Raw genomic sequence first — 57,671 nt, 5'->3', positions numbered from 1 at the left:
TGGTTCCCGAATCGTGGCCCTGACCCCTTTAAAGGCTGCGATTCAGGCCACGGTAATGGTTCCCGGCTCTAAAAGTTATACCATTCGGGCCCTCATTCTGGCGGCCCTGGCTTGCAAGCCAGCAGGTCATCCGGTTCGGGTGTGGAATCCGCTGCGAAGCGATGACGGGCTGGCGGTCATGGGTTGCCTGAACGCTCTGGGCATTGAAACCCGATGGGGGCATGAGGGCGGACAATCCTATGTGGATGTTTACGGAGAAGCGACCTGCATTGCTGAGGGGGATTATACCTTGCATGCCAACTTGTCCGCTGCCACCTTGCGCTTTCTGATTGCGGTGTCGGCGGTCATTCCGGGGCGTCAAACCTTGTTGGGGCATGAGGGGCTGAACCGGCGCCCGGTTAAGGACCTAGTGGACGCCTTGCGGACGCTGGGCGTGGAGATTGAGTATCTGGAGCAGGAGGGCTATCCGCCGGTGCGGGTTTCGTCCAGTGGCATTAGCGCCACCCGGCTCACGGTTTCAGGCAGCACCAGCAGTCAATATATTTCGGCTTTAATGATGATTGCCCCACTCATTCAGTCTCAGGGTGCGCCGATTGAAATTGCCCTACCCGATGCCCCGGTTTCCAAGCCTTATCTGGATATGACCATGGCTATTCTACGGGCTTTTGGGGTAGAGACCACCCATCAGGATTATCAAACTTTTCAAATCCCGGCAGGGCAAGTATATAAAACGGAAAGCTATACGGTTGAGCCAGATGCCTCAAGCGCCGCTTACTTTGCGGCCATCGCCACCCTCACCGGCTCAAGCATTACCCTGAAAAATATGAATGCTGATTCGGTGCAGGCCGACCTGCGATTTATTGAGATGTTGAAGCAAATGGGCACTCAGGTTCACTTCAACAATGGGGATTTAATCGTAGAAGGGCATGGGGTCAAACCGATTCAGGTGAATATGTGCGATTGCCCGGATCAGGCTCAGGCCTTGGCCGTGCTGGCCGCTTTTGCCAATGGGGTTACTCGCATTGAAGGGCTGCAATCCTTGCGGGTGAAAGAAACGGATCGCATTACCGCCGTGGAAACCGAATTGCGAAAAATGGGCATTCAGGTAGAATCGGAAATGGATGCTTTGGTCATTCACGGTGGCCAGCCCAAACCGGCTTGTATTGCTACGTATGGCGATCACCGCATGGCCATGGCTTTTGCGGTGGCTGGCTCTCTTTTAGAGGGTCTGACCCTGGCAGATCCAGCGGTGGTGAATAAAACTTACCCTGAATTCTGGCAGGATTTGGCCGCTTTGGGGGTGGGGGTGGAAGAGCGCCAACCTGCCGCAGAGACAGTCGATGAGCCAAACCTGCCGGGTGCTGCGACCAAGCTGGTGTTAATTGGTTTTATGGGATCTGGCAAAAGCACCGTTGCCCAATTGCTGGCAGAACAATATCAGCTATCGTGTGTGGAAATGGATGATCGCATTGTTCAGCAATCGGGTAAAACAAAAGTGGCCGATATTTTCGACCACGACGGAGAGGCTGCTTTTCGTTTGCTGGAAGCCCAATTGGCCGAATCGTTAAGGCTTGAAACCAACGTGGTGATTTCAACGGGAGGCGGCGTCATTATGGATGGCGAGGTCATGAAAAACCTGAGCGAGCAGGCCACTGTCATTTGGTTAAACACCCGGTTTGAAACTGTTCTGGAGCGCTTAAAACACCGCCAGGATCGCCCGTTGTTGCGGGATTTGGAAAAGGCTGAGGCTTTATACGCCCAGCGTTTGCCCTTGTATCAGCAAGCGGCGCATTTAACCATCGATACCGACGGGCTGAGTTCTCAGGCTGTGGTGGCCCAAATTAATCAAGCCCTTGGGGCCATTGGTGAAAATTGTCGTGAAAGTTGTACGGTGTAGAAAGATTAATTATGACCGCAGGAAGTTCATTCGGACAGTTATTTAGAATCAGCACCTTTGGAGAATCTCACGGGGGTGCAGTTGGCGTGGTGATTGACGGTTGCCCGCCCGGCTTACCCATTACCGTGGCAGAAATCCAGAAAGAACTGGATCGCCGCCGACCGGGACAAAGCAGCATTACTACCCCTCGCAACGAGCAGGATCAAATTCATCTGTTTTCCGGGGTGATGGATGGGATAACCACCGGCACCCCCATTATGCTGATGGCCTATAACCGGGATCAGAAATCGGATGATTATAACAATTTAAAAGCCGTATTCCGGCCCGGTCACGCCGATTATACCTTTCAGCAAAAATATGGCGCCCGAGACTGGCGAGGCGGGGGGCGATCTTCCGCGCGGGAAACCATTGGCCGGGTGGCGGCAGGGGCCATCGCTAAAAAATACCTGAAAGAAAAACTGGGCATAGAATGCCTGTGCTATGTGGAGCAGGTGGGGGCCATTGGCAGCAGTATCGATGCTGATACGGTGACTGCCGAGCAAGTGGAGTCCAATATCGTGCGTTGCCCGGATACGGCCCAGGCGGCGGAAATGATTTGCCTGATTGAAACCGTGCGGGATGAAGGCGATTCGGTGGGCGGCGTTTTAAAGGGCTTGATTCGCCACGTTCCGGTGGGATTGGGCGAGCCTGTGTTTGACAAATTGCATGCCGATCTGGGTAAAGCCATGCTCAGCATTAATGCCGTTAAAGGGTTTGAAATCGGGTCCGGCTTTGCGGGTGTGGCACTGCGAGGCAGTGCGCACAATGATGCCTTTTATCACGATGAAACGGGCCGGGTTCGCACCCGCACCAATCATGCGGGTGGGGTGCTGGGCGGCCTTTCCAGTGGGGAAACTATTCATTTTCGGGTGGCTTTTAAACCCACCTCCACCATTCGCAAAGCTCAGGAAACGGTGACTCAGGACAACGAGGCCACCATTCTGGAAGCCACAGGTCGACACGATCCTTGTGTCTTGCCTCGGGCGGTCCCCATTGTGGAAGCCATGGCCGCACTGGTGATTCTGGATCATTACTTGCGGAACAAGGCCCAAAACGGTTAATTCGAAAAGAAAGGAATTAATCAGCTGAAATGATGACTATGACTGATGACGTATTAAATACCGAATCCAGTAACTCGGAATTACAAGCGCTCCGGCATCAAATTGATGGTTTGGATGAGCAACTGCTGCGGGTATTATCCCAGCGGGCCCAACTGGTGGATGAAGTGGGTCGCTACAAAAAGGCCCGTGGTCTGGAGCCGCTGGATATGGTTCGCTGGCAACAGGTGCTTAACGCCAAAAAATCTCGTGCCGCCGAACTGGGCCTTTGCCCTGAATTTATTGACGCCTTATACAATCTGATTCACGAATATAGTTTACATTTGGAAAGCAAAAGCGAATAACCATGACTGATCCTGACTATTCTAACCAAACGATCCCTTCCGTACAAAAGCCGCTTACCTTTGGCATTCAGGGCGGCGAGGGTAGTTTTAATGATGAAGCCATTCAGTATTATTTAAGCCACAACTTTTTACCTACCCAGGCCATTGAGTATTTATTTACCTCTGATCGGGTCATGGAAGCGGTGGTTCAAGGAAAAATTGATCGGGGGCAATGCGCCATCTACAATTCGGTAGGCGGCTATGTGGAAGAAACCACCGAGGCGCTGGAAAATTTTCCGGTAAAAATTATTCAGGAATTTGAAATTAAAATTGCGCATTCGCTCATGATTCGCCCGGATCAGGAATGGTCCCAAATTGACACCATTATGTGCCATCCGCAAGTGTTGGCCCAGTGTAAAAGTAATTTGAAAAAAAAGTATCCTGACCTCAAACAAACATCGGGTCAGGGCGAATGGGTGGATAACGCCAAAACGGCAGAGGCCCTGTCAACCCATCGCTTACCGGACAATACAGCGGTAATGGGTAGCAAGGTACTTGCCAAAATTTATGCTTTGAAAGTGATTGAAGATAATTTGCAAGACGCTGAAGAAAACTATACCCGCTTTATTCACGTGGTTCGTCAATAAACGAAGGGCGTTTTTCTCGAAAAACCGAAGCGCTTTTTAGGGCGCTTCGGTTTTAATGAATTTTAAATTCAATCAGTCTAAACTACATGTATTTTTGAATGCGGGACAGGAGTTGTGGATCTTGCATGGCAGATTGGTGAATTTTATTATATTGCTCCACCGAAATACCTTTGGCCTCAACCGCTTTGCTCAGTTCGGCATCCGCTTCTTTTTTAATTTTATCAATTTCAGTTTGCCCTTTGGCGCTGCTTAGTTTGTCTTCGTATTTCAGCTTAACCTGATCCACACCCTTGGCTGCGTCTACGAAATTTTTGAGTTCCGCATCGCTGTAGGGGCTGCTGGCACTGGCCGCTGTTTGCGGGTTGGGGGTTTGTGGTTGATTCGACTGGGTGTGGGTTGCTTCAGCGGCAGGGGCGTTGGGTGCGGTTGATGGGGTTGTTTCCTTAATTTTTGCAACCTCACCCAACTGGGCATCTTGGGCATTTGGGGCAGCCGTGGGCTGCGGGGATGCTGCCAAGGCGGCACCGGTTAGCATAAAGCCGCAAATGGACAGCGCAACTGTATTTTGAATCATGGATTTCATCCCTTAACTCCTCTTTTTTTTGACTACTTTTTTATTACGAACTACTCTGGTTTATTAAGAACTATTTTGGGAACGATGCTTGATGTCACTTACTTAACGACTCAATGGTCAAATCAATGGGTTGCCAAACAAATCAGACAGTATTAATGCTCTGCCAAAGAATTTCGAGAATGGTAACATACCCTTTTAAAAAGGTCAAAAAGCCTACTGTAGAGCTTATTGGCCATTTAAGCGGTTTCCAAAAGCTTTATGGCGCATACTTTTTGATTTATGCTGACAATGTGAAAGCAAGTTGGATGATAAAGAAAGAACGATGATTAAGTGAGTTAGATCCTAAAGAAAGTTGGATGATGTCCTCAAATTCAGTTTTTACTGCCCTGGAGCTGGAACAATACAACCGTCATTTTAAACTGCAAGGCTTTGGCATGGAAAAACAGGCTCGTTTAAAAGCAGCGCGGGTGTTGCTGATAGGGGCTGGTGGGCTGGGGTGTCCGGTGGGGCTTTATTTGGCGGCCGCTGGGGTTGGGACCATCGGGGTGGTCGATGACGATCGGGTGGATCGCAGTAACTTGCAGCGCCAAATTGCCCATACGGTGGAAACCCTTGGACAACTGAAGGTAGATAGTCTGGTTGAAGCCATGCAAAGTATTAATCCCTGCTTAACGTATCAAAAGCATCCCGTTCGGCTGGGGGCGAATAATATTGCTGAGATGATCCAACATTATGATTTGGTTCTGGATGGTTCGGATAATTTTGCCACACGGTTTTTAGTGGCCGATGCCTGTTTTCTGGAGAAAATTCCGTTGTTGCAGGGGGCGGTTTTTGAATATGAGGCCCAATTGTCGTTATTTTTGCCCGATCAAGGCCCTTGTTACCGTTGCGTTTTTCCAAATCCTCCCGGTGCGCAAGCCTTGGCCCCTTGCGCGGAAGTTGGGGTATTGGGCGTGGTTCCCGGCACTGCCGGTTTGATGATGGCCACGGAAGCCATTAAATACCTCACCGGCATGGGGGCATCCATTCACGGAAAATTGTTAAGGTACAACGCACTGGCGCAAACCCTGAACACCTTAACGCTTTCTCGCAATCAGCAATGCGCCTTGTGCGGAGAAAACCCCACCATTGTAGAGCCGGTGGAATCCTTGATGACCTGCCAAACCCCCAACGATAGGGAGGCATTTGAAATTGAGGCTGAAGCCGCTAGTGCCCTGATTTTAAAGGGCGTTCAATTACTGGATGTGCGTGAGGATTTTGAGTTTCAAGCCGGTCATATTCCTGAGGCTATTCATATTCCTTTGGGTGTATTAAAGGCCCAAATCCCCCATCATCTTTTCAACGGGGAACAACCTCTTTTGATCTACTGTCAAAAAGGGCATCGTAGTCTGGAGGCGGCCCGAATATTGAGAGCACAGGGCTATAAGCCGGTTTACAGTTTGGCTGGGGGACTGGCGGGCTGGACCGGCCCGGTGCGCTTGCCGGTTTAGTGAAGGGTTTTAAGATCCATCACTGTCAGCTCCCGTTCGGGGTTGCTGCTGCGTACAAATTTATCCATCAGGGGCATTTGAAGGGCTTCTTGGGCTTTTTTGAGTTCGACTTCAAATTTTTTCCATTGCTCTTGATCCGCCTCACTCAAAGCGGGGTTGGTGATGGGTGTGTTGTCGGCATTGGGAGGCGCTGCGCCCATGGAGAGATAACCTTATTTTATGAGGGATGACGCTATTGGATTTTTGATGAAATGCTCGGTGCGGTTCATTACAAGGTGATGCGTTGTTTGAAAAACCATTCAAACACAAACAGGTTTAGCCATACCCTATCACTTTATTAAAGTTAAATATTGCAGTTACATTTTGCCATTAAGGGGATGGGAGCTTAGGGTATTGAGGGCTTAAGGGCAAGGGTTGCGGGGACTGCTCCTCGAACAGGGCCAGCCATTGGGCCACCCGTTCGGGTAGGTTTTCAGCCTGAGTGATATCTCGAACCACGGCCAGGCTATCCACACCGGTGGCTAAAACTTCCGGGGCGTTATGCAGAAAAATACCGGCAATGGCCACCAGCGGATAAGGCAGGCTGCGTCGCCAGCGCCGAACCGCTTCTAACCCTTGGGGCCTAAAGTACATGGTTTTGGTGGTGGTATGGAAAACAGGTCCAACTGCCATATAAGAGGGCCGAACAGCCAAGGCTCTGGCCACTTCCTGATAGCAATGGGTGCTGAGGCCCAGTTTTAAACCGGCTTTGTGAATGGCTTCCAGATCGGCTGTTTTTAAATCGTCTTGCCCCAAATGAACCCCGTAGGCGCCGTATTTCAGGGCCAGTTGCCAGTAGTCGTTGATAAACAAACGGCAGTTGAAAGAGTGGGCGTAGGCGCTGGCTTGGGCGATTTCCCGTTCCAGTTCCTCGCCTTCTAAATCCTTAATGCGCAATTGAATGGTGGAAACGCCCAAAGGCAAAAGCTTTTCCAGCCATTCAAAGCGGGGAACGATGGGATAAAACCCCAAGGGACGACTGCCGCAACCTGAAAATTCCGGGCGGTTTTGACCTGCTTCGGCAGTGGGGGTGAGCCATGGTAAATCTTCATGGGTTTCCGGCCAGCCTAAATGGGCCAAAGGCCCATGACCTTGACCCAGCGCCGGGGCCAGCCGGATGCCTTGATTGACATAAGCCTTGGCAATAACTATGGCATCCGGCACATTAAACCCCAACCCCACGCAGGCGGCCATGGCGGCGGATAACGTGCAGCCGGTGCCGTGGGTGTGCCGGGTTTCTTGTCGGGGAGAGGTCAGCCAGAAGGATTGACTGCCATCTGTCCAGAAGTCCTGACTCCATTGGTTCGCTTCATGATCATGATCGCCCTGCTGGCCCTCAAAATGGCCCCCTTTAATCAGCACCGATTGCACCCCCAGTTTCAGCAGTGCTTGCGCTGCGGCTTCCATGGCCTTGGCGGAACGAATGGGTTGGCCGGTTAAAATTTCGGCCTCCGGTAAATTGGGGGTCAGCAAATGGACGTGGGGCAACAAGTGGGTGGTCAGTGCAGCTAAGGTGTTCTCTTGCCGCAAGGCATGCCCACTGGTGGATACCATCACCGGATCACAAATGACAAAGGTGCTTTGAGTGCGTTGTATGGACGCAATGGCTTCCGCAATGCGCTGGATGCCTTCCGCATCGCCCAGCATACCCAACTTGATGGCCACAGGCGGTAAGTCTTGGCTCAGTGCTTCCAGCTGGGCTTTTAGCATGGCTGGAGAGCATAGCTCGATTAAATCAACGCCTTGTGTATTTTGGGCGGTGAGTGCGGTAATCACCGAGCAACCGTGAACCCCCAAGGCGTTCATGGTTTTTAAATCGGCCTGAATGCCAGCGCCGCCGCCGGAATCGGAACCGGCAATGGTCCATACAATGGGGCGTGTCATGCGTGTTGTCCTTCTTTCTGCTGGTGTTGATGCCAAAACGGGGTGCCTAAAACCGGGGTGCTGGGCATGGCCATTTCTCGCTGAGGCATGGGGCCTGCCTGATAGGCCAGCGCACCGGATTCTACTGCCAGGGCGAAGGCACGGGCCATGCTCACCGGATCGTGGGCTAGGGCGATGGCGGAATTCAGTAAGACTCCGTCAAAGCCCAGTTCCATCACCTGCGCTGCGTGAGAGGGCAAGCCAATGCCCGCATCGGCGATGAGTGTAACCTGTGGCAACCGAGCCCGCAGCAGTTGCAGGGCGTATAGATTCATGGGGCCTTTTCCGGTGCCAATGGGGGCCGCCCAGGGCATTAAAATCCGGCATCCGGCATCCACCAGTTTTTGAGCCACTATAAAATCCTCAGTCATGTAAGGAAACACCTCAAACCCGTCTTCAATCAGAATACGAGCGGCTTCCACTAGCCCAAAGGGATCGGGTTGCAAGGTGAAATCATCCCCAATCACTTCCAGTTTAATCCAGGGGGTGTTGAAAATTTCTCGGGCCATGTGGGCGGTGTTCACCGCTTCTTTCACCGTTCGGCATCCGGCGGTATTGGGAAGCACCCGCCAGTTTTTCTCTTTAATGAAATGCCAGAAAGCTTCCCCGCCTTGGGCGCCCGGTGCCTGTCGTCGCAGGGATACCGTGACCACTTCGGTGCCGGAAGCTTCCAGCGCTTGCCGCATAATATCGGGCGAGGGGTATAGCGCCGTTCCCACCAAAAGCTGGCTGTTTAAAGTTTGACCTCCAATATGCCACATGGTCAACCGCCTTGCATGGGGGCCACAATATCCAGTGTCTGGGCCTCTTTCAATGTTTGGGTGGTGTATTGATGCCGAGGGACAAAGGTGCCATCCACCGCCACGGCAATGGATTGGGAATCGTAGCCCAGGGTTTTTAACAAGGCTGCCACGCTGAGGGTGTCGGGCACTTGTTGGGTTTCACCGTTAATCAGCAGTTTCATTTTAAACTGTGGTTGCCTCTCTGTTGAATGGATGGAATGGTGTGTTTATCGTGATAGTTTCAGAGGTGCTTTCGGATTCTGTTTTTTTAAAGTCGGGCTGTGAAAATAAGGCTTGGTAGGCGGGTGCAATGGCTTGATTTTCCAGCGCCGCACAAACCAGTGCCACCAGTTGGGGCGAAATTAAAAATCCATGCCGGTAAAGGCCGTTCACCCGAATCAAGCCTGCTTCCATGTGGATGGCAGGCAAATGACTGGACAATGCGGGGCGGCAATTGACGGTGCTTTCCAAAATAGTGGCTTCCGCAAATCCTTCATGCACCGCAAAAGCCGCCGATAACAGTTCCATGGTGGATTGCGTGGTGATGGGCCGAAAATCCTCGCTTTCAATGGACGTGGCCCCAATCACATATTGGTGATTTTCCCGAGGGGCAATGTACAAGGGATATCGAGGATGCATGAGCCGAATGGGGCGACTCAGCTCCACCTCTGGGGCATGCACCTTAATGATCTCGCCCCGCACCCCTCGCAAGCTTTGCCAATCGGGCTTTCCGCCCAGCCCCCGGCAATCAATGGCCCAGTCAAATTGCCAATGTTGGGTGGCACTGATGACGGTATGGGCCGCCATGGATGTAACCGGGGTTTTAAAATAACAGTTAACCCCGGACTGGTTGAGTTGATGCGCCAAGGCCCGCAGCAGTTGCCGGTTGTCAATTTGTCCTTCATCAGGAATAAAAATACCCTGGCTGAAACGCTGACTGAGTTGAGGTTCCAGCGCTGCCAACTGATGGCTGGACAAGTGCCATTGAATGGAGTGGGCGGTTTGCTCAGGTACGTCCTCGGAGCTGCAAAGGCTAAGTTTGCCTTGCAGCATGCGTTTAAAATGCGCCAAATCGGGTAAATCCAAATGGTGGGCCACAATGATAGTGCCCAGCGTTTTGAAATAAACCGGAAGCTCCAGATGCTGTAACCGATGCTTCCACCGGGGTAAGGAATCAAAGCCCAATCGGGCTATCAATGGTTCTGCCGATTCCAGCTCAGAAATAGGGGAGAGCATGCCCGCCCCGGCATAGGCGCAACTGTTGATCACCGAGGCGTCATCCTTGTCAAACAGGGAGACTTGCCACCCCCGCTCAGCCAGAGCGAGGGCCAGCAATCGTCCCATTAAACCAGCGCCAACAATGCCAACGCTTTGGCTCATGTGGATAAGTGTCCGGTTTGCTCGGCCAGTTCCCGAACATCCTGGGTAATGCTCATGGAGCAAAACTTGGGGCCGCACATGGAGCAGAATTGGGCCTCTTTGGCCCCATCGGCGGGCAGGGTTTCATCGTGAAAGGAGCGGGCGGTTTCTGGATCCAGCGACAGGTTAAATTGATCGGCCCACCGGAATTCAAACCGGGCTTTGGACAGGGCGTCATCCCGGTAGCGGGCCGATGGATGACCTTTGGCCAAATCGGCGGCGTGAGCGGCCAGTTTGTAGGTAATCACGCCGGTTTTGACGTCTTCCCGGTTGGGGAGGCCCAGATGCTCCTTGGGGGTGACATAGCACAGCATGGCGGTGCCAAACCAGCCAATCATGGCCGCCCCAATGCCGCTGGTAATGTGATCGTAACCGGGAGCGATATCGGTGGTGAGTGGCCCCAAGGTATAGAAAGGCGCTTCATCACACTGTTTGAGCTGCTTTTCCATGTTTTCCTGAATCATGTGCATTGGCACATGGCCCGGCCCTTCAATCATGGTTTGCACATCGTGCTTCCAGGCAATCTGGGTCAGTTCGCCCAGTGTTTCCAGTTCCCCGAACTGGGCGGCATCGTTGGCATCGGCAATAGAACCCGGACGCAGCCCATCGCCCAGCGAAAAGCTGACATCGTAGGCTTTCATGATTTCGCAAATTTCTTCAAAATGGGTGTACAGGAAATTTTCCTGATGGTGGGCCAGGCACCACTTGGCCAGAATCGATCCCCCACGGGACACAATACCGGTCATGCGGTTGGCGGTAAGCGGCACATATTTGAGCAGTACCCCGGCGTGAATGGTGAAGTAATCCACCCCTTGTTCGGCTTGCTCAATCAAGGTATCCCGGTACAATTCCCAGGTCAGATCTTCCGCTTTGCCATCCACTTTTTCCAGTGCCTGATAAATAGGCACGGTGCCAATGGGAACCGGTGAGTTTCGCAAAATGTAATCGCGGGTGGCATGAATGTTGCTGCCGGTGGAGAGATCCATGACGGTATCCGCCCCCCAGCGACTGGACCACACCAGTTTTTCCACTTCTTCCTCAATGGAGGAGGACACTGCGGAATTACCAATGTTGGCGTTGATTTTTACCAGAAAATTCCGACCGATAATCACCGGCTCCAGCTCCGGGTGATTGATATTGGCTGGAATAATGGCCCGCCCACGGGCAATTTCCGAGCGCACAAATTCCGGGGTGATTTCATGGGGAATAGTAGCCCCCAACGCATTACCCTTTAAGCGGCTTTTGCGCTCCAGATCAATCAAGCCTTCTTTTAACGCTTGGTTGCGCAAGTTTTCCCGAAGGGCCACAAATTCCATTTCGGGGGTAATAATGCCTTGACGGGCATAGTGCATTTGACTCACGTTTTGGCCTGTTTTGGCTTTGCGGGGCTGGCGCTGCAAGCTGGAAACATTCAGTTGGCTTTTCCCGCCAAAGGCGTTAATTTGCCGATCGTATAATTCGGTATCGTTGCGCTTTTCAATCCAGCCGGTGCGAATGGGGGCCAGTCCCCGGCTGACATCAATGACTACATCGGGGTCGGTATAAGGGCCGGAGGTGTCGTAAATCACAACCGGCTCATTGTCAATCAGCTGGTCGCTGTTGAACGCCTTGGAGGGGGATAATTTCACTTCCCGATAAGGCACTCTGATTTCCGGGTGCAGGTTGCCGGTCTGGTATTTTTTGCTGGAATTGGGCAAGGGCTCGGTAGTGACCCCAACCTGGGTTAACAGGGCTTCGGTGACGCTCATTAAACTCTCTCCTTCAATATGAAACACCTAATTTAAAGATTCAATTTAAATACCCACTGATTGCAACTGGTTTAAAGCCGCTTGCGGCCGTTTTTTCACATTCAAATTAAAGCCGCTTGAGGCGGCTGCTCCCAAAGGCCCCCAGGCCTTTACTGTCCGAAAATCCCCGCAAGCATGCCAAGGGGGCTGAGTGCGCTGATAAATTGCCTGAAAAATATGATGTCATTCTAGTTCCCTCCGCTGGCATTACCCAGATCAGGTTTGACGGGTTTCATCGAATGAGCGATGATCTCAGTCGGCCGAAAAGGCCAACACCCCGATAGATGGTTATGAAATTGTGGCGTCACTGGTTTAACAGTGAACGGGTTCATCATAAGGGAACATTTACGGTTTTGCAAATCATTCCTGAAAGTGCTTGGGCTGTGTGATTTTTGGGTTGGAATCCCGACGGAAATGCGTATGGTTTTGAAATTAAAATCGGCCATGGCATGATTGGGGTGACGGCGAATTTGAAATGCTTATTTTTCAAATTTTTAAGAATGGCGGTTTTTTGTCATTCCGTTGTCATCAGTTTTGCCAATAATAAGGCGTAAGCGATGTGAGTGATCACCATCGCCTACCACCCTAAGGTTTATTGTTTTTATGGCCGCTACCATGAACCCCATGAACGCCCCTTGGCCTTTTTTAAGGCCAGATTTAAGGCAGAAACCGGGGTTGCGTTTTAATGCTTTGAATGGTGCGAATTCCGCAAAGTCCCAAACGGAAGGTGAACATTCTCTGGGTTCGTCTGGAACACTTCCAGCGGACCTTTTTTCTTTTCAGGCTCCGATTTTTCAGCCTCCTGTTTTTCATGCCTCGGCGGGAAAAAATCGTTTTGCCGTAATTGGCGACGCCGGAACCGGCGATGCTGCCCAATATAACATATCCCGGCAAATGGAGGTATGGCGACAACAATTGCCGTTTAATCAGGTTTTGGTGTTGGGCGACAATGTTTATCCCGCTGGAGAACCGGCTTTGTTTGATGAACGAATTACCCAGCCTTATCAAAATTTAAGGCGACAGGGCGTTCAATTTTTCCCGGTTTTGGGCAATCACGATGTGAAAGCGGGCTTTGGCAATCAGCAGTTAGCCTATTGGGGGGTGCCGCCCTATTACAGTTTTAAAATGGGTTCTCCCGGCGCGGATGTGGAAATTTTCGCGGTGGATACTACCGTGATGCTACCGGGTTATCTGAATGGGTTTGATCACAATCCCGCCGCTTTCGCCCAAAGGGACAAGGCCCAGTCGCTTTGGCTGGAGGAGGCTTTGGCCCGTAGCAATGCCTCCATGAAGGTGGTGATGGGCCATTACCCGCTATTCTCTAAAGCCGCTTTCGCCAAGCCCAAGCGGCTGCTGTTTCAACAAACCCTGGAGCGCAAGCTGTCGGATATTTTGGTCCGCCATCAGGTGGATTTGTATCTGGCGGGGCACGAGCACCATTATGAAGCGCCGGTGGGGATAAACGGGGTTCGCTACATGGTGAGTGGGGCCGGTGGGGGCAAGCTGGATCTCCCTCAAAAAGGGGTGCCAGAGGGTGCGGGCGTGGTTAAGAAAAATCATTTTATGTTGTTTGAAAACACACCTGCCGGTTTGAGTTACCGGGTTATTTCCGATCAGGGCAAAGTGTTTGATTTTGGTTTGATTCCCCGCAAGCGCCGAGTATTGGACACCCTGATTTAGATCAGTGGGTTTAAAGCGTCAGAAAAACCTTTTATCAATGGTCGGCTTGCTTTACGATGCGGGGAAGCGTGGCATACAATGAGAATCAGGAACCCCCATCCCTTTTCACGCTTCAGGCAAAAACCGGGCGGGTTTTCTTTTTTATAAGCACACACTTGTTTTTATGATGGACCGGCCATGACCCTCAATCAGCCACTACTCAGCGCCCAAAGAATTGTCATTAAACTGGGAACCCAGGTGGTGATTGATTTGGCCGGGGATTCCGGGGGACGTTTTGCCACCGAGCGATTGGCCGAGTTAACCCGTCAGTGCGCCCAACTGGTTGCCCAGGGCAAGGAAATTATTCTGGTTTCTTCCGGTGCGGTTGGTTTGGGGCGTCAAGCCTTGCATTTAACGGGAACGCTTAGCCTGAACGATAAGCAGGCTTGTGCGGCGGTGGGTCAAAACTTATTGATGGAAGCTTACCGGAATTTGTTTCAGCAATCCGGCCTGATTACAGCGCAGGTGCTGTTAACCGCCACCGACTTTGCCGATCGCAAGCATTATTTGAACTTGCGGCAAACCCTGGAAGCCCTGCTCAAGTTTAAAGCCATTCCCATTATCAACGAGAATGACACCACTTCCACCATGGAGTTGCAGGAAGAGAGCTATACCAAAGGCTTTGGGGACAACGATATGTTGTCTGCCCTGGTGGCCAGTAAGCTGGACGCTGATTTGCTGGTAATTTTAACCAACGTGGACGGCATTTATACCGACAACCCCTTTACCAACCCCAACGCTCAGCGCATTTCACGCATTGAGAATTTTCAGGACTTCCAGAAAATCGAAGCCTCCGGCCAATCCTTGCTGGGACGAGGCGGCATGTCCTCTAAGTTGGAAGCGGCCCGCATGGCGGCCCTGAGTGGGGTGCATACCCTCATCACCTCTGGGGTTTCTCCCCAACCTTTGGAAGCTTTGTTGGCCCCGCAACCGGAGCCTGTCGGTACACTGGTGCTCCCTCAGGCGTCCTTCTTGAGCGGCAAAAAACGCTGGATTGGCATGGCTTCCGGGTATCACGGGGCGATTGTGGTGAACGCTGGCGCCCGAAAAGCGCTGGTGGAAAAACAGGCCAGCTTGCTCGCCATTGGGGTGGTTGGGGCGCAAGGTGATTTCTTTGCCCAGCAGGTGGTGCGTATTCTGGATGAAACGGGCGTCGAAATTGGGCGGGGACTGACGCATTTTTCATCGCATGAAATTGAGCGCATTAAAGGGCTGCAAAGTGAAAAAATTGCCGATCGACTGGGTTTTGACGCGGATGGCAAGGTGCTGGAGCGACAAGAAATCGTCCATCGGGACAATCTGGTGATTTTTGAGGAATATGGCGTTTAAGGAGCAATGGTTATGGTCACCCAATCGGTCAATCCACTGGAAATAACGCTACAGGGCAGCAAAAATGCCTTTTTGGCCATGGCGACGCTTTCTACCGCCCAAAAAAATGAGGCCTTGAGTCAATTTGCGGTCATTATTGAGCGGAACACCGCATTGTTGCTGGCTGAAAACCAGAAAGATATTGCCCAGGCTGAAAAAGACGGGTTAACCACCAGCCTTTACCAGCGCTTGAAGCTGGATGAGGGCAAAATCAGGCAGTTGGCCCAAGGCATTCGGGATTTGATCAAACTCCCCGATCCGGCAGGACAGGTACTCTCTCGCACCCAGCTGGATGAGCGCCTGATACTGGAAAAGCAGACCGTGCCGCTGGGCGTGATTGGCATTATTTTTGAATCTCGCCCGGATGTCATTCCTCAAATTCTTTCTTTAATTTTAAAAAGTGGTAACGCCGTGGTGTTGAAAGGCGGTCGAGAGGCCGTGTATTCCAATCAGGCCTTTATGGGGCTGGTTGCCGAGCTAAATCGGGCTTGCCCGTTTTTGCCTGCTGGCTGGGCCACCTTGCTGGATAGCCGTGAAGCGGTGCAGGAAATGTTGAACTATCCGCAATATGTGGATTTGATCATTCCACGAGGTTCTAATCAGTTGGTGCAATCCATTATGGCGGCCACTAAAATTCCGGTGCTGGGCCATGCGGATGGGGTTTGTCATTTCTACATTCACCCCAGTGCGGACTTGGCCCAAGCCATTTCGTTGGCCATCGACGCCAAAATTCAATACCCCGCCGCCTGCAACGCGCTGGAAACCCTGCTGGTGGATCAGGCCGTGGCGCTTCAGTATTTGCCTCGCTTTGCTGAAGCGGCCCATCAGGCTGGGATTGCCTTAAAAGGCTGTGAGCAAACCCGAGCCATATTGCCACAGATTGAACCGGCCAGCGATGCGGATTGGCGCGCCGAGTATGGTGATTTAACCCTGGCCATTAAAGTGGTGGCCGATTTGGAGTCCGCCATTGGGCATATTAACCAGTATGGCTCTCATCATACCGATGCCATTGCCGCCAAAGACCCTGAAGCGCTGGAGCGGTTTATGAACGCCGTGGATTCGGCCTGTGTGTTCGCCAACGCCTCCACCCGTTTTGCGGATGGGTTTCGCTTTGGCCTGGGTGCGGAAATTGGCATTAGTACCGCTAAAACTCATGCCCGTGGGCCAGTGGGTTTGGAAGGACTGGTGATTTACAAGTACAAACTGCGAGGCGAAGGCCAAATTGTGGCCGATTACGTGGGCGTAAACGCCAAGCCGTTCCTGCATCAGCCCTTGCCGTAATCTCATCGTACTTGCTTGAGGCGTTGTCCCTGCTTTGTGGAGGCGCCTATAAAATCCAAAAAAATAAAACCTAAAAAAACGGACTCCGTTGAGAGTCCGTTTTTTTGAAGTTTTCCGCTGATTTAGCTATGAACGGGCGTTTTGCCGGTGCGGTAGGTCTTAACCGTATCCGGGTTAATGGATACCCAGGTAAAGGATTTTTCGCTGCCCGATTCCTCTTCCCGTCCTTCGGGAATGCGGGTGACGTAGGTGCCACCGTAACGCCCCCGGGAGAAGCTGACCATTTTTTCCTTGGCTAAATTTTGCAGCGCCTTGCGGATGGTGTTGCTGCTGACATCCAGATCCTTGGACAGGATACCCATGGCCGGTAACTTATCGCCCACTTTATAACTTTGGCGGATGAGCGTTTTGAGATGCTGCTCCACTTTTTCGTAGTTGTAGAAGCTGACTTCCTCGGCAGGGACAAAGATGCTGGTATCCATGGGGGCCAGCTTGGTGGCATCCGGTTTACGAACCACATAGGTGCCGTAGCGTCCCCGTTTGGAGCGCAGAATGCCTTGCTCGGCCAGGCGGCGCATGGCGTCATGCACGGTTTTAATACTCACCTTGAACAGATCCGACAACTCCAGATGCGAGGGGAGTTTGTCGTTGGTTTCAAAGTTTTCGGCCACCAGTTTTTTCAAATCCCGTTCCAGTTGGTCAATCAATGTTTCCGATTCAATGGCGCACAGGCTTTCGGACTCAATATCGGGAATGACCCGCAATGCCCAGTTGGCTTTGTTGCCCCGGTTGCCCAGACTTTTTAAAATCCCGGTTCCCGATAAGAATTCCAGAGCCAGCCGGGTGGTGTTTGGAGCCGATAGAATGGTTTTGGCGATTTCTCGGGCCGAAGGCAAGGTTTGCCCCGGCTGAAAGCCCTGTTCCACAATAAAGTGCTTGATGGCTACCACGGCCTGATCCCGCTTGGATGTTTGCTTGCGCATGCGCTGACCAGAGCTGTCCACACTGCGAACCAGAGTGCCAATGCGTTGCTTGGACTCCACGTGGCCTTCATCTTCAATATAACGAATGGCGTTTTGCACCGTGCCGACGCTAACCCCCAGATAGGCGGCAATTTCCGCTTTTTTGGGCAGCAGGTGGTTTTCGGTGACGGTGTGGTTTTGCAGGGAGGCCACAATCCAGTTTTTGAGCCATTCGGCGATTAACGTGTCTTTGGTCGCGCCGGGGGCTTGAAAATCGGGGATTTCCCGAGGTAGTTGATTGACTTCCACACGCACCAGCGCCGCTTTGCTAACGTTTTCCAGTTCGGAGTAGCCCATCGCCTCATCCATATCCATGCCCAGATCGGTTGGAATGCTGTCGTTTTGCGTTTGAAGGGCGACGTTGTTGTGAGCGGCAGGGTGAATGCCGGTATTTGATACGACCATAAGTACCTGAGTCCTCCCCGTAAGGTGTCAAATTGATATATTTAATAAAGCCTATTGTCCCGTTAAATGTCCACCTGGTGCGTTTTGCCTTGTCCCGGTTGGATTCTTGTTTATATTAAAACAGTGGGTTTTCATTTGTTGCTAGAGAACCCTTATTTTTGTAAATGGCCTTCGATGACTGTTTGGCAGGAATGAAACCGCTTGTAATTTGGTTAATAAGCCGCCAGTGGCCAAGCGTTTTTGAGTCATTTGAAATATCCAAAGAAACGTGATCCGGGATGTGAAGGTGGAACTCTTAAACGGTTAAAAACAAAACGTAAGTGTAATTAAAACGCTTTCTAGTTGCAAGCACTTTAAACGAAAAAAACAAAGCCTTACCATTCCGTTGCTGCAAGCTTCTTTTGAACCATAAAAACAAACTAAAAACATCCCACGATGGGGTGCGGTTTAAAGCTTGAAATTCACCATTTTTTCAGCGTTTTTTAAACCCTGTTGTGGACGGGGTTTAAGCAAAAGCGCTGGCAAATGGATGCCCAATTCAATGATTGGTTAAAGTTAAATTTGGCTCTTTATTTTTTGGCAGGCTTGGATGGGTTTCCTTTGAACATCATCTCAAACACATTACCCCACCAGTTCTGATTAAGATTTTCGGTGGGTTGATAGGCGGGGTTTTCCGCATCGGCATTTAAGCTGGAAAGATCCTGCGGGGCGATAGTTTGGGTGAGCATCCTGTTGATGGTAGGCTGGGAATCCTGAGATTGGGCATAGGGCATACTGGTTGTATTCATCAGCCCCTGAGAACCTTCGCCACCCAGGCTGAAGTTGGCGGCTGAAAATTGACTGGGACTAAACAGGTAGGGAACAGCGCTTTGCACCAAAGTGCCATTACTGGTAGTGGTGACTGTGGGTGATGAGGGGGGGGCCGGTGGCGGTGCTGGGGTTGCTGGCAGAATGGTAAAATCGCCAGCAACGTTGGAAATTGCGTAGTTGGTGCTGCTCAGTCCAAACGGGGTAAGGCTATAAACGCCTGCTGCCGTGGTGTTGGTTACTGGCGTTGAAAAGCCCAGACTGCCGCCTAGCACGCTGCTGTCTTGCCCCAGTACAAAGCCCGAGTAACTGGCGTTGAAACTGGGGTTGCTGGCCCCATACAGTCGGCTGGCGTTATCGGCGGTGACGGTTAAGGCCGCCGGGTTCACGCCGAGGGTGCCGTTGGCGTAGCTAATGTCGTAGTTACTGCTAGAAAAACCGGAGGGGGTGATATCGTAGTCGCCCACATTGCTGGCGCTGTTGGCGGGGGTAGAAAATCCCAGACTGCCGCCTAGCACGCTGCTGTCTTGTCCCAGTACAAAGCCGGAGTAACTGGCGTTGAAGCTGGGGTTGCTGGCCCCGTACAGTCGGCTGGCGTTATCGGCGGTTATGGTTAAGGCCGCCGGGTTCACGCCGAGGGTGCCATTGGCGTAGCTAATGTCGTAGTTGCTGCTAGAAAAACCGGATGGGGTGATATCGTAGTTGCCCACGTTGCTGGCGCTGGTGGCTGGGGTGGAAAAGCCCAGACTGCCGCCTAGCACGCTGCTGTCTTGCCCCAGTACAAAGCCCGAGTAACTGGCGTTGAAGCTGGGGTTGCTGGCTCCATACAGTCGGCTGGCGTTATCGGCGGTGACGGTTAAGGCGGCGGGGTTCACGCCGAGGGTGCCGTTGGCGTAGCTAATATCGTAGTTACTGCTAGAAAACCCGGATGGGGTGATATCGTAGTTGCCCACGTTGCTGGCGCTGGTGGCCGGGGTGGAGAATCCCAGACTGCCGCCCAGCACGCTGCTGTTTTGGCCAAGTACAAAGCCCGAGTAACTGGCGCTGAAGCTGGGGTCGCTGGCCCCGTACGCTCTGCTGGCGTTATCGGCGGTTACGGTTAACGCCGCCGGGTTCACGGTGAGAGTGCCGGGGGACATATTGAATTGATAGCCCAGCTCGGAGGTTAGCGTGCCTAAGTTGGCTGAAATGGCATAGTCACCGGCATCGCTGGCGCTGGTTGCCAGGGTGCTAAAGGTACCACTGCCGCTGACAGCGCTGCCCAGCGTGTCTCCATCCACCAACAGGCCAGATAAGCCCCCTGTAAAGGTTGGGTTGGCAGCGCCATACAGCCTGTTATTGTTATCGGCGCTAAGGGTTAAGGTGGGAGCCAGACTGTACATCATGACATTCCCGTTTTCGGCGATGGTGCCGGGGGCATTGCCGCCAAAAGTACGGTTATAGCGCTTGGTAAAGCCGGTTAAGCCCCCCAGTGTGTTGTTGGCCGGATTGCTGGAATACACCAGCCAGCGCCCATTGGCAGCGCTTAAAGCGGAAGCCCCGGCGCTGTTAATGAGATTATTACCGGCGGCCAGTACAATGGCGTTGCCCGTAGCGGTGCTGGTTAGGGTGGTACCACCGTTTAGCGTTAAATCCCCCGATAAAGCCCGTAGCAAAATACTTTTGCTACCGTTATTAATACTGCCCGTTGTAATGCTGCCGCCATACACTTCCAGCGGCATGTTGTAGGCAGAGGTGTCCCAGGGGCCTGTAATAGTAACCGCCCCGCTGCCAGCGCTGGAATCGCCAAAAATAACTTTGCTGGGAGTAACGGTGGCCCGATCAATATAGTTTAAAAACGTATTTCCCAAAGCCAAACTGCCAGCGCCGCCGTTTAAACCAATGCTGGTAGAAGAGGTGTAAGGCTTAAACGTGATCTGGCCAGATGTTCTTAAGGCTAGAAAGGTCGGGGTAAAACTGTAGTCATTGGCAGCCAGGGTTATGTTTCCGGTCATTGTATTGCTGCCAATGGCATTGGTGCCTGAGTTATTTGTGAATAAGCCGTAAGACAAGGCTCCAATTCCTTTAAGTCCGCTTAAGGAAATGTTAGCACTACCTGTACTTAAAACTCGACCCCCACCGGCAATGGAAATACCTTGATTGGAGCCGGCCGCTCCGCCTCCACCGATGCCCGTTAGTTGAACGTTGCCATTAAGTGAAGTAATTACACTGTTTCCGCCAAATAGAGAAATGCCATGGTTAAGGTTTCCAAAAGGGTTGCCGCCCCCGGTGCCATGGAGGGTAATGGTTGCATTGCCTGTACTTCTAACTGTGCCTCCTGAATTAAAATCAATGCCTATGCTGGTATTACCGGCGGCCGATAATCCACCCTGGCCGGTGATGGAGATGTTGCCATTGACACTATTAATACCAGTAGTGTTTCCGCCTGCGAAACGAACCCCAGATAAAGCGTTGGTGCCCGTCCCCCCTGTACCATGGAGGGTAATGGTTCCATCGCCTGTATTGTTGACTTGGCTTCCAGTGTCCATGTATATGCCCATACTGGATGGAGCAGAGACGGTGCTAAGACTGCCTTGACCCGTTAAAAATACATTGCCCGAAACCGTATTAATTCTTCCGGCACTCCCCAGCAAAGTAATACCGGTTGCTGCGGTGCTACTGATTCCCATGCCTGTTCCGTTGAGCGTAATGGCACCGGCGGCGCTGGTACCGCTGCTGGTAATTTGCCCCGCATTGATGAAAATGCCACTGCCGCCAACCCCACTTTCCCCGGTTAGGGATATCAGGCCGGTTTGAGTGGTTAGTTTGGCGCTGGACCCATTGAGGAATATTCCATGATTTGTAGTTGTGCCGCCGCTACTTTTGCCGAATGCCGTTAAGTTGCCAGTGGTGGTAATAGCCTGAGATGTATTGACTAACTCAATACCGTGACGACTGGTGGTTGAACTGGCGGAGCCTTCTCCACGAAGTGAAATATTACCAGCAGCTGCGGTCAGGTTGGTATTGTCTAGTTTGATGCCCACCAAATGGGTAGTGGTTCCTATGGCATTGGTGGTTAAGGGGTTGGTGCCCCCACCCATGGTAATGCTGCCATCATTGGTGGTTATATTGGTATGGGTTAGCGCAATGGCCCCCGAGTCAACCGCATCGCTATTGCTGTTGAGTACAAGGTTTAGCTTGTTATTGGTGCTGCTAATGGTCACTTTACTAAGCGACGTTCCGCTGGCAATAATGGAGTTATGGGCTTTTAGGGTCAAGGTGGCATCGCCGCCGGTGGTTTTAGCAATGGTGGTGCCTTCGGCAATGGTAATATCACCGTCTTGGCTGTTGGTGCCGCCGGTAGAGGTTTGAATGGTGACATCGGTGCCATTGTTCAGCGCCGCTTGTATGGTACCAGACGTTACAATGGCGGTATTGTTGCTGGTGTTATAGGTAATGGGGTTGGTTCCCGATGAGGTGACGTTGGTTTCGACCCCCGCATTTTGAATGGTAATGTTATTGGGATCTAGTAACCATTGTCCGCTTTTGCCCTTGGCCGCGCTGGCATCCACCGACCCGGTGGCCTGTAGCAGGTTATATCCAGAGGTTTCTACCAAGCCGCCGTTTCCGCTTTCTGCTCCGCCTTTGGCTTCAATGTTGCCTTGAAACAGGGTGTTTTTATCGGCCCATAAAATCACCTTGCCCCCGTTGCCCTGCTTTAAGGCATTGGCCGTAATGAGAGTGTCCGCATCGCTGTAATTAAACAGGGCATTTCGAATCAAGGCGTTTGTACCCTGATAATCCCCACCGATTAAAACCGTACCGCCCCCTTGAGGGCCTGATACGCTGATATCACTCCCGGAGAGGGTCTGAACCGCATCTCCCAGCATGTGAACCGTGCCACCCTGGCCGCCCTCAATACCGATGGCCTGAATTTGCCCCCGGTTCACGGTGGTGTCCCCTTCCAGTAAAATATGGCCCCCATTGGGGTTCAAGTCCGAGCCATTGGCCAGCAATTGTCCAGCGTTTTGAACCACGGCGGTATGGTCATCGGTTTGGCCAATGGCCACAATCTGCCCGCTGGCATCCTGAGCAAATCCGGTGGCCTTGATAATGCCGGTATTGTTCACGGTGGTTTCATAAAAAGATTGCGCCAGTTTGGCTTGCAGGTGGATATTTTGCCCGGTAATACTGCCCTGGTTCAGAATGGCGTTTTGATAGCCCTGCACTTTTTGTTTCAGGCTTTGATCCACCGTAATATCAATGCCAATATTCTCGTTGACGTGATAAGTCAGTTGGTCGCCAACGGCTATTTTCACTTGGGGTGCTTGTATCGATCCCTGGTTTTCCACCGCCCCGGCTAACATGGCAATGGATTCGCTGGCTTGAATATGACCATGATTGACAATAGCGCCCGCTGGCAAGTCACTGTCGTTTTGAAAGGTGTAATTCCCGGCCAGAAAATCATCGTTTCTAATGTTCAAGGTGCTGGCCACCAGCCCTTGTACGTTCACCTGCGAGCCCGCCCCAAAAAAGATGCCGCTGGGATTGATAAGAAACACTTTGCCAGTGGCGTTCAGGGCGCCTAAAATCTGGCTGGGGCTGCCCCCGGTAATGCGGTGCAAGCTGAGCGGGGAAATAATATTAACCGTATTGCCCGCCCCGATATTAAAGGTGTTGTAGTTAATAATGGCCCGGTTGCTGGCGTTGATGGTCAGGCTGTTGCCATTGTTCTGAAAGGAGGCCGAACCAGAGACGGTTTGGTATCCGGTGGGCAGTTCCGCCCCGGCGTTTGCTGTGGTTAGTATCATACCGGCCAGCAAGGCACTTACCGCCAGTGGCAGGGCATTTTTTAAGCCCAGGCCCGAAATCCATCCGGGTTGATCTTTTTCCTCGGTTTGAAAGCACACAATGCGGTTATTGGAAAACTGGATGTAGCGATGCTGGTTGCGTCCGCTGCGAATAATCATCCGGCAGGTACCTTTCAATTGCAGTCTCGCTGAGAAGGAAAATAGGGGAAGAATTCGAGGGTCGGTAATCTTGTACTAGCTGTATCGGTCAGCTGTCCAAAAACTTGAGGGCTGCATTTCCCTTAGAATAAATTGCTTTGCAATCCAAAATGCAGGCGAGCCCTGTTTTCATCATTCCCTTGGCGAATCAGGGGAAAACCAACATCTACCCGCCCGACCAGAAAGCGGGTTAACTGAATCCGCAGCCCAACGCCCACCCCCAACATGGTGGCCTTGGGTATTTCCCCAACCACGGGCCGGTTTACAACCAGTTGGCCAAAGTCACCAAAGCCCACTACTTGAATCATCTTTCCCAGCGGGCGCTTCATAAACGGCAGTTTTACTTTTTCGGGCAATAGAAAAGCCGGTACATATAACTCGGCACTCAGCCCATAGCCCCTGTCCCCAATTTGTCTGCCTTCGGAATAGCCACGAACGCTGTAGGCTCCACCCAATTGGAACTGTTCTGCCGAAACCAGTCGGCTGGGGCTATATTGATAATTGCCTCTTAAAACCCCGGTGGTATTCCAGGGCAGTTTTTGCACGCGGGTCAGCCCGCCAGTCATGGAAAAAAATCGGGTGCCAGAGCCTGTTTTACTGGCCAAGGTGGTATTCCCTTCGGAGCCTCCCAGCACGTTCAATCCGATGCCAAATTCCTGGTTCAGGTAGGTACGGCCTGAGCGATCATTGAAAAATCCATTGAATCCGGGCCGCAATACCCGCAGCCGATCCCGGTGAAAGGGCTGATCCGCTAGATCTGTATTCAGGTTTTTAAAATCAAAGGCAATTTCAGCGGCTAGTTTGCCTCGGGCAGAATGCCACAGGGTTTGCCGCAGCAACGGGCTAAAAATATGGGCAGAAGAGCGGATATCCAGTGGTTTTAAAGCGCCGCCCAGTTTCACTTTGCTATAGGCATAGTTTAGCCCCACGGAGGTGCCATGAGCACCTACCGGCAAGGCATACTGGTTTACCAGTCCAAAAGAGCTGCTGCCCAGACTGACGGAGGTGGTATTGGTATCGCCCAGCCCCAGCATATTGTTATGAGTGGCGGTCAGTCCATACCTGAAAATTCCGATATTTTTCCGGCCCAAATTATCCCAAAACGGTGTAAGGTGCAGCGGGAACTGCTCTTTCAGGCTCAGAACCACATCGGTGCTTCCGCTGGATTTCCCTTTTTCCAGACGGGCCTGAACTTTGAGATCCGGGTTTTCATTAATCCACCGGATTCCGGCGATTAAAGGATCCAGATTAAGCGGGTCCCCCGGTTTTAAACTAAGGCGGGGCAAGATGGCTTTTGACTTGAACCAGGTACCCTCTTCCAGATGGATTTCTCCTACTTTGACTTCCAGCGCTTTTAACCGCAGGGTATGGCCTTGCAGCGTTTGGGGTGGAATATAAACCTGACTGTTGACAAAGCCAGCCTGAACGTACAGCTGGGTCAGCGTTTCGGCCAGTGTTTGAATGTCATTAAAAGCAAGTTCACGGTTACGATAAGGCTTGATGGTCTTTTCTACGGCCTCATTCGAAAGCAGAGTCACTCCCTCAACCTGAATGTCCCGAACTTCAATCAATAATTCGCTGGAAATGGGTTTTTCGGAACCGGGTTGTTCCAGTTCAACCGGGCTTAAATCGTCGGGTTGATCCCGTTGTGGGGCACGGTTGGTGGGCGTTCCCGATTCCGGGGGCGCGTTTTGAGGAATGGCCCAAGGCTGTGTGTTGGATTGAATAATAGCCCCGGGGGTTAAGTTTGAAGGCTGAGTTTGAGCATAAGCAACAGAAAGTAGTCCCAAAAAAAGCAGGAGACATTTAAAGAGGATCGTCATCAAGCAACTCTATTTATCTTGGGGATATATCAAGCATAGCAGTCGTTGCGCAAATGCGACCAAATCCCGCAAAAATCTACCCTGAATGCATTGCTCAATCATCATTCAGAGCAACCGCAAGAAGCGCTCTTTCTCAATCATGCGAGCGCCCGCCGTAAAGCCCTCTCTGCCTGACCTCTCTTCTTGATCTTTCTGTTTGATCTCGGGAGAAGTTATTCCCCCCGGTATTCGGCAAAGTTGTTACGGGTTTCCACCAGTCGCAACCGAGCCAGTTGGGCTGGTGCGGGTATGTGGGGGGCCAGCTCATGCCAGATGGCCCAAACGATATTTTCAGCGGTGGGAATCAAGCCCTGCATAAAATCCACGTCCACGTTCAGGTTTTTATGATCCACCCGATCCAGAATGACCCGTTTTACAATCTGATCCAGTGCATAAATATCCACCACCATCCCCAATCGGGGGTCGGGTTGGCCTTTGACCGTTACTTCCAGATCGTAGTTGTGTCCGTGTCCGTTGGGGTTGTTGCATTGACGAAACACCCGTGCGTTTTCATCATCGCTCCAGTCCGGGTTAAAAAGCCGGTGACTGGCCGGAAATTCGTATTTACGGGTTAAAAACATCCAGTTGGGTTGAGCGTTCATGGTAATTGGTCCGTTCCGCCATAATATTCCACAAATAAATCATCGCTTTCTTGCAGCCTTAAGCCCACCAGCGCTAAATTCATACTGTCCAGCCTTGGTTTCAGCCGACTCCAAAGCAGTTGAGAGAGATTTTCCAGCGTGGTGAGGCGATCTTTGAAAAAATCCACCTGCAGGTTCAGGTTTTTGAAGTCCAAAGGGGTTACCACCTCTTCATTCAGGATGACTTTCAAATCCTTCAGGTTCACCACCATGCCGGTTTCTGGCTGCACCAGACCGGACACGCTGACTTCAATTTCATAGTTATGGCCATGTCCCAGCGCATTGCTACTGGGGCCAAACCGCTGAAAATTCTCGGCATCGCTTAACTCGGGCAGCCGTAAAAAGTGCGCTGAAGAAAAGCGGGCTCTGCGAATAACCGTTACACGTTGCGGTGTCGATTTCATGGTACTGAACTTTCTGTAGCCTGAAGTGAGGAGCTTCCGGTTTGGCGTCCGCACTGTTTAACGATTAGGCGTGGGTGATTTCTGGGAAGTAGTTTTCAGCGTGGGTGGCCCAGGCGTTGTGAGCATGAATGCTTTCCAGTGCGTCGACCGACAAATTGAAACCGCTCACCCCTTTCAAGTCTCTCAAAAACAGGGTGGACTCCCGAATGACATCTTCCACAAACTTGGGATTATCATACGCTTTTTCTGTAATGAATTTTTCATCAATGCGCTTGATCAGGGGGTAAACCGGGCAGGAGGACGCGTCTTCAAACCCTGCGATCACATCTTCAATCCACACCATGGGATGCTCAGTCTGGCTGTCCAGCAGGATATCGGCCCGGATTTCGGCCCGTTGGTTGTGGGCGCCGTAATCGGAAATGGCTTTACTGCAAGGGCACAAGGTGGCGCAAGGCACCATCAGGGACAAAATAAAGCGGTATTGATCCTGTTCGTTCAGGGTGCCTTTAAAGGTGCACTCATAAGCCATTGGGGCGCTCAGGCCGCTGACCGGGGCGGCCTTATCCATAAAATAGCGAAATTTAAGCTCAATAAAGGCCGATGGGGCTTCCAAACGCTGCTTGGCCTCAATTAAAAACTCTTTTAAATCCAACCCAAAGGTTTTGTTTTCGCTCCATTCGCTCAGCTGAATGACAAACCGGGACATGTGGGTTCCCTTGAGTTCGGCGGGCAGGCCCACACTCATGGTGGCTACCGCTTGAACGGTTTGCGTTTTTCCATCTTTTTGCAGCACCTGCATCGGAATTTCAACGTTTTTCACCCCAACCTGGTTCAGGGTGACGCCACGCTGGTCTGCCAAGCCTTGAACATCCAGCAGGGTGGATGATTGGTTCACGTTCGTATTCGGTTGGGTCATCTCAACAGTTTCCATTCATTGGGGTTGGGGAAATTAATTGAAAGCGTTTGGTGCGACGGGCATCAATAGTCAATAAGTCTGAAGGGGACATGAATTTGACTTCAAAAGTGAGCTTTGGCTGACATCATATCTGAAATCCTGACAGGCGTCCAAACAAAAGTTACCGATCGGTATATTGGGCGGTGTGGGCTGGCGGCTGAAAGCACCCAGTCATTGTTTCTTTTGATGTGGCCCATCATTTTGCAACCCTCCTTGAGTAAATTCTGAACTTGGGTAAGATAAAGGTCATGAACACCCTTTCCTCATTACCCCCCGATTCAGAACTGGCTTATCAGGCCATGAAAGCCTGTCTGGAGAGTTCCGCCGATGTTTACGTTCAGCTCAATGCCCTTCGGGAGTGGGTGAATGTCCACTATCCGGATTTTGAGCTTTATCTGGAGGATGTCTGGAACGAACGAACCGAGGGGGAGACCCACTTTGAGTACATCCTGCGCTCTCGCCGCACCCTGAACGAAACGGAAGTGCTGGGTTACGATGTTTATAAAAACCATCAGGACCAGAAGGGGGTTTGGCATTTGGATGAGTATGTGTCGAGTCTGCGGATTTTGCAGGATCCACGCTGCTTACTGGATTTTATTCGGGACAATACACCTTGCTAGCGGGATAGTGGATTAGGGTGGTTAAGGGGTGAGCCAATGCGTGGCCCGCTAAGTGGGAAGGGATGGCAGGGTTTAAACCGTCTAGGTCTACTCTTGGAACGATTTAGAGGCTACCCTCTGGAAACGGGGCCGGGAATGGGTTATGCTATCAATAAGGAAGTAATAGAGTGATTTAGACATGACTTTTTTTCAAAGTTTAGTAGTTCGTTCCTGATTGCGTTCAGAACGTATCGGTACGGGTAAGCGCCTTAACCGGGCTTACTGATGGGAACATTCCCTTTGGTACCGCTGGCGCTGCGTTGCTTCCGACAAAACAGATTTTTTAGCAATGACTAAGGATGACTTGTCATGATTGACCTGCATATGCATACCATCTTTTCGGATGGTTCCGTTCGCCCTGAGGATCTGGTGCAACTGGCCGTGGATAATAACCTGGAAGCCATTGCCATTACCGATCACGATACCACTGAGTCTCTGGCGCATGCTCAAAAGGCCGCCGAAGGCCTGGATCTGGAAATTATTCCGGGCATTGAGGTGAATACGGTGTGGAAGGAAAAAGAAATCCACATTCTGGGCTATTACATCGATCCCGAAGATTCCACCCTGCAGGCGGTGATTGAAAATCACCGCAATTCTCGGGTGGTGCAGATTCAGGAGATGGCCCAAAAGCTGAAAGCCAAGGCCCGTTTGAATATTTGCTACGAGGACATCATTAAAGAGGCCAGTGATATTGGCACCATCGGGCGTCCGCATGTGGCCAGGGCCATTATCGCCAAAGGTGGAGCCACCACCATTTCTCAGGCTTTCAACAAGTTTTTGAACCCCCGTTGTGAAACCTACGTTCGTCGTAAAACAGTGCCTCCCCACGAGGCAGTGGAAGCCATTCATGAAAGCGGTGGTATCGCCGTGATTGCCCATCCGGGGGACTTGGAAATTATTGAGGAACTGGCTCAGGATTTAATGAATTATGGCCTGCGTGGGCTGGAAGCCTACCACCGCAGCCATTCTCCGGCCCTTATTGAGTTTCATTGCTCGCTGGCCGAGAAATTGGGCCTGATTGTAACCGGCGGCACCGATTTTCACGGCACGGTGGATCTCTACAAAAAATCGCTGGATCGTTTGCATATGCCGCCCGCCGTTTACCGGGAGCTGCATGCCGAGCGCAAACGCCGCCAGCTTTCAGCGTTCAAGGCTTCTTAAAATTCAAGCTTAAAAGCCCAAAAAGGTGGCCTTGTCAGGTTAATCTTTTTTGGGCTTTTTTGTTGCTCTGCTTATGGTTGGGCCGGGGTGGCTGGCGGCAAAATTTTGTAAATGTTAATGCTGGTTCTGGGGGATTTATACACGTGCTGAAACCGCTTGGGATATAAATCCATCAGCTGCTTGGCCACTAGATTTACCGGAAAGCGGATGCTGCGGAACTGCATATGGGGTTCCGCCACCAGATAGTTGACCCCATAATGATCCAGACTTTGCATTAGCAGTGGAATGGAATCCGGGGTGAATTTGCCGTTTTTACGCCGCAGGCTGGCATAAAAGGTATAAAAAGTGGGGCGATCGGTGTAAAGGTAAAACACCACGTCGGAGGCCACCGACAATTTGGCGTCCTTGGGCAGGTGGGTGTTGATCCATTCAAAAGTGGTCTTGTACTCTCCCCACATCCAGGGGTATTTTCCCGATTCCACCCAGTGCTTGGTGCGGGATACCCAGATGGTGCGGTAAGATCCCTCAATATGCCAAAGGGCCACTGTAGTGACCAGCAGGGCGCACAGGGTTGCCACAGCCACTTTCCAGCGGGGGGTAGCAAGCTTTTGACCCAGTTCTGGCAAGTAGCGGGCAAAGGGCTTGAAAAAATAAAGCCATAGCAAAGGCAGAACCGGGGTCAGGAACCGGGACATCTGATCTTCGTAATTCCACAAGGTAATGATTAACACATAGAAAAACAGGTAAAGCCCCGGCACCGAAAATGCTTGAGGTTGAAATTGACCCTTTTTCCAGCTTTTTCGCAGCGCGCTAACCCCCTGAAGTAAATAATAGCCAAATAGCAGGTAGGCCAGGGTTAAGGCCCCCAGCGTGGCCAATCTGGCCACGCTGGTATCTGGCTTAAGTTGGGGATAGATTTTGAGCAGGTTGGGTATAACCGGAACCATCACCTCCTGCATTTTGTTAATCAGGCTGAACAGGGCCACTCCTAACCCATAAAAGTAGTTGGAAGTGGTCAGGTTGTGAAAAAATTCGAGTCCGTAGTTGCTATAGGCGTTGACCAGCGGGTAATTAAACGGGTTGATGGCGGGGGTGTTCAGTTTTATCCAAAGCACCCACGGTAAAATGCCGGTGAAAAAGCATCCGGCGGCATAAGTGGCGGCATTTTTCCATTGCCGGTTCAGAAGCAGCCACACCCCCACAGCCCCCATCAGGGCTACGCCCAGCACACGGGTTAAAAAACTTAAGGAGGAAAGCACAATCAGGTTCAGCATGGTTGTGCCGGAAAGGGGTGTTTCTTTAAGGGAGGCCTGATGCATCAGGCACAGAATCCACATGGTGAAAAACAGGTAGGGCGCTTCGGACATAATGGCCCCGAAAAAATAGATGAAAAAAAAGTTGGCGGGAATAATGGCGGTAATGGCCAGTGCTAGCCAGCCGGGAAGTTTTTGACACTGTTTAAGCCATGCGAAAATCAACCCGCACCCGGCCAGCGTAAAGGCAATGGTAATGGCATACAGGGCTGGCAGGTTTTGCGGAAATTGCGGCTGGAAGAACCAGACCAGCGCCAGAATAAAAGGATAGCCAAAGGGATACTTGATTTGGGCGGGCTCTCCAACCACGTGCAATAGTTTAAAGCCTTTGCCCAACGCCAAGGATTTTCCAGCCACGGCGTAAACGCCATCATCATGGGTAAAGCCCAGGCATTCGCGATCGATAGCCCCCCAGTAATAGGCCCCGATTACCGCGATTAGCACCAAAGCCATTATCCAATAGGCTTTACCGGAAACGCTTTGAATCAATGACGGTTGGGTGTTGCTGGGGACTTCGGTGGGGGTGGATTGAGATGAGGGCTGTGTGGACATGCTTGGCTACCTGCTTTACATCAGAAAACACCGGTTTTCCCCGGCGTTTTCAAAGAGTATGTATGATGAAAAATAACGAGAAATAACCGGGTTTTAACCCAGACCAACCCGCCGTTTTTCAGGGTCAGGAAGGGTTTCATCAATGGTGTTGAATACCTGACTGAAAATTTGCCCAATCTGCTCAGGAGAGACGTTTTTTCCGCCTTCACCTTTCAGGTAGCTGGCAACAATATCTTTGGCCGCGAACAGTTTTTGTTCTTTTGACACACGATCTTCCATGAAAATCTCTCTCTCAAAATGACAATGACCAGCTGGGCCAGAGCCGGAAACGGAAGGGACAGGATTCGAACCTGCAACCCTTGCGGGCAACCGCTTTCAAGGCGGCGTCCTCACCACCCGGACCCCTTCCTTAAACCGGCGTCTAGCTGCTGTTTATTGTTATACAGTTTTGGTGTTGGGTCAATTGTGGATTCGCTTATGAAATAACCTTCCTAAATCAGAAGTATCAGATTAGGTAATACCCCGCTTACCCGATTGGCGGGTTTACAGCGCTTTTTGCAGCATTGCATAATGACCTCACCTGCAATCTGTGGTGTTTAATCAATAGCGAATACGGACAGGGCACTGATGATTAAGCCCGCCTGATGCAGCGGCAAGTTTTAGCAGTTATTTTGGTTGAGGTTGCTCCCAATGAAAGAGATTTCAGTTTTAGGGCTGGGCTATATTGGCTTACCGACCGCTAGTATTTTGGCCACCAACGGGTTTGTGGTGCATGGCGTCGATGTATCGCAGCCGGTGGTGGATATTATTAATAAAGGTGGCATTCATATTGAAGAACCCGGCTTGAAGACACTGGTTCAGGCTGCGGTGAACTCCGGCAATCTCAAGGCTTACTCACAGCCACAAATGGCGGATGTTTACATTCTGGCTGTGCCCACTCCTATTACCGAGGACAAAAAGGCGGATCTCTCCTATGTGGGGGCGGTGGCCAGAGCCATTGTGCCTTTACTGAAAAAGGGAGATCTGGTCATTCTGGAATCTACTTCTCCTCCGGGAACCACTCAGGATTTCCTGTGCCCTATTTTGGCGGAATCCGGCTTGACGCTTGGGGTGGATTTGTTGGTGGCGCATTGCCCTGAACGGGTATTACCGGGAAAAATCATTAAAGAATTGATACAGAACATTCGGATTATCGGCGGTTTAACGCCACAATCGGCTGAACAGGCCCGTGAGATTTACGCCACTTTTGTGGAAGGGGATATTCATTTAACCGATGTGACGACCGCCGAAATGGTGAAAATCATGGAAAATACCTTTCGGGATGTCAATATTGCGTTGGCCAACGAGCTGGCACAGATTGCCCCTCAGCTGAGCATCAATGCCTGGGAGGTCATTCGTTTCGCCAATTTGCACCCTCGGGTCAATATTCATACCCCCGGCCCCGGTGTGGGTGGGCACTGTATATCGGTGGATCCCTGGTTTGTGGTGGAAAAATTCCCGGAAACGGCTCAACTCATCGCTCAGGCGCGCCATATTAACGATGCCATGCCGGAATACACCTACCAGCTTTTGCTGGATACCATCAAAGATATCCCCAACCCCAAGGTGACCTTGCTGGGCGTAACTTACAAGCCGGATGTGGATGATGTGCGGGAAGCGCCGTCCCTGAAAATTCTGGAGTTGTTACAGCGAAACCCTTCGATTGAAGTTGCCATTTATGATCCGCATGTGAAGCACTTTGAATACGAGTTGTCTGGATTAGAGGCGGCCTTTAAAAATTCAGACTGTGTGCTGTTGGCCGTGGATCATGCGGAATTCAGGTTTATCAACCCTAGGCAGGTGGCCTCCGTGGTTCGACACCCTAATGTCATCGATACCCGAAACGCCCTGAGCCGAAAAGACTGGCAAGAGGCAGGCTTTAACTATCGTTTGCTGGGTGAGGACGCCACAAGTCAGGTGCGGATGGCTCAACCGGAATCGGTTACCTTCTTTGAGGATCGTTTGTTTTCTACTGTTTAAGCTTTAATTCTGATCGTGGTTGTTATTTTTCTTTATTTTGTAAATTTCTTTTGGAGTAACATCTATAGGGCCTATGCATTAGGCTAAGGGTGAAACCGCAGGTTAAGCCTATTAGACTTGGGTATTGGCTTTGGAAAGCACTTTTATAATGAATCTCGCCTTGGGAAAGCCCACTTTACATGCTTTCTTTTTGGGTGTTTTCGTTTTACAAAACTAGCAGTTACCATTTATCTGTTGTTGCCCTAAATGTTGCTTACGATCACGCTTCCTTTTCAACCCAGCCAGTTGTTGCGAAATAATCTAGATAGTTGACCATTGCTAACTAGCCGATTGGGCATGTGGGAAGTACCTCCTTGTGTAATTGAGGAAGGGATATGTTAGGCGGTTAATGTTGGGGTTCACAGCTGCTCAGAAAATAGGATGAGGATTTGATCTTTAATGTCAAATTACACCGTATATCTATCTAAAATCATCCAGGGATCACTTCTGGCTGCCATCACCATTTTTTCGAATGGGACCAGCCTTGGCTATGCTGAGGAGGCCTTAAAGCCTGTTGATCTTCCCGTTGGGGTTGGCAGCTATGAATCTCCGCTGGACAAACCGGCTGACAGCCCGCTGTTGCCCGCAGGGGAGCCTTCGGCGGAAAGTGCGGCCAGTAAGCAGTTGAGCGCCCAGATTGTGGCCAACTTTACCGGTCGTAAATACAGACTGGGACCCAATGATATTTTGACCATTTCGGTGTACGACGCCCCGGAATTCTCTCAGGAAAATCTGTTGGTTCAGCCGGATGGAAATATTACCCTGGCGCCGTTTGGAGCCATTGATGTGGCGGGTACCACCATTGACGATTTACAAAAAGATGTATCTCAGCGCTTAAAGTATTACCTCAACGATCCTAAAGTGACCGTAAAACTGGAGCGCACCAAACCTTTTCAGGTGTATGTAACCGGCGGCGTTTTACGACCTGGCGCTTATGAGATGGTCACCGATATTTCCCGCGTGCAGATGGTCAGCAGTTCCGGTTCTCCCGGTGTGTTGATGGAACGCAAGTTGCCTTTGCTCTCCAACGTGTTGGTGGCTGCGGGCGGCTTGAAGTATGACGCGGATCTAGAGCATGTCAGAGTGCGTAACCGCTTTGATGGCTCCTCATTCGAGATTAACGTGCTGGATTTGATCCAGAACGGCAATACCGAGCAGGACTTATTCCTGATTGCCGGAGATTCTGTGGAAGTACCCAGTTTACCTACGCCCTATGCGCTGGATGATCAGAAGTACAAGGCGATGCTGGGTTCTTCTGTATTTCAAAAAGATATACCAGTGAAGGTGTATGGCTACGTCAACAAGCCGGGCTTGTACTTGCTGGATGGCGCCCAGTCGGCCAATTTGAACTCGGCCATTGGTCAGGCAGGCGGCTATTTGGCCACAGAGGCTTCTTACTCGCCCACCAAAGTTTATGTTAGCCGGGTGGACGGGGATGGGCATTTGACCACCACCACCGTGGACCCTCGTCATGATGATTTGGCGCTGCGGCCCAATGACATTGTTTATGTACCCAATAAAGTGGTGCCTCGCGTAGGCAAGGCGTTTGATTATATGACCCGCGTGGTGATGCCTTTCGCCTCACTAGCGGCGGGCATGAACAACTGGGCGCTGTTGTTTGATCCCACCCGGTTCAACGTAAATTTAAACACCCGCTAACTTTTGGGCAATCCAGACCCTATTACAAGGCATTCAATACAAAGCATTCAAGAGGAATGAAGCATTCATGAAAATCGAGGAATTTCAGCAGAACCGGTTTGTTCGTAATTTTATTCGGGATAAATGGTTAATTTTCGCTTCTGCCGGGGTTATGGCCCTGTTTGCGGTGGTATATGTGTTCACCGCTTACAAGCCAGGTTTTGAATCTGAAGCCAAGGTCTGGATTAAGGATACTTCTACCCGTAGTTACTTGTCCCAGCCTGCCACCAATCAGCCGGGCTATCTCAGTCCGCTTACTCAGGCGGGTAACCCGGTCATGACTCAGGCCCAGATTCTGACTTCCAAAGAAATGGCTTCTTACCTGTCTGATTTTGTGGCTCGCCAGCAACCGAAGAAAGAATGGGCCAAAACGTTAAACGGCAAGCCCAATACCCAGGATTTGATTGAAGTAAAAACAGAGCCAAGTACCGATGTTTTAACCGTGGCCTTGAAATGGAACGATCCACAAATGGCCAGAGACATGCTGCGGGTGGCTTTGGAACGCTTGAATGATACCAACCTGGCCTTTAACCGCCAAATTTATACCCAGAAAAAAGAATATGTGAACGAGCAGCTGAAAAATATCGAAACCAATCTGGTGGCGGTACGAGAGCGGCTCAAGCAGTTTCAATCCGGTAACATGACCATTGATATTGACGCTCAAACCCATGAGCTGGTGCGCCTGAAGACCCAATTGGTGGCCCAGCTGGAATCGGTGAAAGCCTCTCATAGCAATAACAGCAGCAACGCACAGGCTTTGCAAAAACAGTTGGCCATGACGCCCAGTCAGGCTTTACAGGCGGTGGCGCTGGGTTCCGGTAACGAAAATCTGGTGAAGATGCGTTCTGACCTGGCTTTGCTAAAACAGCAAGCTGCCAAGGACGCCGTAAAGCTGGCCCCCACCAACCCCACCATGGTTGCCGCCAGACGTCAAATTGAAGAGCTGGAATCGCAAATGAAACGGGAAGTGCGGGAGACCACCGGTGGTAGTCCTGTTAATGGCCCGTTAATTTATGATAACGTTCGCAGCCAGCTGGTTCAGGATTTAGCTTCTTCCAGCGCCCGTTCAGCCGGGCTTGGCTCTGAAGTCGGGAGCTTGCGCTCTGCCATTGAGCGTGTGAATACCTCGCTGAAGGCCATTCCCGAAAGCCGTTATACTCTAAGTGGGCTTCAGGAAGAAGAAAAAGCGCTGGCGCTGGCTTACGATGAACTGCGTAAAATGCAGATTGAAACCCAGATTAAAGAAGCGGAAACCCCCAGCAACGTGTTTGTGGTGGATGCCCCCAGCGTGCCGGAAAAGCCTTCTTTCCCAACCGGAGCGCATCTGATTGTGTTGTCTACCTTGCTGGGCTTAGGGGTGGGTGCGGGCCTTTCGGTTCTCAAAACCCAAACCCAGGATCGTTGCGAAGGGTCTGAAGCGGTGGCTGAGGCCACCAAAAGTAAAATTCTGGGCGTCATTCCCTGGTTGGAAACCTCGCCTGAGGCCCGAGGCTTCAGCGATCGTTCCATGTTCTCCATGAACGATATGGCTTGCAAGCATATTATTTCCAACCTGCGGATTGAGGCGGGAAAAGCGGAAGCTCAGGCCATCGCCTTTACTTCCTCTTCTTTTGAAAAGCCCAGATCCAGCGGGGCCTATCACTTGGCTCAATGTATGAGTCGATTGGGTCAAAGCGTGGTTTTCATTGAGGCGGACTTACGACCCAGCAATTTGCTGTCTATGGTAGAAGATCCCGCCTCCACCACTGATTTGAGCGACTTGATCATGTCCACCGATTTGAAATTGAGAAGTGGTCAGACGGTCTTTCCCGAGGAAGTGCTGCGTGGCCTGACCCGTGATGTAAACGGCATTTATCTGGCCCTGAACCGTCAGCCGGTGGATAACGCTTACGATTATTTTGCCAGTCGTGGTTTTCGTCAAGTGGTGAACGTGCTGAAAGAGCAGTTTGACTGGGTGTTTATTGATACCCCGGCGGCGTTGCTGGCGCCAGAATTTATGGCCATTGCCACCATTACCGATGGGGTGGTTCTGTTTGCCGATAAAGAAGCCACCTTTAAAACCTTGCGATCCATTGCCGATAAGGTTCGGGGAGCAGGTGTTCCCCTGTTGGGTTCTGTGGTGCGAGAAAAAAGCAATCGTCTGAACCACGAGCAGGAATTGTATTCTAATTGGGGAGGCCCCAAAGGTGGCGGAGGCCCGTTGGTTCCCGTTACTGACAATGAAACGGTTCCTTCTGGCAGCCGGGTGGAATTTATGGGCGCTAAAATTGACGCCCTGACCATGCAGGAAACCCTGCAACGAGTGTCCCACACCATTGAACACGGTGAGCGGATGCAGCATGTGGTGGTCAATGTGGCCAAGCTGGTGACCATGAGTCATGACAAAAAACTGCGAGATATCGTAAACAGTTGTGATTTGATCAACGCGGACGGGGCCGGTGTGGTGATGGGCGCCCGGATGCTGGGCATTGACATTCCTGAGCGGGTGGCGGGCATTGATTTAATGCAAAACCTGGTGGGCATGTCCAGCCGCAAGGGCTATCGGGTTTTCTTTTTGGGAGCCGATGAAGAAGTGGTTCGGGATGTGGTTACCCATTACCGGGCTTTGTATCCCAACTTGAAGATTTGCGGCTATCGGAACGGTTACTTTAGTGCTGATGAAGAGGCCAAGGTGGCTCGTAAAATCGGAGAGGCTAAGCCGGATATCCTGTTTGTGGCCATGAGTTCTCCCAAGAAGGAAAAGTTCATCAACGCTTATAAGGGCATTATGAATGTTCCTTTTGTGATGGGCGTTGGCGGCAGTTTTGATGTCATTGCGGGCAAGGTAAAGCGGGCTCCGGTGTGGATGCAGAATGCCGGTTTGGAATGGTTTTATCGTTTATCCCAGGAGCCTCGGCGTATGTGGAAACGATACTTGTTCACTAATGTTCAGTTTGGCTGGATGTTGGCTGAAAGAGCCGTGTCTCTTAAGTTAGGCCTTGCCAATGGCTAGTCCGGCAATAAAATGGACAGATCCTTCACAGCAGTGGCGATGGGCGATTATTTTTCTGCTCATCTCCACCGTGCTGGGGTTGATGAGCCTGGTGATTCCGGTTTATGTGATTGCGGGCTTGCTGGTGGGTGCCATTGTTTTGTCTTATTTGGCTCTCAACCCCGCTAAAACCTTTTATCTGGCCATTTTTACCATTCCCTTTACCGAGCGTATTCGGGTGTTGCCCGTCAGTTTTTCTTTGAATGAACTGATTATTTTTTATACCTTGGTGGTTTGCGTGGCCCATGCGGTGATGAAAGGCCATAAAGTCAGTATCAGGACGGCGCTGGACCCCTGGATTGCGGTGTTGAGCGTGTTGTTTTTTCTGGCCGGTTTTTTCTCCATCAGTGATACTGGGTTGCTGGGTTTTTTCAAAATTATAGAAGCGTTTATCGTTTACTATTTGGCCATTTACCTTTTGCGCTCCCAGCAAATTACCCGAGCGGCTGTTTTAAAAACACTGGTTGCCACCGCTGTTTTTCAGGCCCTGTTGGGAACCTTTCAGTCGGTCACTGGTATCGGGGCTGAATTTCAGTCCAACCGGGGATATCTGGGTTATTTGGGTTTGGGCTCTAACGTGGTTTGGCACGGCAAGGGAACCACCTTTCACTTTAATACACTGGGCAATTTTCTGGTTATTAATCTGCTTATTTTTGTGCCGTTGTTGTTTCGTCATATCAAGCGCAAAAAAAGGGCTTTTCTTTGGTTTGGCATTATTTTGCTGGGGGTGGTTACCACCTATTCCCGTGGCACTTTGTTGGGGTTAATTGCCGGAACTATTTTTTATCTGGCAGTCAGTCAGCCTAATTTAAAGCGAGCGTTGCTGATGGTGGGTGCCTTTATTTTGTGCGCCATTGTGCCCTTGGCCTTGACCTTGTTTAATTCTTCCTATGTGGAAACCGTTAGTTATGAAGAGCGCCTGATGGTTTGGCAAGTGCCAATGGCCGCTATTAACAGTAGCGCCAAGGCTTTTTGGTTTGGTTCAGGGTTGAATTCCTACGCATTGGCCGCCTGGCCGCATATTCCGGCTTCGGTGCCTATGTCCCAATACCACAACTGGTTTGCCCATAACTTTTATTTACTCACCGTGGTGGAAGCTGGTATTGTCGGGGCCGCTATTCTCTTTTGTTTTCTGGTTTATACCTGGCTGAATTCCTGGATGCGATACGCGCGGACTCACGGGGGCCAAAGAACTTACGCCATTCTGGTCAGTGTGGCCATGGTGGGGGTGTTTTTTGTCAGTATTTTTGATCACACCTTTGCTTCCCCGCACTATAAGGTATTTATTTTTGTTTTGCTGAGTTTGCTGTATGTCAAAAACACACGCCAGTTCAGATCCGTTTAGCGCCAGCCGGAAATCCGGCTCGTTGCTAAAGAACTTAGGCATTACTTTTTTTGAGACGATTGTGACCAAAGGGTTCAATTTCTTGATTATTTTAATGCTCACTCGCGCATTGGGCCCTGAGGATTATGGGAAATACTCTTTCATTTTTGTGATGATCGCTTTGAGCAGCGCCTTGTTTGACTTTGGCATGGAAAACACCGCTGTTCGCTTCGCGGCCAGAGATAAGGATGAAAAGCAGAGTATTTTTGGGCTTTATCTCAGCGTAAAACTGGGCATTTTAATGGTACTGGTCTTATTTTTGGTGCTGGGAAATGTCTGGTTTTTTGAGCTGATGCACAAGTCCGGGATGAGTCAGTATACCCCGTTTTTGATATTGGGCTTGCTGGGCGAGTCTCTGTTTTTTGTGAACGATACTTATTTACAGGCCAGTCAACGCTTTAAGCTAAGGGCGTGGTTGAATATATCACGTTTTGGATTGAGTCTGTTGTGGATTATTTTTCTGCTGTATTCGGGACAGCTGTTTTTAGAACGGGCCATGTTGATTTACTGGATTCCTTTGATATTTTCACTGGTTTTTTTGGGGAAATATGTGGGCTTTCTAAAAGCGTTCTGGTCCAAGGCGCTGAACCCCAAGCTGCTTTCTGAAATCATCGGGTATGAGCGGTGGATGTTGATTTACTCGGTCGCTAACAACCTTATTGGGCGGCTTGATTTTTTCATGTTGGGTTTATGGGTCAGTTATGCGCAGTTAGGCATTTATAATGCCGCCGTTCAGCTGTGTGCGATTATTTCGTTTTTGCCTTTGGTGCTTGGAAAAGTATTGCTGCCGACCTTGGCCGAACTGGACGAGGTTCAGATTTTTCGAACCACGGGGAAAATGATTCGAGGCACGGGAATGATGGCCTTGGGGGCTGTTTTATTGATTCCCGCCAGCATTTGGCTGGTGCCATTGTTGCTGGGCAGCTCTTATCAGGATTCTGTTGGGGTGCTGCAAATTCTGGTGTTGGCATTTTTAGCGGGATTGATGAGTATGCCTTATGAGCAGGCCCTTTACTCCTTAGGCAAGCCTGATATTCTTTGCGGCTGCCGATATGCTCAACTCATTGTTATCGTGTTGCTGAATTGCTGGATTATTCCTGTTTTTGGGGTTTACGGGGCTGCGGCGGTTACTTTTTTAGGGCGGGTGCTTTATCTGTTGCAAATCCGCTGGTTTTACCTCAAATTTCAAAGTTCCGTTTCAGAAAAACCACTATCGGACTTGGCGGTGATGACCTGATATGACAAAGCCTTTGATTCAAGTGTTGCAATTAATTTCCTCTTTGGAAGTGGGTGGGGCCGAGAAGCTGTTGCTGGACTTACTGGCTGCCAGTCGTAATTTTCAGCAGGTTCAATTTACAGTGGTGATCATGAATCAGGCGGTGAATCCTGAATTGCGCCAGCGTTTGCAATCCATGAACCTGAATGTCTATTTTCTGGATCGACCGGAAGGACACAAACACATTAAATACCTGTTGGCGCTGCTGCGAATCGTTAGGTCACACCAAGTGGATATCATCCATTGCCATAACGGGGGGAGTAAGCTGTGGGCGGTGCTTTGCAAGCTGCTAAAGCCATCCCTCAAACTGGTTTTTACGGTGCATGACACCATTCCGGCTCACTATAGCGGGCTGCAAAAATGGGTTCACCAAACGTTTATTGATCAGCATATCGCCATCTCCAAATCGGTGGCGGCTTTGTGCCAGCGGGAAGGGTTGTGGCCTTATACACAAATCTATAATGGCATTGATTTGTCCCCATTTCGAAATGCTCATCGGCTTTCGCTGGTGGAGCGACTGCAGAAGCGCTCATTTCAGGATTACCCACTCCAAATTGTTCAGGTGGGGCGCTTATATTACCCTAAAAAAGGTCAGGATTTGCTGATTAAGGCCATTTATGAGTGTAAACAAGCTGGATTGAATATTCAGGCAAAGTTAATGGGTGGGGTGTATGAGTACAGTCAGGAGTCTTATCAGGCGCTTCAGAAAATGGTTGCCAGCTTGGGGCTGGACTCGGAGATTGAGTTTTTGGTAAACCGCACCGATGTTCCCGAAGTGTTAAGGCAGGCTGATTTATTTGTATTGCCTTCTCGGTATGAAGGCCTGGGTTTGGTTGTTTTAGAAGCGATGGCGGGGGGTGTTCCTGTGATTGCCAGTAATATTGATGGTCCTGCTGAATTAATTGAGCATGATCAAACTGGATTGTTGTTTGAAAACGATGAGGTTAACTCGCTGGTGACGCAAATTCGTCGGATTTACCATAATCCTGTGCTGGCCGATGGTCTTTCATCCGCTGCCGCACAGTTTGTAGTGGGATTTGACATTGAGCGAATGCGGCATGCTTATTATCAACTGTATCAATCATTAATGACGCCTCGGTTTTTACACGAAAAGTATTCTGAACCGACTGTGGGGGAGGTACTCGATGGAACCTCTGTTTGAGTTTCAGGGCTGGATTAAAAAAGCGTACCGCCAAGGGCCAATTTTTGGTCGGTATCTGAAGCGTTTGGAAGAGTCTGCCCAGTTTTCAGCCGAGAAATTGAAACGGTTGCAGAACAGGCAGCTGCAAAAAATGGTGCATCATTGTTACCGAAATATTCCCTATTATCAGGATTTATTTCGCCAACTTAAGTTAACGCCTGCGCATATTAAAACTATCGACGATTTGGAAAAACTGCCCTTCATGGAGAAAAAAATCGTTAACGAAAACTATGACAAGCTGATTGCCCGCAGGCGGAAAAACATATTGTGTCGCCTCGGAAGCACCAGCGGTAGTACGGGCACACCCGCCAAATTTTTCCGGGATTATGGCTCGATTAATTTTGAAAACGCGGTGGTTTGGCGGCACTGGCGGAATGCCGGGGATTTTGGTAAAAAGCGCATCACCTTGCGGGGCGATAGCATTGTACCTGCGAGCCAGAACGAGCCTCCTTTCTGGAAGTATAACCGGGCCAATCAGGAGTTGCTGATGTCCGGGTATCATCTCTCATTGGCCAACAGCGCCAGTTATATCGAAGAAATTCTGAGGTTTCAGCCAGAAATTTTATACTGCTATCCTTCTACGGCTTATTTGCTGGCTAAATTTTTTCAACAGCAAAAGGTTCCATATCGTTTTGACGCCATTTTCACCTCTTCCGAATCATTGGAGCCTCACGTCAGAGCCTATATTGAAGATGTTTTTGAAAGTCGAATTTATGATTGGTACGGTCAGGCTGAGCGGGTAGTGGCCATTTGCCAGTGCAAGGCGGGGGGCTACCATATTCAGGATGATTACTCGGTAGTGGAGTTGAAAGACAGCGCTTATGGGCAGGAACTGGTAGGTACCCACTTAAATAATTTTGTAATGCCCCTGTTGCGGTATCGCACTTATGATTATGTTTCTCCCAGAACAGAGGCTTGCCCCTGTGGTTCAGCGTTTCGCCTGGTTGATCGGATTCTAGGTCGCAATTATAGCTATATTTTGACACCGGAAGGCTACCGGATTTCAATTACCAATCATATTCCCAGAGGGGTTGAGAATTTGTTGGAAACCCAGTTCTATCAGGAAAAACCTGGTGAGTTGATTGTGAATGTGTTAACCAACGGTCATTTTTCGGAAACGGATCGGGCGCTTTTGGTTCGCAATACGCTGGAGCACACTTCCCCACAAATGAATGTCATTGTAAATGAGGTTCAGGGGATTCCACGAGGGCCCAACGGTAAGTTTATCAGTATCATTAACAAGCTGGAGGTTATGAACTGAATGAAAGGACCATTTAAAGTTCAATGCTGGCTCAAAAAGCTATATCGGCACGGGCCTCGCTTTCAGCGTCACTTTAATACTCTGAAGCATACCCAATCCTATAAGCCCGAGCAATTGCTTGCATACCAGTCCAAAATGATACAGAAGATCGTTTTGCACTGTTATCAGCACGTTCCTTATTACCAGGATTTGTTCCGGTCTTTAAAACTGGATCCACACACCATTCAAGGGCCAAAGGATTTAGAAAAACTGCCTCTGCTGGACAAAAGAACGGTTCAGGAGAACTACGATCGGCTGATTTCAAAAAAACACTATAATTTCTTATGCAACATGGGCACAACCAGTGGCAGTACGGGTATGCCCGGTAAATTTGTACGGGATTTTGACGCCATTAACTTTGAGCATGCCGTGGTGTGGCGGCACTGGCGCAACGCTGGGGATATGGGCAAGCGCCGGGTTTCGCTGAGGGGCGAAATCATTGTCCCTGCCTCTCAAAACTACCCTCCCTTTTGGCGTTATAATCCCGCAAACCGGGAATTGCAGATGTCCAGTTATCATCTGTCTCGTGACAATTGCGCTGATTACATTGAGAAAATTCTGGATTTTAAGCCTCAGGTGCTGTATTGCGGCCCCTCTATGGGGCATGTGCTGGCCAAGTTTTTCAGACTCAATCAGGTTGATTATCAATTTGACGCCATTTTCACCTCTTCAGAGTCACTCGATCCTGAGGTGCGGGCTTACATTGAGGATGTTTTCCAGTGCCAGATTTATGACTGGTACGGGCAGGCCGAACGGGTGGCGGCCATTGGTCAGTGTGCGCATGGCCAGTATCATATTCAGGAAGATTACTCGGTTGTCGAGTTATTGCCAGCCCCAGAGTCTGGCCTTTACGAGCTGGTAGGCACCCAGTTGTACAATTATGTCATGCCCCTGTTGCGGTATCGCACTCAGGATTTTGTGGAGATGCGAGAAAGCGTTTATCCTCAAATGGCTTGCGCTTGCGGCAATTATTTTCGAAAAGTTGAGCGGATACTGGGTCGCTCCTACGGCTATCTGTTAACGCCGGAAGGTTATCATATTGCCATTACCGCACATATTCCAGTTGGGGTGGATAACGTGATTGAAACCCAGTTTTATCAGGAAAAAAAGGGCGAAGTGACCCTGAAGGTGTTGACTAACGGGAATTTTACCGAATCTGACCGGGAGCGGCTGGTGTTCAATACCTTGAAACACACCTCTCCGCATATGAAAGTGCATGTGATGGAAGTGGATGATATTCCCAGAGGCCCCAATGGCAAGTTCATTAACATCATTAATAAAATGGAATCGCTGAACTGAGCAGGAAGATTTGTAATGCGTTTTACAAAAAACAGGGAACAACCCAAGGTGCTTATGATCGGCACGGATCCAGCCTCACGTGGTGGGATTTCTTCTGTGATAGGTATGTATGAGCAAGGCGCGCTGTTTGAGAAGGTTCGATATTTGGCCTCTTACACCGATGGGAATCCTTTGAAAAAGCTGCTCTATTATTTTGGTTTTTTAGGGCGGTATTTAATCACCTTGTTGACGGTGCCTTCTCTTCGGCTGGTTCATATACATACGGCTTCCTACGCCAGTTTTACCCGGAAATCGTTGGTGGTGGCTCTGGCAAAACTGTTTCAGAAAAAAGTGATTTTACACGTTCATGGGGCCGAGTTTGCGCTGTTTTACCAAAAATGTGGCCTGTTAAGAAAAAAATGGCTGGTCTTTATTCTCGGTATTTGCGACTGTCTGATTGCGCTTTCTGACCAGTGGAAGCGTGATTTGCATAAAATTTCACCGGGTTCTGATATTCGGGTGGTTTATAACCCCACCATTCTTCGGGATCTCTCTCTGGAATCCGGTTTGCCTCATCAGAAAACGTCTGTTCAATTCCTTTTTATGGGGCGTATCGGCAAACGAAAAGGGGTTTACGACATTGTTGAGTCCATGCGTCAGGTTCAATCTGAGCATATACAAATTCATCTTTATGGCGATGGTGATGTGGCGCAGCTTCAAAAACTGGTGAATGAAACAGGGTTGGAGCGCTCTGTTAAAGTTTGCGGCTGGATTGATGGCAGTGTCAAAGATGCCACGTTCCGCAACGCCGATGTTCTGCTGTTGCCTTCCTATAATGAAGGTTTGCCTATCTCGGTGCTGGAGGCTATGGCTTACGGGTTGCCGGTTTTGGCCACGCATGTGGGGGGCATTCCAGAAGCCGTTACGGAAGGCAAGAATGGATTTTTAATCGCGCCGGGGCATTGTGCCGATCTGGCGGATCGTATTGAACGTTTGGCCAGCTCTGTTGAATTGCGCCAGAAAATGGGGCGGGCAGGTTATGAAATGGCTGCCGCTCGCTTTTCTTTACCTGTCATTATCCAACAATTGGAGTCTCTGTATGATGAATTTACTCAATGAGGACCCCAAATTGAAAGAGCAGGACTTGTCAGATGATTCAGCGATGCTGGCTTTATCTCCGTTGACCGCTGATAACTTGATGCCTAAAATCAGTTCGCTTTTTCAGTACATGCGCTCCGCCAATTATGAGGGCCATGATTTATTTGATGGTTTGAATAGCCGAATTTTTAAAGGAAGTCCCCTTTATAAAAGTAAGTTGTTTCGTTTGGCGCTGATTCAATTTTGCAAAAAGTCCGCGATCGATTTTCGGGGATGGTTGGCAGTGCCTAAGGGCTTTAACCCCAAGGGTGGGGCGTTATCGTTACTGGGCATGCTGAACCTGTACCAGACTACTGGTCAGGAGGTTTACAGCAATGAAGCCTATATTTTATTTCAACGCTTACGGCATTCTGTTTTACAACGCCGGGTGGGCAATGCCTGGGGTTATAATTTTGACTGGCAAGCCCGTGCCTTTTTTGTACCCATAGGCACCCCCAATCTGGTCACTTCGGTTTATGTAGGGCGGGCCCTGTTTGCTTATTATCGGGCGTTTAATGATGCAGAAGCCTTAGATCTGGCTTTGGGCGTCAGTGATTTCATCCTGAATGAAATGGTCAAATTTGAGGATGAGAACTTTGCCTGCTTTAATTACATTCCTGGGGAAGATACCGAAGTTCATAACGCCAGTTTGCTGGGTGCGGCTTATTTAGCGGAGGCACTTTCTTACTTGCCAGAAAACCGCCAACCGGTGATTCGCCAGAAAATATTGAAGGCAGTTCGTTTTGCCACCACCGATATTAACCCGGATGGTTCCTGGCCTTATGGCACCCAGCCTTTTCACCGTTGGGTCGATAATTTCCATACCGCCTTTAACATAGAATGCCTGTATCGCATTCAGCAACATTTACAGACGGATGAGTTTTCCCTGTCGTTAAAGCAGGTGATTGACTATTATATTTCCGATTTGTTCACGCAAACCGGGATTCCCAAGTATTACAATAACGCCACTTACCCTATCGATGTTCATGTGCTGGCTGAATCCATGGTGTTGCTGCAATTATTGCGGGATACCGGTTTTGCGGGGCATGAAAGCCGCCGACTGCTGATTGAAAACACGCTTTTAACCTTGTGTGAAGAGTTTCAAGACCCCAAAGGCTATTTTTACTATCAAAAATTGAGTCGTGGATGGAACAGAATTCCTTATATTCGGTGGGGGCAAGCGTGGATGTTTTATGCGATGTCTGGTTGCCTGAAGCGTGGATAACACTGGCGTTGTCAGTGTGAATGGTACCTGAATGGCCTTGGCTGTAAAATGAAAAATCCTGTCCGTTACAGGAACGGACAGGAAAGACCCTCGTAGCTATTTGATGAGCTGTTGTATTTCAACCTGAAATACAGACCTTTCGACTAGGCCGTGTCTCGACCCCCTAAAATGACTGGAAATGTTTTCAGGATTAATTTGAAGTCCAACCATAAATTCCAGTGATTGATGTACTGGTAATCCATTTTGACGACCTGATCAAATTCCTTGATTTTGGAACGGCCACTGACCTGCCATAAGCCGGTTAGGCCCGGTAAAGTGGCAAACCTGAAGTAATGCCAGTGTTGATAATGTTGCAATTCGGCTTGAATGGGAGGACGGGGCCCTACCAAACTCATATCCCCCCGCAGAACGTTCAGTAATTGCGGAAGTTCATCAATGCTGTATTTTCGAATTACTTTTCCAATTCGGGTCACCCTGGGGTCGTTAAAAAGTTTGAACATCCCTTGGCCGATTTCGTTTTTTTCCATCAGTTCTGCAAGCATTTTGTCAGCATCTTGCCGCATGCTTCTAAATTTATACATGTGGAAAGTTTTGCCGTTGAGTCCAACCCGAGTTTGTTTGTAAATAACCGGCCCCGGAGATTCCAGCCGAATAGCGGCTGCCACAATCAGCAGCAAGGGCAATATGGCCACAACGCCCAATGAACTGGCTAGCAGGTCAAAGCAGCGTTTTGCCATCCATTGATAGGGCTTGATTTGACTAATATCATAAGTGGCCGCAATAAAAAATGGGTCTGAAAGCGCCCTGTTGCTCAATGTGGCTTCTACGTTTAAAGCCACGCTGCTATCCAGGGTTGATTGGGATGGAATATACGCAGTTTCGGTAGACACGCCTGTCATCTCCTCAAAGCACCACCGTTAGAACCTCGAAAACCTAGCGTTCTTCTTTCAGTGCTTTCTTAAAATCAAATACTGTCTATGCTTCGATTGCAATTGGTTCTGACTGAATGGTTATTTAACGTTCTTGGCAAAACTCTTTTTTAAGGATTTTGACTCATTCGTTTCAAGATGACTGACAGCGTATGAAAAATTCATTCCGGGATAAATCACCTAAGTGTTTAAAGCACACTAGACGGTTGTCTATTGTTCGGCTTAACCTCAAGCGGTTTTGGTTTTCATTGGTTTTTCCCAGTTTCGCTCTTTAGCAAGATCTTGATTATGTTTTATTGATTAGTTTTTATTTGTACTTGTATAAAAAAATGAATTTTATGGACCTCTTTTGAGGTTGATTCATGGGTAACCTCTGCTTTGGGTGTCCATTAGATAGTGGATTTTTTGACAGGCTGCTCAGCCGCCTGCGCGCTCATTGCTCTCTGGCACTTTCTTTTCACTGCAGAGCGCCAATAGTCTTAAGCCTGTTGGCGAGAAAAATAGTTCTTGTCAAAAAAATAAAAAGTTTTTATGATGAATTTTTATAAAACCTGCCTGAATGACTACCCCCAGTCGGGCAGGTTGGGTAAGCGTTTTTTTGAGTAGTTAGTCAGTTTTAAACCCTTCAGCTGTGGATAAAGCCCTGGATGGACAACCAATAGGATATGAATGAATGAGTCGTTTTTGTTTATCTCGCAAGTTGGTTTTAGTAATGAGTGTGTGCGCCCTTTTTTCTGGCGGCTTCGGTGCATTGGCGCCTGCGGTGTCTTATGCGGATGCCAGTTGGCTGGAAATGTTGAAGCCATTGGTGAAAGATGTGATCGTACCTGGCGCTAGCGCTGGTATGAAAAGGTTGATTGAGAAGAAAATGAACTTGAAGCTCAATCCATCCAGCACGGCCGATTCCAGTTTTGAGAATATGGGGTTTATGAGCGCAGATAACAGCATGAGTATGCCGGAAGAGCCTACCTCAGACAATTCAGGCACTGATGATAGTATCTTGAGCATGCCAGAGGAGCCGACTTACAGCGCCACTTCCCGTGCTGAGAGTTTATCGCCCGAAACTGGTTTCGCGCCACCGCCACCACCCATGGAAACCCCTTGATAGCTTTGATTGGCTTGCCTCTGGTGATTGATCGTTGCTGAAATTTGGTTTTTATATCAAGATGACATCAATCTTCTGGACTTTATTGCCACGCTGAACCATTTGGAAGCCCTTCTCGGTAACGGAAAGACTTTCAATCAGGGGACTGATTTGTGCGTCATTCTGTTCATCAGGTTATTGAGGTTTGCCGGTAAGTAACTTGTTTTCAAATTTCAGTGGCGTTCGCAAATTGTTGAGAAGGCGATCCATTGGCTTTGCTAATTGAGAGTTGCACGGCAAAAAGACACTTAATGAGGTGGCCTCAGTTCGGGTGAAAGAGAGATGGTTCAAGCCGCCTGGCCTGGGGAGGAAAGTTGAAAATTTACACAGGTTTCTCAATGGCTTTAATGCTATTTTTACTGGCTTAGGCTAACCCGGATGGGTAATGTCATTCGGAAAGTTTTTGGAGAATAGTATCAGAAGGGTTTTATGTCATTTTTGTCGTTAAGGTTAAATTGGGCAACATTAAGATGCAGTCTTTAAAATGTCCCCACTGCGGTGAACAACGCATTGTTTCCAAAGCTGTTGAGTTTCGTGAAATTAATATGAAAAATATGTCATTGACCAGTACCAGAAAATTGATTGAGCAAGAATGCATGGATTGTGGGCATATTGATATGGTGGAGCCTGAATGCTTTGCCATTGTGTGAAGTGAAATAATTTCATTATCTACCAGAAAAACACCGGTGTTAAAGCCGGTGTTTTTCTTTTTCAGGTCAGTTGAACTAAAGTGGTTTATGCTCAGCCATGTTGTTTGTGATTTTAGGACTAATACTGTTTTCTGCGGAAATGTATTTTTTACTCATGATATTGTTTAACTGATTCTCTGTAATGCTGGGGGTTTTAAAGGTTCCATTGCTCAGGGTGATGGCTGGGCTAGGGCCTTTGATATCGCTGAATAAATTTTTATCTATTTTAATGTTGTTGGGAGAGGGGTGATACCCATCGCCGAAGGCATCAGCGCTAAAGCGTAAACCCCAATTGACGTTACTGATTTCATTGCTGATAAACCGGAGATTATCGCCCCATTGAAACCCTTTAACCGATCGCCCGTTGCTATAGCAATTAATGGCATGTCTGGGCACGTTTTCGATTTTATTTTTATACAGTTCCAGATTGTTGTATCCCACGATTTCAATGCCATCGGTGTTGCCGCTTCGGATGTGATTGAAATGAACCCGTACATCGGTTGCTCCGCTGGTTCTACTGGCAAATTTCAGAGAGCCTCTTAACTCATCAAACGTGTTACCCATAAAGTAATAAGCGGAAGTTCCCCCGTGAATGGTATCGTTGGAGGTGGTGCTGACCTGATACACATTGCGGAAGTAATTCCTGGTAACGGTGCTGTTGAAGCTGTTGACGCCTGCAACCGGATCCATTTCGGTGGTGGTGATTCGAAGAGCCGCGTTTCCAAAGTTGAAAAAGCGATTTTCATTGACCAGCACCCCATTGCAGGAGCCAAAATAAAGGCCTTGATCGTGCCAGATGGGATTGGTGGTGGTGGCATATAATTCAGGCTTAAACTCAACACTCAACCCATAAATATCAAACCCTGAAATGCTGACATTTTTACTGAATCGGGTGTAGAACACGTATTCATTTTTAAAAGCAGCCGGATCTTTTCGTAAAATAGCCGGGTTTTGGCGATCGGAAACCAGCGATACATTCTGGAGGCGATCCAGCCTGATACTTTGATTCAGCAGGTAGCGTCCGGGCTGAAATTTCAGGGTCCATACGTTGCCTTGATCGGCTCGTTGATTGAGGTAGGTCAGCGCTTTATTAATTTGAGCGGCAGCATCGGCGGTGGGTTGAATGGTGATCGTCCGGGCCTGACTGTTGATGGTGTAGGCTTGGGTTGGACTTCCCGGAACGGCCCATGAAACCTGATCGGCACAAGGCGCCAGGCTGAATGCCATAATTAATGCCAGAGAGGACAGGGGTTTAGCCAGGCTGGATAAAAAACGCATTAAAACACTCCTTTAAACTCAACTTGCCAAGCCGGTGTCCATTTTTAAAGGACAGTAGGCTGGCACAATAGGCTCACGATATTTTTCACATTGAATCACTCACAGCTAAAGCTACTATGTGTTACTCGGTCCGTTGCTTAAACCTCTGCTTTAGGAAAAGTTTATTTTATTTGGGCCAGTTTGACCAGAAAGAGGCCTGCTGTTTTAACGAAGCCCTTTAAGGTTGAGCTTAGTAATTGGATACAAATTAATGAAATGATCCGTTTTTTTACGGAATGTAAAAAGCCACTCCATATTGCTGGAGTGGCTTTTTGCGTTGCTGAGCCGGTTATGGAATATCAATGGTTCCGTTAAAGCTGGTGGCAGCAGGGAACGTATTGGTATTAAACCGTGGCCCGTTGTTTTCGTTAGGGCTAAAGAAGGCATTGCCATTGGCGCTTAGGGTGCCATTATTGATAAAGCTCCCCGTTCTGTGGCGACCAATAATGATACCGCCCTGGGCTAAGGCCGGATTACTGGCACCATCCGCCCCGTGCCGGTAGGTCAGGGCGTCAGACTGTAGCAGCCCATTGTTAACCAGGTTTCTATCGGCAAGCAGATATATTTTTGCCCCGATTTGTGCGCCATTCAGGAATTTAGGCCACTCAATGGGCGGATTTTGCCGCAGAGGTGGGTGAATGTCAAAAAAGATGTCATTGCTTTGAATTTTTCCGTTGGTAGCATTCACTATGTCCCGGCCTGCCTTGAAGATAGAGCTTCCCGAGTGGGAAAATTCATAGGTGGGGCCGTTGCTTTGAAAGGCGGAGAGTAACGCCTTGTTTGGGCCAATGGTAATGAAGCCGTTATTGTTGATGATGTCCTGGGTGGCAGCCAGGTGAATGCTGCCTCCGCCCCAAAGGCCACGGGTCATGGTGATTTGGTTGTTGGTGATATTACCGTTTGCCAGCCATGAAATATGCCCTCCGCCCAGAGAGAATAAGAAATCGTGAAATCCTTCTCCTACCAAATGAACACCGGGCGTCCATAACATATTGTTGTCAATGTTGCCGTTATTCAATAACGTGAGCGTGTTTAGCCTGAAGAAAAGTGGGTTCAGGTTGGAGTTGACCAGATTGTTGTTCAGACCCAGCCCACTGACCCCACTGGACACTACAAAGTTACCGCTGGCTTGGGCGTTGGCCAGTGCGGCGCCATTGGCCCCGCTGGAACCATTGGGGTTTAATACCGTTCGAATCAAGCTGTCGTTGAGACGCCCGCTGAGGGTGTTGATGAGATTACCCGCCCCACCAGCCTGTGTCAGTAGCACACCGTTTTCCGCGTGGCTCAGATATTCATTTCTGCGGGTGGCCAGCACGGTGTTGTTATTGCCGCTAGTGACACTGCCTGACACCATCGGCGTGGAACCGGTCTGAGTGGTACTGACCCCGTTCAGAACGCTCACCTCCCGGAACGAGGCGAGGCCGCTATTTCCGGTTCCGCCCGATCGGGTTGAAAAATTAGTGAGGCTGCCTGGGATGACGGCAATAATGGAGCCCGCCGCGCCGCCAGTGCCCCCTGCTCCAGCGTTCGCTGTGGCATCTGCCACCGGGTTGCCGGTGCTGCTGGTTGCTCGGCTGTCGGCCCAGGCGTTACCGCCTCGTCCGCCTTGTCCGCCGTTTACGGTTTTAATGCCGCTGCCGGTTGGGTTGGCGTTTCCACTAAATACAACCAGACCGCCTCGTCCACCTTGTCCGCCTACGCCGCCATTGGAAAGTGCGATTGCGGTCGGGTTTCCACCGGCTGCGCTTTCAGTGTCAAACGTATTGGCGTGGCCTCCCCCACCACCAATGCCACCATTGGCCTGTAAATTTCCGGTGTGGTTACTGGTATTGCTATTGAACGCAATGAGTCCTCCGGTTCCACCGGCACCGCCCACCCCGTTGACGGTGGCGTTGGCATTGTTATTGTTGCCGGTCACGGTGTTTACGGTTGCCGCAATGGCCCCGTTACCGCCATTGGCTTGCAAGCTGCCGGTATTGTTCACGCTGTTCATTGCTGTCAGGATAATAGCGCCCCCGTTACCGCCGTTACCTCCATTGCCATTGGTGTTGAATACGCCATCCACAGAGTTGGCCCCATTGGCTTGAATGGTGGTGCCGTTGATCACATTGCGGGCCGCCGCAATGATGACGGTACCGCCATTTTTACCAACCCCGCCATTGGTTTCCACTAAGCCTCGCTGGAAAACATCGCCTTGATTGAAGCTAATGACTTGCCCGTTCCGGTTGTTGAGGTTGCTTTTTTCAGCGGTGGAAAATACGGCGCTGTTGTTAATGTCATTGGCCACCGATAGGCTTTGCCCGGTTGCCACCAGTCGAACCGTACCGCCCCGAAAGTCGGCGCTACCGGGTGGTCCAAACAGAATGTTGGGCATGCTGGTATCGTTGGTTCCAGTACCCAGGCTAATGGGAGGCGGTACCGGGTTGTTGGCCAGTTGTGGATTGGCCAACATCACGGCCGCATCTCCGTTATTGGGTTTCAGATCGGTGCCGGAAAGACCGTTGGCCCTTAAAATGCCCTGATTGTTAAAGGCGCCTCCTTCAATGTTAATCACATTGGTATCAAAGGTGCCAGCCACTTTACCAGAAGTGTCAATGATAGAGCCTGCCTGTAAATCAACCACCCCGGCGCTGTTGGCTACAACGGCCCCGCCATTGCCCCCAAAGCCCTGGGCGGTAATGCGGGCGTTAGATCCCAAAGTCATGGCCCCCACGTTGAATTGCACCAGCCCGCCGTTGGCCCCGTTGGCAAAAATATTGCCATTTTGAAACAGGTAGTTGGAATCCACTACCACTTTTCCGCCATTGCCGGTGTAAAGCGATCCGTTTCTAACCGCACTGGCGTCAATGGTGCCATCTAGCCGCACCACATTGGCTTTGAAGTACAAGGCTCCTCCGTTGCCGTTGGGGGTGCCACTAATATTGCTTTCCAATCCACGGACCAGATCGCCGGATCTTAAATGCAGGCTACCACCCTGATTTTGGAAAGTGGTGCGTGATCCTGCTGTGTTGAAGTAAGTACCAGCCTGTATATTTTGCCCGTTGTTAATGGAGTTCACCTCGCCGGGGGCGGCATAGGCAACTGGTACCGTGCTGGCGGTGATGCCAAAAATAAGTGTCCACGGAATCCATTTTGAAGTATGCGTGTTTTTACCAACTGCATTCATGATGCGTCTCTCCTTTATTAATTTCTAATGTTTCAATAATAACTGCCCAATATCCCTATGCAATAGAAAAACTGAACTCACTTTCGCTGAAATCAATAACACCATTGCCTAATCCAAAATAGCGCTATCGATTAATGTGGTTTTAGTGAGTAGACTGTGACAAACTTCTCATTCAAATACCATTGACTAGATGTTTATTACCTGAACGGGTAGTAGGAAGCTCTGCTAATTGCTCTGACTGGGGGTTTATTTTAGAGGCCAAAGGCGTTATAACTGCATGCATGTTAAATCGGGCTGATGTATAGGCACTTTCCCATGAAAGTGAGTTTGCCATTGAGCGCAAAAACGAGGCCATTCAACCGTTTTGTTTTGTTGGCGCAATGGATGGGACGTGTCGTGTGGGATGTCTGTTTTTCCAGATTCAAGGTCGAAGGACTGTTTTAGTCGTCTGCTTTTTAAGCGTTACTTTTTTAACGCCTGTTGGCTTTGCTCAAAACAGTTTACCGGGTCAATCGGCCCCTGCCAGCCTTAACCCGGGTCTGTTAACCCAACCTTCTGGTCAAATGCGATTTCTGGATCAACAGGGTTTTTCTTCCCGGCAAGCACCTGCTGTGCGGCAGGAGGAAATCAAGCTGGACGTTCCGGCGATTAGCCCTCCAGCCCATTTTGCTTCAGCGGCTTTCCCCATTCAAAAAATCCTGATAGAAGGGGCCACCTTGCTGAGCAAGGAAGAGGCCAACCGCTTGACCCGGCCTTACGAGGGAACCCCGCAAACGCTGGATAGTCTGGGGAGGCTGGTTGAGCAAATTACTGGCTATTACCGGGAAAAAGGCTACCTGACCACCGAAGCGTTCATTCCGCCCCAGGATGTGAAAGAGGGCGTGCTTCGCATTCAGGTTCAGGAAGGCCGTGTGGGTAATATCCACATTGAAGGCAGTCGTTTTTATCGGGTGCGGGTGATTGGCCGAAACCTGTCCCAGCAGCCGGGAGAACCGCTCAATTTTAGAAAGCTGGAACGGGATTTAAATGCCAGCAATCGTTTGAATGATGGCTATAAGGTAAAGGCTTTCTTATCCCCCGGTGATCAGCCGGGAGCCACCAATATTAAACTCAAAGTGGCCGAACGCCAGCCGTTACAGGTAAGCCCTACTTTTGACAATCAGGGACGTTATTTTGTGGGTCTGTACCGGGCCGGGGTAGAGGTCCGAAATGACAGTCTGTTTCGAGCGGGCGATCGGTTGTATGGGCGCTATCTGGGGGCAACTGGCACCCAGGTGGGTGTCGGTACCTATTCGGTTCCACTCAATCGTTTTGGCACGGAAGTTTCTGGCAGTTTTGCCTACAGCCGGGTGAACGTAAAATTACCCATTGATACCCCGCCTTCGATTACCGGAAAATCTTACAGTGCCGGTGTGAATATTACCCAGCCACTGGGCCGAAGCCGAAGCTGGCAGCTGGATACCGGCTTCAACTGGCAGCGGGCCACCAATTTTTTTGAAGGGGATCAAACCAACGCAGAAGAAGTACATTCCATTCAAACGGGCTTGAGTTTTGATCACTCCGATCGCTGGGGGAGAACCTTTAACCGGGTTCAGAACACCTTCGCCTTCAAAGGGACCAGGGCTGACAACAGCTTCTGGAAGGTGGAAAACTTTTTTAATCGCTTGATTCTTTTGCCTAAAAATAATCTATTAATATTGAAGGCTTATGGCCAATGGACCCCGGATGCCTTGTCTTCTTTGCAACAATTTCAACTGGGTGGCCAAAGCAGTGTAAGAGGCTTTACAGAAGGCGTCCTGATTGGGGATCGGGGGTATAACCTGGGGATTGAGCATCGCTTTCCCCTGCCGGGATTAAAGTATGTTAGCCCGTGGATGAGCCAACGGGTTCAGGGTGCCTTGTTTTACGATTTAGGGCAGGTGTGGAACGATAAAAGCAGTCCATTTTACAACCCGAAAACCGCCACACTGGCCAAGGCCACCTTGTTGCAAGGGGTTGGGTTTGGTTTCAGGGCCCAGTTAACCCGCTTTATGCAGGGCTTTGTGGATGTGGGGTTTGGTCTGGGCGATCGCAGGGCCATTGAGCCTGAAGGTCGTCAGCCGACGGCCAGAGTTCACTTTGGCCTGCGTTCCGATTTTTTGCCAACCGAGTATAAAATACGAAATGAAAAAAGCAGGCTGTATAAGCAGCCTAAGCCCCCCAAAAAATCAGCTTCCGCTGTGTAGGGTGGCGTTTTATTTTGGTGTCTGATCGGCCCGTATTTTATTATTTTTGTTTTTGGTAACTTTTAAGCCTGATCATTTTTAAAACTTTTTACTTTTTTATTTTTCCAATTTTGTTTAAGACACGCTAACATTCGATCAAAAAATCAAGTTGCTTTTACGGCGCTGTAAAGCGCCACCATTCATGATGGGTTTGATCCAATTCATCGGAGTGCAGTCAGAACGTTTTTAAAAAAAGAGGGGGAATCGGATATGAACATAGCGACCCAAAAAAATGTGTATTTATTAAGCGATGGCGATGCCAGCATGAAAGACCTTTTGGGTAGCAAAGGAGCAAACCTTTCTGAAATGGCTCGTTTGGGCCTGCCAGTGCCGCCCGGTTTTATTTTAACCACCGAGGTTTGCAACACCTATTTACGAGACGGCCATACTTTGCCTTCTGGCTTGATGGATGAGGTGCGGCAGGCCTTGAGTACTGTTGAAAAATCCATGAATCGTCGCTTTGGAGATCCAGAAAATCCACTGTTGCTCTCGGTGCGTTCGGGCGCCAGAATTTCCATGCCGGGCATGATGGAGACCGTATTGAATCTGGGCTTGAATGAACAAACCTTGCGGGGGCTGATTCGCCAGTCTGGCGATGAGCGATTTGGGTATGATACCTATCGGCGGTTTATCCAAATGTTTGGCAGTGTGGTTTTGGGGGTGAACAAGGATTATTTTGAGGATCTGTTGGTCTATCAGAAAAAACAGTTGGGCTTGGTGGAGGATACCGATATCCCCGCCTCGGTGTTGCGGCAAGTAGTGGACGCTTATCTGGAAATCATTCTGGATCAAACCGGGCAGCCTTTCCCGGAAGATCCTATGGAACAGCTGCGAATGGCGGTTGAATCGGTTTTTGGTTCCTGGTTGATTCCAAGGGCGGTGGCTTATCGCAATCATATGAAAATTGATCACACGCTGGGAACGGCGGTGAATATTCAGGCCATGGTGTTTGGCAATATGGGTGATAATTCGGCCACCGGGGTGGCTTTTACTCGCAACCCCTCCACCGGGGAAAAGGAATTATACGGAGAATATCTGATCAATGCTCAGGGCGAGGATGTAGTGGCCGGGATTCGCACCCCAAAAAAGTTGGCCGATATGGCGGTGGAATTACCCCGGCTTTATCAGGAACTATCGGAAATCGCTTACCGGTTGGAGCATCATTATATGGATGTGCAAGACATGGAGTTTACCGTTGAGCGGGGACGACTGTTTATGTTGCAAACCCGCACCGGCAAGCGCACGGTACAGGCCGCCGTTAAAATTGCGGTGGATATGGTGCATGAGGGTTTGTTGCCGGTGGAAACCGCTTTGTTGCGGGTAGAGGCCAATCAGTTGAGCCAGTTGTTTTTGCCCGCTTTTAATCCGCTGGATAAGCAAAAAGCCCGACAAGCAGGGCGTTTGCTGGCCACGGGTTTAAACGCTTCTCCGGGGGCCGCTACCGGCATGATTGTGTTCG

General features: G+C 50.0%; 40 protein-coding genes, 1 tRNA gene, 1 pseudogene and 1 riboswitch (2 of these 43 cut by a window edge). Of the genes and pseudogenes, 23 read left to right on the top strand and 19 right to left on the bottom strand.

Annotated features, from left to right (window positions below):
• The 4 genes in view from aroA to ACEW81_RS02185 are tightly spaced (at most 29 nt apart) and all read left to right on the top strand, a layout consistent with a single transcriptional unit that may run on beyond the window.
• A protein-coding gene (gene aroA / locus ACEW81_RS02200) for a 3-phosphoshikimate 1-carboxyvinyltransferase (protein ID WP_373531328.1) crosses the window boundary here: on the top strand, positions 1 to 1,897 show its 3' portion. 56 nt of this gene lie to the left of the window's left edge; 1,897 of the gene's 1,953 nt are visible here — the last part of the coding sequence; its start codon lies off the left edge, out of view; it ends in the stop codon at positions 1,895 to 1,897.
• A gap of 11 nt (positions 1,898 to 1,908) precedes the next feature.
• Positions 1,909 to 2,997 (top strand): chorismate synthase, encoded by a 1,089-nt coding sequence (gene aroC, locus ACEW81_RS02195; RefSeq protein WP_373531327.1) that lies wholly within the window; start codon positions 1,909 to 1,911, stop codon positions 2,995 to 2,997.
• A gap of 29 nt (positions 2,998 to 3,026) precedes the next feature.
• A complete protein-coding gene (locus tag ACEW81_RS02190) occupies positions 3,027 to 3,338 on the top strand; it encodes a chorismate mutase (RefSeq protein WP_373531326.1) in 312 nt (103 codons plus the stop codon).
• 2 nt (positions 3,339 to 3,340) lie between these two features.
• A complete protein-coding gene (locus ACEW81_RS02185) occupies positions 3,341 to 3,964 on the top strand; it encodes a prephenate dehydratase domain-containing protein (RefSeq protein ID WP_373531325.1) in 624 nt (207 codons plus the stop codon).
• A gap of 82 nt (positions 3,965 to 4,046) precedes the next feature.
• On the opposite strand, the gene ACEW81_RS02180 is transcribed toward ACEW81_RS02185, so the two are convergent.
• On the bottom strand, positions 4,047 to 4,547 hold the full coding sequence (locus ACEW81_RS02180) for a DUF4168 domain-containing protein (RefSeq protein ID WP_373531324.1): 501 nt from the start codon (positions 4,545 to 4,547) through the stop codon (positions 4,047 to 4,049).
• 347 nt (positions 4,548 to 4,894) lie between these two features.
• Between ACEW81_RS02180 and moeB the strand changes: the two genes are divergently transcribed.
• Positions 4,895 to 6,028 carry a molybdopterin-synthase adenylyltransferase MoeB gene (moeB, locus tag ACEW81_RS02175; protein WP_373531323.1) on the top strand — a complete coding sequence of 378 codons (1,134 nt, stop codon included), beginning with the start codon at positions 4,895 to 4,897 and terminating at the stop codon, positions 6,026 to 6,028.
• On the opposite strand, the gene ACEW81_RS02170 is transcribed toward moeB, so the two are convergent.
• The 6 genes and pseudogenes from ACEW81_RS02170 to thiC all read right to left on the bottom strand — a co-directional run.
• On the bottom strand, positions 6,025 to 6,228 hold the full coding sequence (locus ACEW81_RS02170) for a hypothetical protein (protein WP_373531322.1): 204 nt from the start codon (positions 6,226 to 6,228) through the stop codon (positions 6,025 to 6,027). The genes moeB and ACEW81_RS02170 overlap by 4 nt on opposite strands.
• A gap of 169 nt (positions 6,229 to 6,397) precedes the next feature.
• Positions 6,398 to 7,951, bottom strand: a complete 1,554-nt coding sequence (gene thiD / locus ACEW81_RS02165; protein WP_373531321.1) for a bifunctional hydroxymethylpyrimidine kinase/phosphomethylpyrimidine kinase — start codon at positions 7,949 to 7,951, stop codon at positions 6,398 to 6,400.
• Entirely contained in the window at positions 7,948 to 8,751 is an 804-nt protein-coding gene (locus ACEW81_RS02160; protein WP_373531320.1) for a thiazole synthase, read from the bottom strand. Before ACEW81_RS02160 ends, thiD begins: the two co-directional genes overlap by 4 nt.
• A 2-nt stretch (positions 8,752 to 8,753) precedes the next feature.
• Entirely contained in the window at positions 8,754 to 8,954 is a 201-nt protein-coding gene (gene thiS / locus ACEW81_RS02155; protein WP_373531319.1) for a sulfur carrier protein ThiS, read from the bottom strand.
• 1 nt (position 8,955) lies between these two features.
• Entirely contained in the window at positions 8,956 to 10,152 is a 1,197-nt protein-coding gene (gene thiO / locus ACEW81_RS02150) for a glycine oxidase ThiO (protein ID WP_373531318.1), read from the bottom strand.
• Positions 10,153 to 10,163: 11 nt separating this feature from the next.
• Positions 10,164 to 11,939 (bottom strand): annotated as a pseudogene (gene thiC / locus ACEW81_RS02145) (phosphomethylpyrimidine synthase ThiC); the annotation flags it as partial.
• Between the two features lie 214 nt (positions 11,940 to 12,153).
• A riboswitch (TPP riboswitch) is annotated at positions 12,154 to 12,268 on the bottom strand.
• Between the two features lie 313 nt (positions 12,269 to 12,581).
• Between thiC and ACEW81_RS02140 the strand changes: the two are divergent.
• From ACEW81_RS02140 to ACEW81_RS02130, 3 genes are all read left to right on the top strand, one after another.
• The gene (locus ACEW81_RS02140) at positions 12,582 to 13,658 is read left to right on the top strand and encodes a metallophosphoesterase family protein (protein ID WP_373531317.1); all 1,077 of its coding nucleotides are present in this window, start codon (positions 12,582 to 12,584) and stop codon (positions 13,656 to 13,658) included.
• Positions 13,659 to 13,835: 177 nt separating this feature from the next.
• A complete protein-coding gene (proB, locus tag ACEW81_RS02135) occupies positions 13,836 to 15,026 on the top strand; it encodes a glutamate 5-kinase (protein ID WP_373531316.1) in 1,191 nt (396 codons plus the stop codon).
• Between the two features lie 12 nt (positions 15,027 to 15,038).
• Positions 15,039 to 16,346 (top strand): glutamate-5-semialdehyde dehydrogenase, encoded by a 1,308-nt coding sequence (locus ACEW81_RS02130; protein ID WP_373531315.1) that lies wholly within the window; start codon positions 15,039 to 15,041, stop codon positions 16,344 to 16,346.
• A 122-nt stretch (positions 16,347 to 16,468) separates the two neighbouring features.
• On the opposite strand, the gene ACEW81_RS02125 is transcribed toward ACEW81_RS02130, so the two are convergent.
• From ACEW81_RS02125 to folE2, 6 genes are all read right to left on the bottom strand, one after another.
• Positions 16,469 to 17,773 (bottom strand): GntR family transcriptional regulator, encoded by a 1,305-nt coding sequence (locus ACEW81_RS02125; RefSeq protein WP_373531314.1) that lies wholly within the window; start codon positions 17,771 to 17,773, stop codon positions 16,469 to 16,471.
• Positions 17,774 to 18,342: 569 nt separating this feature from the next.
• Positions 18,343 to 23,529, bottom strand: coding sequence for a beta strand repeat-containing protein (locus ACEW81_RS02120; protein WP_373531313.1), 5,187 nt, complete (start codon positions 23,527 to 23,529; stop codon positions 18,343 to 18,345).
• A 122-nt stretch (positions 23,530 to 23,651) separates the two neighbouring features.
• Positions 23,652 to 25,391 (bottom strand): ShlB/FhaC/HecB family hemolysin secretion/activation protein, encoded by a 1,740-nt coding sequence (locus ACEW81_RS02115; protein ID WP_373531312.1) that lies wholly within the window; start codon positions 25,389 to 25,391, stop codon positions 23,652 to 23,654.
• A gap of 212 nt (positions 25,392 to 25,603) precedes the next feature.
• Positions 25,604 to 26,032 (bottom strand): 6-pyruvoyl trahydropterin synthase family protein, encoded by a 429-nt coding sequence (locus ACEW81_RS02110; protein ID WP_373531311.1) that lies wholly within the window; start codon positions 26,030 to 26,032, stop codon positions 25,604 to 25,606.
• Entirely contained in the window at positions 26,029 to 26,475 is a 447-nt protein-coding gene (locus ACEW81_RS02105; protein ID WP_373531310.1) for a 6-pyruvoyl trahydropterin synthase family protein, read from the bottom strand. Before ACEW81_RS02105 ends, ACEW81_RS02110 begins: the two co-directional genes overlap by 4 nt.
• A 64-nt stretch (positions 26,476 to 26,539) precedes the next feature.
• Positions 26,540 to 27,391: a GTP cyclohydrolase FolE2 gene (gene folE2 / locus ACEW81_RS02100; RefSeq protein ID WP_373531309.1), complete on the bottom strand. Its 852-nt coding sequence runs from the start codon at positions 27,389 to 27,391 to the stop codon at positions 26,540 to 26,542.
• 287 nt (positions 27,392 to 27,678) lie between these two features.
• On the opposite strand from folE2, the gene ACEW81_RS02095 reads away from it, so the two are divergent.
• Complete coding sequence (locus ACEW81_RS02095; protein WP_373531308.1) at positions 27,679 to 28,050, top strand: hypothetical protein; 372 nt, start codon at positions 27,679 to 27,681, stop codon at positions 28,048 to 28,050.
• Positions 28,051 to 28,398: 348 nt separating this feature from the next.
• Entirely contained in the window at positions 28,399 to 29,250 is an 852-nt protein-coding gene (locus ACEW81_RS02090) for a PHP domain-containing protein (RefSeq protein ID WP_373531307.1), read from the top strand.
• A 71-nt stretch (positions 29,251 to 29,321) separates the two neighbouring features.
• Here ACEW81_RS02090 and ACEW81_RS02085 read toward each other — a convergent pair whose 3' ends face one another.
• The 3 genes from ACEW81_RS02085 to ACEW81_RS02075 form a co-directional block, all read right to left on the bottom strand.
• Positions 29,322 to 31,115 carry a hypothetical protein gene (locus ACEW81_RS02085; RefSeq protein WP_373531306.1) on the bottom strand — a complete coding sequence of 598 codons (1,794 nt, stop codon included), beginning with the start codon at positions 31,113 to 31,115 and terminating at the stop codon, positions 29,322 to 29,324.
• A 93-nt stretch (positions 31,116 to 31,208) separates the two neighbouring features.
• On the bottom strand, positions 31,209 to 31,394 hold the full coding sequence (locus ACEW81_RS02080) for a hypothetical protein (RefSeq protein WP_373531305.1): 186 nt from the start codon (positions 31,392 to 31,394) through the stop codon (positions 31,209 to 31,211).
• 50 nt (positions 31,395 to 31,444) lie between these two features.
• A tRNA-Ser gene (locus ACEW81_RS02075) sits at positions 31,445 to 31,524 on the bottom strand.
• Positions 31,525 to 31,805: 281 nt separating this feature from the next.
• On the opposite strand from ACEW81_RS02075, the gene ACEW81_RS02070 reads away from it, so the two are divergent.
• From ACEW81_RS02070 to ACEW81_RS02025, 10 genes are all read left to right on the top strand, one after another.
• Positions 31,806 to 33,134, top strand: a complete 1,329-nt coding sequence (locus tag ACEW81_RS02070; protein ID WP_373531304.1) for a nucleotide sugar dehydrogenase — start codon at positions 31,806 to 31,808, stop codon at positions 33,132 to 33,134.
• Between the two features lie 438 nt (positions 33,135 to 33,572).
• The gene (locus ACEW81_RS02065; RefSeq protein WP_373531303.1) at positions 33,573 to 34,832 is read left to right on the top strand and encodes a polysaccharide biosynthesis/export family protein; all 1,260 of its coding nucleotides are present in this window, start codon (positions 33,573 to 33,575) and stop codon (positions 34,830 to 34,832) included.
• 67 nt (positions 34,833 to 34,899) lie between these two features.
• Positions 34,900 to 37,863, top strand: coding sequence for a WecB/TagA/CpsF family glycosyltransferase (locus ACEW81_RS02060; RefSeq protein WP_373531302.1), 2,964 nt, complete (start codon positions 34,900 to 34,902; stop codon positions 37,861 to 37,863).
• Positions 37,856 to 39,247: an O-antigen ligase family protein gene (locus ACEW81_RS02055; RefSeq protein WP_373531301.1), complete on the top strand. Its 1,392-nt coding sequence runs from the start codon at positions 37,856 to 37,858 to the stop codon at positions 39,245 to 39,247. Before ACEW81_RS02060 ends, ACEW81_RS02055 begins: the two co-directional genes overlap by 8 nt.
• Positions 39,213 to 40,523: a lipopolysaccharide biosynthesis protein gene (locus ACEW81_RS02050; protein WP_373531300.1), complete on the top strand. Its 1,311-nt coding sequence runs from the start codon at positions 39,213 to 39,215 to the stop codon at positions 40,521 to 40,523. Before ACEW81_RS02055 ends, ACEW81_RS02050 begins: the two co-directional genes overlap by 35 nt.
• 1 nt (position 40,524) lies before the next feature.
• Complete coding sequence (locus ACEW81_RS02045) at positions 40,525 to 41,724, top strand: glycosyltransferase family 4 protein (RefSeq protein WP_373531299.1); 1,200 nt, start codon at positions 40,525 to 40,527, stop codon at positions 41,722 to 41,724.
• The gene (locus tag ACEW81_RS02040; protein WP_373531298.1) at positions 41,708 to 43,024 is read left to right on the top strand and encodes a phenylacetate--CoA ligase family protein; all 1,317 of its coding nucleotides are present in this window, start codon (positions 41,708 to 41,710) and stop codon (positions 43,022 to 43,024) included. The genes ACEW81_RS02045 and ACEW81_RS02040 overlap by 17 nt, the downstream gene beginning before the upstream one ends.
• The gene (locus ACEW81_RS02035) at positions 43,025 to 44,362 is read left to right on the top strand and encodes a phenylacetate--CoA ligase family protein (protein WP_373531297.1); all 1,338 of its coding nucleotides are present in this window, start codon (positions 43,025 to 43,027) and stop codon (positions 44,360 to 44,362) included.
• 105 nt (positions 44,363 to 44,467) lie between these two features.
• Positions 44,468 to 45,460, top strand: coding sequence for a glycosyltransferase family 4 protein (locus tag ACEW81_RS02030; protein WP_373531363.1), 993 nt, complete (start codon positions 44,468 to 44,470; stop codon positions 45,458 to 45,460).
• A complete protein-coding gene (locus ACEW81_RS02025; RefSeq protein WP_373531296.1) occupies positions 45,441 to 46,703 on the top strand; it encodes a hypothetical protein in 1,263 nt (420 codons plus the stop codon). The genes ACEW81_RS02030 and ACEW81_RS02025 overlap by 20 nt, the downstream gene beginning before the upstream one ends.
• Before the next feature lie 143 nt (positions 46,704 to 46,846).
• Here the strand turns inward: ACEW81_RS02025 and ACEW81_RS02020 are convergent, their stop codons facing one another.
• Positions 46,847 to 47,593 (bottom strand): sugar transferase, encoded by a 747-nt coding sequence (locus ACEW81_RS02020; RefSeq protein ID WP_373531295.1) that lies wholly within the window; start codon positions 47,591 to 47,593, stop codon positions 46,847 to 46,849.
• A 712-nt stretch (positions 47,594 to 48,305) separates the two neighbouring features.
• Between ACEW81_RS02020 and ACEW81_RS02015 the strand changes: the two genes are divergently transcribed.
• A complete protein-coding gene (locus tag ACEW81_RS02015) occupies positions 48,306 to 48,737 on the top strand; it encodes a hypothetical protein (protein WP_373531294.1) in 432 nt (143 codons plus the stop codon).
• A gap of 764 nt (positions 48,738 to 49,501) precedes the next feature.
• Here ACEW81_RS02015 and ACEW81_RS02010 read toward each other — a convergent pair.
• Positions 49,502 to 50,743, bottom strand: a complete 1,242-nt coding sequence (locus ACEW81_RS02010; protein ID WP_373531293.1) for a right-handed parallel beta-helix repeat-containing protein — start codon at positions 50,741 to 50,743, stop codon at positions 49,502 to 49,504.
• 328 nt (positions 50,744 to 51,071) lie between these two features.
• Positions 51,072 to 53,948, bottom strand: a complete 2,877-nt coding sequence (locus ACEW81_RS02005) for a beta strand repeat-containing protein (protein ID WP_373531292.1) — start codon at positions 53,946 to 53,948, stop codon at positions 51,072 to 51,074.
• 380 nt (positions 53,949 to 54,328) lie between these two features.
• Between ACEW81_RS02005 and ACEW81_RS02000 the strand changes: the two genes are divergently transcribed.
• A complete protein-coding gene (locus ACEW81_RS02000) occupies positions 54,329 to 56,173 on the top strand; it encodes a ShlB/FhaC/HecB family hemolysin secretion/activation protein (protein WP_373531291.1) in 1,845 nt (614 codons plus the stop codon).
• A gap of 249 nt (positions 56,174 to 56,422) precedes the next feature.
• Positions 56,423 to 57,671, top strand: the beginning of a protein-coding gene (ppdK, locus tag ACEW81_RS01995; RefSeq protein WP_373531290.1) for a pyruvate, phosphate dikinase. It continues 1,466 nt past the right edge of the window; 1,249 of the gene's 2,715 nt are visible here — the first part of the coding sequence; it begins with the start codon at positions 56,423 to 56,425; its stop codon lies beyond the right edge, outside the window.

This window comes from Vampirovibrio sp., from assembly GCF_041737375.1.
GTDB lineage: Bacteria > Cyanobacteriota > Vampirovibrionia > Vampirovibrionales > Vampirovibrionaceae > Vampirovibrio.
The sequence above is the reverse complement of the archived record's forward strand: the minus strand, read 5'-3'. Positions and strand labels throughout refer to the sequence as shown.

Excerpts from the sequence above, each read along its gene's own strand:
- ACEW81_RS02170 (WP_373531322.1), bottom strand. The coding sequence starts at position 6,228 with ATGGGCGCAGCGCCTCCCAATGCCGACAACACACCCATCACCAACCCC.
- ACEW81_RS02065 (WP_373531303.1), top strand. The coding sequence starts at position 33,573 with ATGTCAAATTACACCGTATATCTATCTAAAATCATCCAGGGATCACTT.
- ACEW81_RS02120 (WP_373531313.1), bottom strand. The coding sequence starts at position 23,529 with ATGATTATTCGCAGCGGACGCAACCAGCATCGCTACATCCAGTTTTCC.
- ACEW81_RS02030 (WP_373531363.1), top strand. The coding sequence starts at position 44,468 with ATGTATGAGCAAGGCGCGCTGTTTGAGAAGGTTCGATATTTGGCCTCT.
- ACEW81_RS02025 (WP_373531296.1), top strand. The coding sequence starts at position 45,441 with ATGATGAATTTACTCAATGAGGACCCCAAATTGAAAGAGCAGGACTTG.
- ACEW81_RS02070 (WP_373531304.1), top strand. The coding sequence starts at position 31,806 with ATGAAAGAGATTTCAGTTTTAGGGCTGGGCTATATTGGCTTACCGACC.
- ACEW81_RS02180 (WP_373531324.1), bottom strand. The coding sequence starts at position 4,547 with ATGAAATCCATGATTCAAAATACAGTTGCGCTGTCCATTTGCGGCTTT.
- ACEW81_RS02190 (WP_373531326.1), top strand. The coding sequence starts at position 3,027 with ATGATGACTATGACTGATGACGTATTAAATACCGAATCCAGTAACTCG.
- thiO (WP_373531318.1), bottom strand. The coding sequence starts at position 10,152 with ATGAGCCAAAGCGTTGGCATTGTTGGCGCTGGTTTAATGGGACGATTG.
- ACEW81_RS02045 (WP_373531299.1), top strand. The coding sequence starts at position 40,525 with ATGACAAAGCCTTTGATTCAAGTGTTGCAATTAATTTCCTCTTTGGAA.
- ACEW81_RS02185 (WP_373531325.1), top strand. The coding sequence starts at position 3,341 with ATGACTGATCCTGACTATTCTAACCAAACGATCCCTTCCGTACAAAAG.
- thiD (WP_373531321.1), bottom strand. The coding sequence starts at position 7,951 with ATGACACGCCCCATTGTATGGACCATTGCCGGTTCCGATTCCGGCGGC.
- ACEW81_RS02050 (WP_373531300.1), top strand. The coding sequence starts at position 39,213 with ATGTCAAAAACACACGCCAGTTCAGATCCGTTTAGCGCCAGCCGGAAA.
- ACEW81_RS02035 (WP_373531297.1), top strand. The coding sequence starts at position 43,025 with ATGAAAGGACCATTTAAAGTTCAATGCTGGCTCAAAAAGCTATATCGG.
- ACEW81_RS02005 (WP_373531292.1), bottom strand. The coding sequence starts at position 53,948 with ATGAATGCAGTTGGTAAAAACACGCATACTTCAAAATGGATTCCGTGG.
- ACEW81_RS02130 (WP_373531315.1), top strand. The coding sequence starts at position 15,039 with ATGGTCACCCAATCGGTCAATCCACTGGAAATAACGCTACAGGGCAGC.
- thiS (WP_373531319.1), bottom strand. The coding sequence starts at position 8,954 with ATGAAACTGCTGATTAACGGTGAAACCCAACAAGTGCCCGACACCCTC.
- folE2 (WP_373531309.1), bottom strand. The coding sequence starts at position 27,391 with ATGACCCAACCGAATACGAACGTGAACCAATCATCCACCCTGCTGGAT.
- ACEW81_RS02090 (WP_373531307.1), top strand. The coding sequence starts at position 28,399 with ATGATTGACCTGCATATGCATACCATCTTTTCGGATGGTTCCGTTCGC.
- ACEW81_RS02040 (WP_373531298.1), top strand. The coding sequence starts at position 41,708 with ATGGAACCTCTGTTTGAGTTTCAGGGCTGGATTAAAAAAGCGTACCGC.
- ACEW81_RS02080 (WP_373531305.1), bottom strand. The coding sequence starts at position 31,394 with ATGGAAGATCGTGTGTCAAAAGAACAAAAACTGTTCGCGGCCAAAGAT.
- ACEW81_RS02140 (WP_373531317.1), top strand. The coding sequence starts at position 12,582 with ATGGCCGCTACCATGAACCCCATGAACGCCCCTTGGCCTTTTTTAAGG.
- ACEW81_RS02115 (WP_373531312.1), bottom strand. The coding sequence starts at position 25,391 with ATGACGATCCTCTTTAAATGTCTCCTGCTTTTTTTGGGACTACTTTCT.
- ACEW81_RS02000 (WP_373531291.1), top strand. The coding sequence starts at position 54,329 with ATGGATGGGACGTGTCGTGTGGGATGTCTGTTTTTCCAGATTCAAGGT.
- aroC (WP_373531327.1), top strand. The coding sequence starts at position 1,909 with ATGACCGCAGGAAGTTCATTCGGACAGTTATTTAGAATCAGCACCTTT.
- ACEW81_RS02085 (WP_373531306.1), bottom strand. The coding sequence starts at position 31,115 with ATGTCCACACAGCCCTCATCTCAATCCACCCCCACCGAAGTCCCCAGC.
- ACEW81_RS02095 (WP_373531308.1), top strand. The coding sequence starts at position 27,679 with ATGAACACCCTTTCCTCATTACCCCCCGATTCAGAACTGGCTTATCAG.
- ACEW81_RS02010 (WP_373531293.1), bottom strand. The coding sequence starts at position 50,743 with ATGCGTTTTTTATCCAGCCTGGCTAAACCCCTGTCCTCTCTGGCATTA.
- ACEW81_RS02160 (WP_373531320.1), bottom strand. The coding sequence starts at position 8,751 with ATGTGGCATATTGGAGGTCAAACTTTAAACAGCCAGCTTTTGGTGGGA.
- proB (WP_373531316.1), top strand. The coding sequence starts at position 13,836 with ATGACCCTCAATCAGCCACTACTCAGCGCCCAAAGAATTGTCATTAAA.
- ACEW81_RS02015 (WP_373531294.1), top strand. The coding sequence starts at position 48,306 with ATGAGTCGTTTTTGTTTATCTCGCAAGTTGGTTTTAGTAATGAGTGTG.
- ACEW81_RS02060 (WP_373531302.1), top strand. The coding sequence starts at position 34,900 with ATGAAAATCGAGGAATTTCAGCAGAACCGGTTTGTTCGTAATTTTATT.
- ACEW81_RS02055 (WP_373531301.1), top strand. The coding sequence starts at position 37,856 with ATGGCTAGTCCGGCAATAAAATGGACAGATCCTTCACAGCAGTGGCGA.
- moeB (WP_373531323.1), top strand. The coding sequence starts at position 4,895 with ATGATGTCCTCAAATTCAGTTTTTACTGCCCTGGAGCTGGAACAATAC.
- ACEW81_RS02125 (WP_373531314.1), bottom strand. The coding sequence starts at position 17,773 with ATGGTCGTATCAAATACCGGCATTCACCCTGCCGCTCACAACAACGTC.
- ACEW81_RS02105 (WP_373531310.1), bottom strand. The coding sequence starts at position 26,475 with ATGAAATCGACACCGCAACGTGTAACGGTTATTCGCAGAGCCCGCTTT.
- ACEW81_RS02110 (WP_373531311.1), bottom strand. The coding sequence starts at position 26,032 with ATGAACGCTCAACCCAACTGGATGTTTTTAACCCGTAAATACGAATTT.